General features: G+C 58.8%; 51 protein-coding genes, 1 tRNA gene and 1 pseudogene (2 of these 53 running past the window's edge). 26 read left to right on the forward strand and 27 right to left on the reverse strand.

The features are described from left to right. The 10 genes from ACZ0AZ_RS21760 to rfaH all read right to left on the reverse strand — a co-directional run. Positions 1-105 carry the 5' end (the start) of an O-antigen ligase family protein gene (locus tag ACZ0AZ_RS21760; RefSeq protein WP_463538110.1) on the reverse strand. It extends 1,203 nt beyond the left edge of the window, so only the first 105 of its 1,308 coding nucleotides appear in the window; its start codon is at positions 103-105; the stop codon falls past the left edge of the window. A gap of 1 nt (position 106) precedes the next feature. Continuing rightward, entirely contained in the window at positions 107-1,213 is a 1,107-nt protein-coding gene (locus ACZ0AZ_RS21765) for a glycosyltransferase (RefSeq protein WP_463538111.1), read from the reverse strand. Beyond that, complete coding sequence (locus tag ACZ0AZ_RS21770; protein WP_463538112.1) at positions 1,210-2,289, reverse strand: glycosyltransferase; 1,080 nt, start codon at positions 2,287-2,289, stop codon at positions 1,210-1,212. The genes ACZ0AZ_RS21765 and ACZ0AZ_RS21770 overlap by 4 nt, the downstream gene beginning before the upstream one ends. An 11-nt stretch (positions 2,290-2,300) precedes the next feature. After that, positions 2,301-3,008, reverse strand: a complete 708-nt coding sequence (locus ACZ0AZ_RS21775; protein WP_217878068.1) for a WecB/TagA/CpsF family glycosyltransferase — start codon at positions 3,006-3,008, stop codon at positions 2,301-2,303. Continuing rightward, positions 3,005-4,363 carry a UDP-glucose dehydrogenase family protein gene (locus tag ACZ0AZ_RS21780; protein WP_463538113.1) on the reverse strand — a complete coding sequence of 453 codons (1,359 nt, stop codon included), beginning with the start codon at positions 4,361-4,363 and terminating at the stop codon, positions 3,005-3,007. The genes ACZ0AZ_RS21775 and ACZ0AZ_RS21780 overlap by 4 nt, the downstream gene beginning before the upstream one ends. A gap of 46 nt (positions 4,364-4,409) precedes the next feature. Then, positions 4,410-5,801, reverse strand: a complete 1,392-nt coding sequence (locus tag ACZ0AZ_RS21785) for an undecaprenyl-phosphate glucose phosphotransferase (RefSeq protein ID WP_463538114.1) — start codon at positions 5,799-5,801, stop codon at positions 4,410-4,412. A 66-nt stretch (positions 5,802-5,867) separates the two neighbouring features. Then, positions 5,868-8,177, reverse strand: coding sequence for a GumC family protein (locus ACZ0AZ_RS21790; RefSeq protein ID WP_463538115.1), 2,310 nt, complete (start codon positions 8,175-8,177; stop codon positions 5,868-5,870). 2 nt (positions 8,178-8,179) lie between these two features. After that, entirely contained in the window at positions 8,180-8,713 is a 534-nt protein-coding gene (locus ACZ0AZ_RS21795; RefSeq protein WP_129998630.1) for a polysaccharide biosynthesis/export family protein, read from the reverse strand. 11 nt (positions 8,714-8,724) lie between these two features. Continuing rightward, complete coding sequence (locus ACZ0AZ_RS21800; protein ID WP_129998631.1) at positions 8,725-9,882, reverse strand: outer membrane beta-barrel protein; 1,158 nt, start codon at positions 9,880-9,882, stop codon at positions 8,725-8,727. A gap of 51 nt (positions 9,883-9,933) precedes the next feature. Next, positions 9,934-10,452: a transcription/translation regulatory transformer protein RfaH gene (gene rfaH, locus ACZ0AZ_RS21805; protein ID WP_039760334.1), complete on the reverse strand. Its 519-nt coding sequence runs from the start codon at positions 10,450-10,452 to the stop codon at positions 9,934-9,936. 684 nt (positions 10,453-11,136) lie between these two features. On the opposite strand from rfaH, the gene ACZ0AZ_RS21810 reads away from it, so the two are divergent. After that, entirely contained in the window at positions 11,137-12,111 is a 975-nt protein-coding gene (locus ACZ0AZ_RS21810; protein WP_463538116.1) for an NAD-dependent epimerase/dehydratase family protein, read from the forward strand. 1 nt (position 12,112) lies between these two features. Here ACZ0AZ_RS21810 and ACZ0AZ_RS21815 read toward each other — a convergent pair whose 3' ends face one another. The 4 genes from ACZ0AZ_RS21815 to ACZ0AZ_RS21830 form a co-directional block, all read right to left on the reverse strand. Continuing rightward, a complete protein-coding gene (locus tag ACZ0AZ_RS21815) occupies positions 12,113-12,322 on the reverse strand; it encodes a hypothetical protein (protein ID WP_039760340.1) in 210 nt (69 codons plus the stop codon). Between the two features lie 112 nt (positions 12,323-12,434). After that, the gene (locus ACZ0AZ_RS21820; RefSeq protein ID WP_463538800.1) at positions 12,435-14,894 is read right to left on the reverse strand and encodes a fimbria/pilus outer membrane usher protein; all 2,460 of its coding nucleotides are present in this window, start codon (positions 14,892-14,894) and stop codon (positions 12,435-12,437) included. Positions 14,895-15,091: 197 nt separating this feature from the next. Then, complete coding sequence (locus ACZ0AZ_RS21825) at positions 15,092-15,841, reverse strand: fimbrial biogenesis chaperone (protein ID WP_463538801.1); 750 nt, start codon at positions 15,839-15,841, stop codon at positions 15,092-15,094. 68 nt (positions 15,842-15,909) lie between these two features. Next, positions 15,910-16,515 carry a fimbrial protein gene (locus ACZ0AZ_RS21830; RefSeq protein WP_463538117.1) on the reverse strand — a complete coding sequence of 202 codons (606 nt, stop codon included), beginning with the start codon at positions 16,513-16,515 and terminating at the stop codon, positions 15,910-15,912. A 326-nt stretch (positions 16,516-16,841) separates the two neighbouring features. On the opposite strand from ACZ0AZ_RS21830, the gene ACZ0AZ_RS21835 reads away from it, so the two are divergent. The 6 genes from ACZ0AZ_RS21835 to ACZ0AZ_RS21860 all read left to right on the forward strand — a co-directional run bounded on the left by ACZ0AZ_RS21835 (position 16,842) and on the right by ACZ0AZ_RS21860 (position 25,543). Continuing rightward, positions 16,842-18,062 (forward strand): EAL domain-containing response regulator, encoded by a 1,221-nt coding sequence (locus ACZ0AZ_RS21835; RefSeq protein ID WP_129998637.1) that lies wholly within the window; start codon positions 16,842-16,844, stop codon positions 18,060-18,062. A 174-nt stretch (positions 18,063-18,236) separates the two neighbouring features. Beyond that, entirely contained in the window at positions 18,237-18,944 is a 708-nt protein-coding gene (locus ACZ0AZ_RS21840) for a response regulator transcription factor (protein ID WP_110599491.1), read from the forward strand. A gap of 7 nt (positions 18,945-18,951) precedes the next feature. Next, positions 18,952-22,584: a transporter substrate-binding domain-containing protein gene (locus tag ACZ0AZ_RS21845; protein WP_463538118.1), complete on the forward strand. Its 3,633-nt coding sequence runs from the start codon at positions 18,952-18,954 to the stop codon at positions 22,582-22,584. A gap of 102 nt (positions 22,585-22,686) precedes the next feature. Beyond that, entirely contained in the window at positions 22,687-23,064 is a 378-nt protein-coding gene (locus ACZ0AZ_RS21850; protein ID WP_463538119.1) for a type 1 fimbrial protein, read from the forward strand. Positions 23,065-23,372: 308 nt separating this feature from the next. Beyond that, positions 23,373-23,834 carry a hypothetical protein gene (locus ACZ0AZ_RS21855; protein WP_129998639.1) on the forward strand — a complete coding sequence of 154 codons (462 nt, stop codon included), beginning with the start codon at positions 23,373-23,375 and terminating at the stop codon, positions 23,832-23,834. 80 nt (positions 23,835-23,914) lie between these two features. Then, complete coding sequence (locus tag ACZ0AZ_RS21860) at positions 23,915-25,543, forward strand: methyl-accepting chemotaxis protein (RefSeq protein WP_463570686.1); 1,629 nt, start codon at positions 23,915-23,917, stop codon at positions 25,541-25,543. A gap of 38 nt (positions 25,544-25,581) precedes the next feature. On the opposite strand, the gene ACZ0AZ_RS21865 is transcribed toward ACZ0AZ_RS21860, so the two are convergent. Next, entirely contained in the window at positions 25,582-26,166 is a 585-nt protein-coding gene (locus tag ACZ0AZ_RS21865; RefSeq protein ID WP_463572241.1) for a hypothetical protein, read from the reverse strand. A gap of 306 nt (positions 26,167-26,472) precedes the next feature. On the opposite strand from ACZ0AZ_RS21865, the gene ACZ0AZ_RS21870 reads away from it, so the two are divergent. After that, on the forward strand, positions 26,473-27,429 hold the full coding sequence (locus tag ACZ0AZ_RS21870) for a fimbrial protein (RefSeq protein ID WP_217878075.1): 957 nt from the start codon (positions 26,473-26,475) through the stop codon (positions 27,427-27,429). Here ACZ0AZ_RS21870 and ACZ0AZ_RS21875 read toward each other — a convergent pair. Next, positions 27,424-27,783 (reverse strand): response regulator, encoded by a 360-nt coding sequence (locus ACZ0AZ_RS21875; protein WP_122507244.1) that lies wholly within the window; start codon positions 27,781-27,783, stop codon positions 27,424-27,426. The two genes, ACZ0AZ_RS21870 and ACZ0AZ_RS21875, sit on opposite strands and share 6 nt — an antisense overlap. A 23-nt stretch (positions 27,784-27,806) precedes the next feature. Then, positions 27,807-29,246 carry an ATPase domain-containing protein gene (locus tag ACZ0AZ_RS21880; RefSeq protein WP_415764018.1) on the reverse strand — a complete coding sequence of 480 codons (1,440 nt, stop codon included), beginning with the start codon at positions 29,244-29,246 and terminating at the stop codon, positions 27,807-27,809. A gap of 309 nt (positions 29,247-29,555) precedes the next feature. Between ACZ0AZ_RS21880 and pstS the strand changes: the two genes are divergently transcribed. The 6 genes from pstS to ACZ0AZ_RS21910 all read left to right on the forward strand — a co-directional run bounded on the left by pstS (position 29,556) and on the right by ACZ0AZ_RS21910 (position 34,808). After that, positions 29,556-30,587 (forward strand): phosphate ABC transporter substrate-binding protein PstS, encoded by a 1,032-nt coding sequence (gene pstS / locus ACZ0AZ_RS21885; RefSeq protein ID WP_051600442.1) that lies wholly within the window; start codon positions 29,556-29,558, stop codon positions 30,585-30,587. 74 nt (positions 30,588-30,661) lie between these two features. Further along, positions 30,662-31,627, forward strand: a complete 966-nt coding sequence (gene pstC, locus ACZ0AZ_RS21890) for a phosphate ABC transporter permease subunit PstC (protein ID WP_024012838.1) — start codon at positions 30,662-30,664, stop codon at positions 31,625-31,627. Continuing rightward, positions 31,627-32,538, forward strand: a complete 912-nt coding sequence (pstA, locus tag ACZ0AZ_RS21895; protein ID WP_016774590.1) for a phosphate ABC transporter permease PstA — start codon at positions 31,627-31,629, stop codon at positions 32,536-32,538. The genes pstC and pstA overlap by 1 nt, the downstream gene beginning before the upstream one ends. Before the next feature lie 75 nt (positions 32,539-32,613). Then, positions 32,614-33,375, forward strand: a complete 762-nt coding sequence (gene pstB, locus ACZ0AZ_RS21900) for a phosphate ABC transporter ATP-binding protein PstB (protein ID WP_016774591.1) — start codon at positions 32,614-32,616, stop codon at positions 33,373-33,375. 93 nt (positions 33,376-33,468) lie between these two features. Then, a complete protein-coding gene (locus tag ACZ0AZ_RS21905) occupies positions 33,469-34,170 on the forward strand; it encodes a hypothetical protein (protein WP_463538121.1) in 702 nt (233 codons plus the stop codon). Next, positions 34,167-34,808 carry a hypothetical protein gene (locus ACZ0AZ_RS21910; RefSeq protein WP_039760363.1) on the forward strand — a complete coding sequence of 214 codons (642 nt, stop codon included), beginning with the start codon at positions 34,167-34,169 and terminating at the stop codon, positions 34,806-34,808. The genes ACZ0AZ_RS21905 and ACZ0AZ_RS21910 overlap by 4 nt, the downstream gene beginning before the upstream one ends. A 151-nt stretch (positions 34,809-34,959) precedes the next feature. Here ACZ0AZ_RS21910 and ACZ0AZ_RS21915 read toward each other — a convergent pair. Continuing rightward, a tRNA-Ser gene (locus tag ACZ0AZ_RS21915) sits at positions 34,960-35,047 on the reverse strand. A gap of 123 nt (positions 35,048-35,170) precedes the next feature. Between ACZ0AZ_RS21915 and ACZ0AZ_RS21920 the strand changes: the two genes are divergently transcribed. Next, complete coding sequence (locus ACZ0AZ_RS21920; RefSeq protein ID WP_008006561.1) at positions 35,171-35,842, forward strand: Bax inhibitor-1/YccA family protein; 672 nt, start codon at positions 35,171-35,173, stop codon at positions 35,840-35,842. A gap of 65 nt (positions 35,843-35,907) precedes the next feature. Here the strand turns inward: ACZ0AZ_RS21920 and ACZ0AZ_RS21925 are convergent, their stop codons facing one another. Together ACZ0AZ_RS21925 and ACZ0AZ_RS21930 are read right to left on the reverse strand one after the other, a co-directional pair. Next, a complete protein-coding gene (locus ACZ0AZ_RS21925) occupies positions 35,908-36,237 on the reverse strand; it encodes a YceK/YidQ family lipoprotein (protein WP_463570682.1) in 330 nt (109 codons plus the stop codon). Positions 36,238-36,294: 57 nt separating this feature from the next. Next, entirely contained in the window at positions 36,295-36,732 is a 438-nt protein-coding gene (locus ACZ0AZ_RS21930) for an Lrp/AsnC family transcriptional regulator (protein ID WP_056785725.1), read from the reverse strand. A gap of 148 nt (positions 36,733-36,880) precedes the next feature. On the opposite strand from ACZ0AZ_RS21930, the gene ACZ0AZ_RS21935 reads away from it, so the two are divergent. Then, a complete protein-coding gene (locus ACZ0AZ_RS21935) occupies positions 36,881-37,774 on the forward strand; it encodes a DMT family transporter (protein ID WP_463538122.1) in 894 nt (297 codons plus the stop codon). Positions 37,775-37,777: 3 nt separating this feature from the next. On the opposite strand, the gene ACZ0AZ_RS21940 is transcribed toward ACZ0AZ_RS21935, so the two are convergent. Beyond that, a complete protein-coding gene (locus ACZ0AZ_RS21940; RefSeq protein WP_129998648.1) occupies positions 37,778-38,818 on the reverse strand; it encodes an FUSC family protein in 1,041 nt (346 codons plus the stop codon). Positions 38,819-38,864: 46 nt separating this feature from the next. Then, positions 38,865-40,490, reverse strand: coding sequence for an NADP-dependent glyceraldehyde-3-phosphate dehydrogenase (locus ACZ0AZ_RS21945; protein WP_463538123.1), 1,626 nt, complete (start codon positions 40,488-40,490; stop codon positions 38,865-38,867). 375 nt (positions 40,491-40,865) lie between these two features. Between ACZ0AZ_RS21945 and ACZ0AZ_RS21950 the strand changes: the two genes are divergently transcribed. From ACZ0AZ_RS21950 to ACZ0AZ_RS21995, 10 genes are all read left to right on the forward strand, one after another. Further along, positions 40,866-41,477 (forward strand): transposase, encoded by a 612-nt coding sequence (locus tag ACZ0AZ_RS21950; protein WP_463538124.1) that lies wholly within the window; start codon positions 40,866-40,868, stop codon positions 41,475-41,477. Between the two features lie 54 nt (positions 41,478-41,531). Next, positions 41,532-43,130, forward strand: coding sequence for a ShlB/FhaC/HecB family hemolysin secretion/activation protein (locus ACZ0AZ_RS21955; protein WP_463538125.1), 1,599 nt, complete (start codon positions 41,532-41,534; stop codon positions 43,128-43,130). A 12-nt stretch (positions 43,131-43,142) separates the two neighbouring features. Then, positions 43,143-44,942, forward strand: coding sequence for a DUF2341 domain-containing protein (locus ACZ0AZ_RS21960; protein WP_463538126.1), 1,800 nt, complete (start codon positions 43,143-43,145; stop codon positions 44,940-44,942). Positions 44,943-44,953: 11 nt separating this feature from the next. After that, the gene (locus ACZ0AZ_RS21965) at positions 44,954-45,379 is read left to right on the forward strand and encodes an ExbD/TolR family protein (protein WP_003201710.1); all 426 of its coding nucleotides are present in this window, start codon (positions 44,954-44,956) and stop codon (positions 45,377-45,379) included. 3 nt (positions 45,380-45,382) lie between these two features. Further along, a complete protein-coding gene (locus ACZ0AZ_RS21970) occupies positions 45,383-46,087 on the forward strand; it encodes an energy transducer TonB (RefSeq protein WP_129998652.1) in 705 nt (234 codons plus the stop codon). A gap of 39 nt (positions 46,088-46,126) precedes the next feature. Next, positions 46,127-47,824, forward strand: a complete 1,698-nt coding sequence (locus ACZ0AZ_RS21975; protein ID WP_129998653.1) for a putative porin — start codon at positions 46,127-46,129, stop codon at positions 47,822-47,824. A 17-nt stretch (positions 47,825-47,841) separates the two neighbouring features. Beyond that, positions 47,842-48,471: a DNA repair protein gene (locus ACZ0AZ_RS21980; protein WP_463538127.1), complete on the forward strand. Its 630-nt coding sequence runs from the start codon at positions 47,842-47,844 to the stop codon at positions 48,469-48,471. A gap of 17 nt (positions 48,472-48,488) precedes the next feature. After that, positions 48,489-48,959: a YbjN domain-containing protein gene (locus tag ACZ0AZ_RS21985; RefSeq protein ID WP_129998655.1), complete on the forward strand. Its 471-nt coding sequence runs from the start codon at positions 48,489-48,491 to the stop codon at positions 48,957-48,959. Continuing rightward, positions 48,956-49,903, forward strand: coding sequence for a peptidylprolyl isomerase (locus tag ACZ0AZ_RS21990; protein WP_463538128.1), 948 nt, complete (start codon positions 48,956-48,958; stop codon positions 49,901-49,903). The genes ACZ0AZ_RS21985 and ACZ0AZ_RS21990 overlap by 4 nt, the downstream gene beginning before the upstream one ends. 162 nt (positions 49,904-50,065) lie before the next feature. After that, positions 50,066-51,046, forward strand: coding sequence for a LysR substrate-binding domain-containing protein (locus tag ACZ0AZ_RS21995; protein ID WP_463538129.1), 981 nt, complete (start codon positions 50,066-50,068; stop codon positions 51,044-51,046). Between the two features lie 151 nt (positions 51,047-51,197). On the opposite strand, the gene ACZ0AZ_RS22000 is transcribed toward ACZ0AZ_RS21995, so the two are convergent. From ACZ0AZ_RS22000 to ACZ0AZ_RS22020, 5 genes and pseudogenes are all read right to left on the reverse strand, one after another. After that, positions 51,198-51,692 (reverse strand): hypothetical protein, encoded by a 495-nt coding sequence (locus tag ACZ0AZ_RS22000; RefSeq protein WP_463538130.1) that lies wholly within the window; start codon positions 51,690-51,692, stop codon positions 51,198-51,200. Positions 51,693-52,233: 541 nt separating this feature from the next. Continuing rightward, a pseudogene (locus tag ACZ0AZ_RS22005) lies at positions 52,234-52,410 on the reverse strand (DUF6124 family protein); the annotation flags it as partial. Positions 52,411-52,449: 39 nt separating this feature from the next. Then, the gene (locus ACZ0AZ_RS22010; protein ID WP_463570680.1) at positions 52,450-55,797 is read right to left on the reverse strand and encodes a hypothetical protein; all 3,348 of its coding nucleotides are present in this window, start codon (positions 55,795-55,797) and stop codon (positions 52,450-52,452) included. 324 nt (positions 55,798-56,121) lie between these two features. Further along, positions 56,122-56,481 carry a DUF6124 family protein gene (locus tag ACZ0AZ_RS22015; protein ID WP_463570678.1) on the reverse strand — a complete coding sequence of 120 codons (360 nt, stop codon included), beginning with the start codon at positions 56,479-56,481 and terminating at the stop codon, positions 56,122-56,124. 560 nt (positions 56,482-57,041) lie between these two features. Further along, positions 57,042-57,464: the final stretch of a hypothetical protein gene (locus tag ACZ0AZ_RS22020; protein ID WP_463570676.1), read on the reverse strand. 2,355 nt of this gene lie beyond the right edge of the window; 423 of the gene's 2,778 nt are visible here — the last part of the coding sequence; its start codon lies beyond the right edge, outside the window — the gene reads right to left on this strand; the stop codon is at positions 57,042-57,044.

The raw sequence follows: 57,464 nt of genomic DNA on the forward strand, positions 1-57,464 counted from the left end.
GTTGCCCAAGCGCAAAAAGAAGCCGATCACCTGGGTATAAAACAGCACGCCGAACAGGGTGAAGGCGTCGGCCAGCGTCGAATAACGCACTTGCAGACGGTTCATCTCAGCGCCTCCCGAGTAACGCCTTGAGGTAGGTCTGCACCGCGCGAGCATTGACAAAGCGCGAGGCCGCCTCGATGCGCCGCTGGCGATGCACGGCTCGCGGCGTGGCCAATTGTTGGCTGATCGCGGCGGCGAGCGCGGCGGGGTCGTCGACCTCGACCAAGGGCGCGACGGCGCCATCGGCGAGAATTTCCTGCGGGCCATACGGGCAGCGTGTCGCCACTACCGGCGTGCCGGTCGACAGGGCTTCGACCAGGGCGTTGGGGCTGCCTTCGAAACGCGACGACAAGACAAAACAATCGGCCCGAGCGATTTCGGCGATGGGGTCGCTGGCGTACCCAGGCAGATCGCAACGCCCTGCAACGCCGAGCGCTGTCGCTTGGGCAAGCAGTTCGCCGCGCAAGGCGCCTTCGCCGAAGATGATCAGCCGCGCATCGCCTTGTGGCAGGCGGGCGAAGGCGTCGATCAGAGTGTCGAAGCCCTTTTGCTGCGCCAGGCGACCCACGGCGACGATCACCGGGGTGGTTTTGTCCTTCAGCCAGGGATGGCTGGGCGCGGCGGCTGGTTTGTCGCGAAAATCGTTGTCGAGCACTGGGTTGTCGGCGGTGGTCACGTCGCGCGGTCGGGCGATGGTGGTGTCGACCAGATCCTCGGCGACACCTCGCGACACGCAGATCACCGGGTTTGGAATCAGCCGGTACAGCCACGGCGCCAGCCAGTAGGCGAGCTTCACCGACAGGGCCGGGTTGACGTGCTTGTCTCGCGAAAAGGCATTGCGCTCGCTGACATGCAGGCGCGCCAGGGTACCGGACAGTGCGGCGGCGGCAATCGCCACGACGTTGACGTGAGTGAGCACCGCCAGTTGCGCGTCGTAGCGGTTGCTGCGCAAAAAGCGCATCAAAGCGGGCACGGCAGCGGCGCTGCGCGGGCTGTCGAGCAGCACTTGCCTGACCCGTGGGTCGAGCGCCGGTTGATTGATGCCGGCACCGGTGAGCATCAGCAGCGTCACTTCGTTGCCGGCCTCAACCAAGGCACCGGCGAGGCGCACCATCATTTTCTCCGCGCCACCGGCGCCGAGGTCCTGGAGGATGATCAGCAGCTTTTTCATCGGTTCCACACCTGGTAATAGGCCTGGGCGGCGTATTGGCTGGTATAGGGCAGGATCGCTTCGCTGACTGAACGGCGCGCCGGGGAGGCAGGTTCGCGGTTGGCCAGACTGTCGAGCATCGCCTCGGCCAGTGCCGGAACATCATTCACGCTGACCAAACGGCCGAGGCGTCCATCATCGAGCAACTCGCGCGGTCCGCTGCCGCAATCAGTGGAAATCACTGCCGTGCCCAACGCCAGCGCCTCGACCAGTACCGTCGGCAAGCCTTCGTGCAATGAGCTGAGCACCAACAGCTGCGCATGGCGGATCAACGGATAGGGATTGCGCAGATGCCCGGTGAAATGCACCAGACGTTCGATGCCCAGCCGTTGCGCCTGCGCCTCTAGCTCTTCGCGCAACGGGCCGTCGCCGGCAATTACCAGATACGGCAGCGGGCGTTGTTGCGCCGCCAGCGCATAGGCTGCGAGCAGCAGATCAAAGCCCTTGGTTTGCACCAGTCGGCCGATGCCCAGCCAGTAATGATGGGGCACGCCACCGGGCAGCGGCGCTTGTGCCGCGTGCATCAGTTGTTCGCTGATCACTGCGTTCGGGCAATAACGGATGCGCGGTCGCCCCCACGGCATCAACCCGGCAAGTGACTGGCGCAAACCGTGGGACACCGCGACCACCTTGCCGCTGCCGCACAGGTACAAGGCGTACAACAGACGCAGGCTGGCGCGCCCGGTGTTCTGCTCGGCGCAATCCAGTGCGGCATGGCGGGTGTAAATGACTTTGCAGGGACTGCCCAGCGTGGCAAACCAGGTGCACAGATTGGCCTGCTCCTTGGCGCCGATCAGATGCGTCACGCCCTCACGGCGAATCAGCCGGCGCAGCAGCACGATCGACTTCAGCCAGCCCGCCAGCCCGCTGCCACCACCGGCCAGGCTCGGCGCGCCGTCGACGTTGGGCGAGTCGCCGTTCATGACGAAAAAACTCACCCGTCGACCGTCCGCCAGAAACTGCTCGGCGAGGCGTTGCTGCACGCACTCGACGCCGCCGCCAGTCTGGTAATCCTTGAGCGTGAACAGAATATGCATCGGCACAATCCTCATGGGGCAGTGACATTGATTGCCACTTGCTGGCGCAGAATCAGTTCGGTCAGGCGCAGGGCATTGCTCGGGTAGTCGAGCAGGTAACGCTTGATCGTGTGCGGCTCGCGGTACATCCGGTAAAAGGCGCGCAGGTGCAGGCGATTGATCGCATCGGGGTAGTAACGCTCGCTGGCATTGGCCTCCTGACGAATGAAACCGCCGCAGGTGAACGCCACGCCGCTGAAGCCACCGCGCAGCGCATCGAGGACAAAGCGCTCCTGCAGACCGGCGCCGAGGCCGACCAGCAGCAGGTTGGTGCGCTGTCGGCGGATGTCAGCTTGAATTGCCGCACCTTGTTCGGCGTCGAAGTAACCGTTGCGCGCGCCGACCAGTTGCAGGCGCGGGTACTGCGTGCCGAGCTTGTCAACGAAACGATCAAGCTCCGCTTGCCGCGCGCCCACCACATAGACGCGTTTGCCGCGCTGCTCGGACTCGCGCAACACCGGGTCGGCAATCGAGGTGAAATCGAAACTGACCCGCTGCACCGCGCGCCCGGTGATGCGCGACATGAACCCGGACATCAGCATGCCGTCACAGAAATACGCCAGCGACGGCGGCGGCTGGCGAATGAAACTGCCGATCGAGGCGAAGTTGAGAAAGGAGAACGCCCGGTTGGAGTCCAGCAGGGCCGGCGAATAACGGTCCAGCAGCTCGAGGCGGATCATGACGCGAGATCCTGTGCTTCGGCGGCGCAGGTCGGTCGGCCGACACTGATGTAGGTGAAGCCGCGTGCGCTGAGGCGTTGCGGATCGAACAGGTTGCGGCCGTCGAAGATCAGCGGATTTTTCAACTGACGGGCGAGCAGTTCGAAGTCCGGCGCGCGAAACGATTGCCACTCAGTGACAATCACCAACGCGTCGGCATTTTTCAGCGCCGCCTCTTTGGTGCCCGCCAGCGTGAGGTCATCGCGCGGGCCGTAAAGCTGCTGCGCCTGCTCCATGGCTTTCGGGTCGAACGCCTGCACATTGGCGCCGGCACGCCACAACGCTTCCATCAGTACGCGGCTGGGGGCTTCACGCATGTCGTCGGTGTTGGGCTTGAAACTGAGTCCCCACAGCGCGAAGGTTTTGCCTTCCAGCTCTCCGTTGAAGTGCTCGGCGATCTTGTGGAACAACGTGCTTTTCTGCTCGTTGTTGCGCGACTCCACCGCGCGGAGCAGGCGCGCATCGATGTCGACGCCGTGGGCGGCATGGATCAACGCCCGCACATCCTTGGGGAAACACGAGCCGCCATAACCGATGCCGGGGTAGATGAACTGGTAGCCGATGCGCGGATCCGAGCCGATGCCGTGGCGGACCATTTCGATGTCGGCGCCGAGTTTTTCGGCGAGCCCGGCCATCTCGTTCATGAAACTGATCTTCGTCGCCAGCATGCAATTGGCCGCGTACTTGGTCAGCTCGGCGCTGCGCACGTCCATGACGATGATCTTTTCGCGGTTGCGATTGAACGGTTCGTACAGCTCGCGCATCAGCGCTTCGGCGCGCGGGCTGTCGGTGCCGATGATGATCCGGTCGGGGCGCATGCAGTCGTCGACCGCGCAGCCTTCCTTGAGAAATTCCGGGTTGGAGACCACGTCGAAGCGCAGCGCAGCGCGGCCGCTTTCGCCGAGGATTGCATTGATGCATTCGCGCACCCGATCCGCCGTGCCCACCGGCACCGTGGATTTGTCGACGATGATCTGCTCGCCGCGCAGATGTTCGCCGATGGTCCGGGCGACGCTGAGGACGTGTTTGAGATCCGCCGAGCCGTCCTCGTCCGGCGGCGTACCGACGGCAATCAGCAACACGTCGCCGTGTTTCACCGCCGCGGCCAGATCACTGCCGAATTGCAGGCGACCGCTGTGATGATTGTCCCGCACCAGGCTTTTGAGGCCCGGCTCGTAGATGGGCAGGCTGCCGTCATTCAAGGCCTGCACCTTGGCCGTGTCGACATCCACACACAGCACGTTGTGGCCGACCTCGGCCAGCGCGGCGCCCTGGACCAGTCCGACATAACCGATACCGAATACACTCACATTCATGGGAAAACCTCATGCGTGGCGGGGTGGGCCAGAGCGCTGGCCGCTGTCAGTAGATGTTTTTCGAAAACAGGGTGAAGGGCGTCTTCAGCAGGATCTTGATGTCCAGCCACAGCGACCATTGATTGATGTAATTGAGGTCCTGGGCGACCCGGTGCTGCATCTTTTCCACGGTCTCGGTTTCGCCGCGATGCCCGGTGATCTGCGCCAGCCCGGTGATGCCAGGCTTGAGCCGATGCCGCGCCATGTAGGCGCGCACCTTGCCGGTGTAATAGATGTTGTGCGTGACCGCGTGCGGACGCGGGCCGACCAGCGCCATGTGGCCGAACAGCACGTTGAACAGTTGCGGCAGCTCATCGATGGAGCTGCGCCGCAGAAAGCGCCCCAGTGGTGTGACGCGGTCGTCGTCGCGGGTGGCCTGGCGCACTTGCTGATCGTCGTGCACGCGCATCGAGCGGAATTTCCACACGCGGATCACTTCGCCGTCGCAGCCATGGCGGTTCTGCTTGAACAGCACCGGCCCCGGCGACGTCAGCTTGACCGCGATGGCGACGCCGAGCAGCAGCGGGCTGAGCAGAATCAGCGCTACCGCGGCGACGCTGCGTTCGAACAGGTCCTTGCAGAACAGGCTGCCGGGGTGCGAGGTGAGCAGGCTTTCGTTGAGATAGATCGCCGGCATCCGCTCGATCTCGGAGATCGAATGATTGAGCAGGACCATGCTGCCCAGATCCGGAATCCACACCACGTCGACGTTCATGTCGAGCAGGTTGATGTACAACGCTTCGATGGTTGCCGCCTCGGCCATCGGCAGCACGATGTACACGCGCCGCGCCTGCAGGCGGGTGATGATTTCGCGGATGTCCTCGACCTCACCGAGCAGCGGCAGGATGCTCGGCGCCGGGCCGCTGTCGGCTTTCGCCGCGACAAAACCGAGCAGCAGCGCGCGATCCGGATCGAGCAGTTTGCGCGCCAGTTCATGGGCGGTCGGGCAGGTGCCGATGATTACCGCGCGACGCTCGTTGCTGATCATCTTGGTGTAGAGACGCACGAACAGGTGCAGCGGCAGAAACGTCACCGCCTGGGCGAGAAAACCGACCACGGCCCAGACAATCACCACTTGCCGCGAGAACAACGCGCTGGTCTGGGTGACGAAGGCGATGCTCATCAGCAGCCCGAGCAGAATCAGCCAGCCGGCCAGCAAACGTCCGAGCCCGACCAGCAGACCATGGCGCTTGTGGTAGACCTGCACCAGGCCGTAAACCGGCATCGAACCGAGCACCGTGAGGATGATCAGCAGCCGATATTCACTGGGCAACTCGCCGATGCGCCAGTGCACCAGCACGATCAGCAACAGGTTGACCAAAGTCATTGCGCACAACCATTGCACCCAGAAGGTGAGGCCGCGACGGTGTGCCATTTGCGCGGAATATTGCGAGGTCATCGGCACGATCTCCGATTCGTCGAACAGGGAAGGATTTGCTGTTGCCGGGCGGCACGGCCCGGAGGATCAGCGCGGGGCGAAGTCGTAGTCGTAGAAGGAACGGGAATGACCAGGGCCGTACTTGCGCGCCTTGCGCAGATCGACCTGATTGAGCACCACGCCGAATACCGGCGCCTGGCTCTGCTGCAACACGGCGATGCTTTTGCGCACCTGGCCGACCGGCGTGCTCTGCGCCTTGACCACGTAGATCACCGCATCGGAATGCTGGGCCAGCAACAGCGCGTCACTGACAATTTCTGCCGGCGGTGAATCGATGATGATGTGCCGGTAGCGCGACTTGAGAATCTGCAACAGCCGGCCGAGGCGCGGCGAGCTGAGCAAGTCCTGCGCGGGCGCAACGGCGTTGCTCGAACTGCTTGAGGCTTGCAGCCGTGGTGCGTCGAACGGATCCAGCGCCGATGGCGTCAGGCAGCCGGCCGGGAGCATGTCGAGATTGCCGACGCTGCGGATGCAGTCTTCCAGCCGCGCAGTACCGGCCATGAGGTTGGCGAGGCCGGGGCTCTGCGGCGGGAAATCGAAGTTCAGCGACAGCGTCGGCTGACGCATGTCGGCATCGATCAGCAGCACCCGTTCCAGCGGCGCCAGCGACGAGGCGAGATTGTTGGCGATGGTGCTTTTGCCTTCACCTGACACCGAAGACGTGACCAGCACCACTTGCGCCGGGCGTTCGTTGTTTTGCAGCATCAGCCAGGTACGCAGGTTGCGGATGGTTTCGCAGAAGCGCGGGTGGTCGTTGTCCTCGAACAGCCGCGCCAACTGCCGCCGGCTCTTTTTCATCACCAGCGGCACGACGCTGAGCAGCGGCACATTGAGCAGGCTCTCGACGGTGTCGTCGGTCTTGAAGGTGTTGCTCAGGGTATCGAAGAGGAATGCAAGGGCGACGCCGACGACCGCTGCGACTAGCGCGACAATGGCGAGGATCAGATTCTTGCGCGGTTTGCTCGCTTCCAGCGGCGCGATCGCCGGGTCGACAATGCGCGCCTTGGCTGAGTCCATGTCCGAGGTGGCAGCGGTTTCCTTGAGGCGGGTGACGAAGGTTTCGTACAGCGCCCGGGTGCTGTCGACTTCACGCTGGAATTCGCGCAACTGGAATTCCTTGCGTGAGATGTCCTGAATCTGCGCCTTGTTGCTGTTAAAGGATTTGCGCAGCGCGTCTTCGCTGGCCACCGCCAGTTGATACTGGCGCTCGATTCCGGCGACCACTTGCTGCACTTGCAGGCGCAGGCTGTTGGCCGCCGTACGTTGTTCGGATCGGGCGGATATCAGCGCCGGGTGTTTCGGCCCGTAGCGGCCCGATAACTCCTCGACTTTGGCCTGGGCCTTGGCCAGATCAGCCTGGAATTGCTGAATCAGCGGATTGCTCAGCACTGCCGGCACGCTGGACAAACGACTGATGTCGCCGTTGCTCAAGGCTTGCGCCTGACGGAACTGGCTCTCCGCTTCGGCGCGATCGCGGCGCGCGTCGATCATGCGGTTGCCGGTCATTTGCAGCTCGTTGGCACTGATGGTGGCGACGCCGTCGACGTCAACCAGACCCTGTTCTTCGCGGTAGGCCTGCAACTTGTTTTCGGCTATGCGAAGGTTGTCGCGCAGTTCGACCAGGCGGGTGTTCATCCAACTGGTGTTGTTTTGCGAAGACTTCAGGCTGGTGTCCTGCTGGCTGTCGATAAAGCCCTGGGCGAGGGCGTTGGCCACCGCCGCAGCGAGGGTCGGGTCGGGCAGTTCGACGTCGATTTCCAGCAACTGACTTTTGCCGACAAACTTGACGCTGGTGTGCAGCATCAGGTTTTGCGTGACGTCGTTGAACACTTGTTCTTCGGTCGCTGGCGGCTTCGGCGGCGGCAGCAGGTCCAGCCATGGCAGCCACTGGTCACGATTGAGGTCGGCCAGCCATTGGCGCGGGGTGAACCAGCTCTGCGCCTGCTGACGTGGATCGGTGATCGGGTTGGTAGTCAGGCCAAGTTTGCGCACGGCGCGCTCGGCCAGCTCCCGCGATTGCAGCAGTGCTTGCTGGGTCTGCAAGTAATCAGTGGTAGTGGCGCCGCCGGATTCGGCGGCTTGCTGAAAACTCAACACCGGCGGCGTCTTGTCCTTGATCAGCAGCGTCGCACTGCCGACGTACTGTGGCGTGATAAACGACAGCGCCACCACGGCCAGCGCGCAACTGAGCAGCACCAGCCAGGCGATGTTCCACTTCGCCGACCAGATCACTCGCCACAGGTGCAGCAGATCAAGGGTGTCCGACTCCTCGGCGGCTTGCGTTGGCAAGTGGCCCTGGAGCGGACGTTCGAGGTAGGTGCTTGGGCTGTTGTCCATGATCAGAAAAAGCCTTGTGCAATGGAAATGGTGTCGCCGGGGGCGATGACGGTGGTGCGCGAGATGTTTTCAGTGACCGGTGGGCCACCGCTGCCGCGCAAAATCGTCACGCGTTTCATCGAGGCGCGTTCGGTCAGGCCGCCGCCCAGCGCAATGGCTTTTTCCAGGGTCAGCCCGGGCTGAAAGGGGTAGCTGCCGGGCTTCTGCACCTCGCCGTTGATATAGAACGGGCGGTATTCGATCTGGCTAAGGCTGACTTTCGGATCGACCAGATAGCCTTGCTTGAGGCCGTCGACGATCTTTTGTTCGACCTGACTGGGCGTCAGGCCCTTGGCGACGATTTCGCCGAGAAACGGGTAGGAGAACGTGCCGGCATCATTCAGGCGAATCTTCTTGAAGCTCAGTTCCGGCTCGCCGAACACGATGATGCGCAAGACATCGCCAGCGGCCAGGCGGTAATTGGTGTCGGTGTCCGCCGCCTCGACCGTGGGCACTGTCCAGAGCAGCAACAACAGCAGAATCAGGCGCGTGTGCATGGCCAACCCTCCTACAGACTGACGTCAAACGTGATCTGGAAAACATTGCGGGTGAAGCTCTCGTTGTCGGCATCAGAGTCGTTGTCGCGGTGGCGGTAGGCGACTTCGACGTCCAGCCAGCGACGCATTTCGTAATTCACGCCGAGTTTGTAATCCTGCAGATCGTCGCTGCGGTCCTGGCCTTCGTAGACGTAATGGCCCATGCCAGCTTCGGCGACGGTGGTAATGCGTTCGGTCCAGCCGTGACGCCAACCGATCTGGGTGAAGGTGGCTTTCACCGCGTCGGAGCCGTCGTCGCCCTCGGCCATGGCCTGGCGCGCGAGAAAGGTGAAGGTCGAGTAGGTGCGCGGTTTCCACGCCAGATCCACTTGCCAGGTCGGGTTGCTCAGGTCGTCGGAACCGCTCTGATCGAAGTTCTTGCGCTCGTAGCCGACGCGCAGCTTGCCGGTGGTTTTCGCCGTCATGTCCCATTCGGCACCGGCCAGCACTGCGTCGGAGCGGCTGCTGCGCGGGCTGTTCGATTGCAGGTAATCGAAGCGGGTGTGGTCATATTCGAGCAGGCTGCGGGTCTTGCTGCCGAGGCGGTGATACCAGGTGCTGGTCAGGTTGCTGGTGTCGCGTTCCTTGTCATCATTGATGCCGTCGGCGTTGTCATAGCGCAGCCTTGCGTAACTGGCGCCGAGGTCGATCTGGTTCAGCGCACTGCGCGCGCCAAAGGTGTAGACGCCGCCGACGCGTTGGCTCTCGATCTTGTCGTTGATGCCGTCGACGGCGGTCGAGGTGGTGCGCTCGTATTTGCGCGCCTCGGCTTCCAGTTTCAGTCGATGCCGATCAGTGAACTCCATGATGCTGTCGGCACGCAGGCGCTGGGCGGTGTTCGAAGCATCCGAAGCGCTGTGATAGATGTAGCGGGTTGGTTCCCAGATCACTCGCGTGGCGCTGTTGCGATCCTCGGCCTTTAGCTCGAAGGCGGGCGCCAGGCGGGTGACCATGGTCGATTCGACATCGTGTTCGACTTCACGAAAGTTGTCGTCGTAGCTTTCCGACAAAGCAAAGGTGGGGGTGAAATCGAAGCCGTAGACATTGATCGCTTGCGGCTCGACGCTCCAGGCTTCGGGTGCGCAGCAGGCGACGGCTAAAATCAGGGAACAGCGAGGCCTCAGAGCCATTGATCACGCTCCTGATGAAGGGGGTCGGGGTCAGGGCGAAGCGGATCCGGACTATTGTCGCTGGCGTTCGAGGTAACTCAGCGGGACGCTGACGTGCTGTTGGCGGTTGAGGAAATTGAGCAGGATCATCACGCGCTCATCGCCCTGCATGGACAGGAACACGCCTTCAAGCGGCGACAGTGGGCCCTGGACGATTTGCAAAGGTTCGCCGGGCTTGAGCGTCGGCTCGGCAGGAAAACCGAGCGACTCCTGGCTGCGTTCGCGCAGTTGTGCAATCACGTCTTCGTCGACGCGGGCGGGCACATGGTTGAATTCGACGATGCGGCTGACACCGCGGGTCGAGCGAATCGGTGCCCAGTTGTCGTCGCGGCTCAGTTGAATGAACACGTAGCCGGGAAACAGCGATTCCAGTGTTCGTTGGCGTTTGCCACGAATACTGCGCTCGCTCATCAGCTGCGGCCGAAAGGTCGAATAGTTCTGTTGCTGCAGATTGAGTTGTGCCCGTTCATCCTGGCGGGGCTTGCACTGCAATAAATACCAGTTAGAACCGTTGCGGCAAACCGTTAGCATGCTGGAGTACTCCATACATAGCGATCGTTTAAGCAGGGCGGCCGATAGCGTGGGACGAGCCGTCATGCTTGCTAGTAGGTAGTAGGCTGATCAAGGCAAGGTGCCGAGCCAGATGCATCAATGTTTATTGGCAGAAGAAGTGTTTCAAAAATGAATCAATCGGGTTCGGTTATTGTTATATCCGTGGCCGTCTTGGCTATAACGAGTCCGTGCTTTTGTTTGAGCAAAGCTACCGCACGGTTCGCAGTTGCGACCTTCAGGATCCAATTACATAAGTAGCCAGAAAGCAGAAAAGTGCGCGTCGGCGCGAGCTCATCGGGCAGTGCTAAGTTATCGGCCAGTCTGCGCTAGCTGTCAATTGATAACAGTCAAAAACATTACCTTTCATCCGCTGATGATGGCCATGTTTTGTAGGTCATTGATTCACAAGGGCAAATTCTGTTCGTCGGATTTTTTAAACTTTTATAAGTTATTGAAGTCGTGCCAGCTAGATGAAGCGGGTGATAGCAAATTAGTTTCAACTGTACATCTTTCGGTTCGTAAGAAGTTGGTTTGTTAAACACCTTGCGTCGGATGCTGCTGGCCCTGGCAACTAAGCTCGTCTATGAATAGTTTCCGTCTTTTACGGGCAAATGTTCGACGGTGTGTATCCCCCTGAAGTAAAACCGGTGAGCCGAGGTGATCATGAGTGTTCTGGTAACGGGCGCAGCAGGCTTTATCGGTTACCACACGGTCATGCGTTTATGTTGCGAAGGTTTTCAGGTTGTTGGTGTCGACAATCTCAACACTTACTACGACGTCGAACTTAAACAGGCGCGTGTACAGAGATTGCAAACGCTGGCCAACTTCACTTTCCATCGGCTGGACATTGTCAACCAGGCTGCGTTGACCGCGTTGTTCGCGCACGGCCACTTCAAACAGGTCATTCACTTGGCCGCGCAGGCTGGAGTGCGATACTCGCTGGACAATCCTGATGTTTATGCGCAATCGAATCTGGTCGGGTTTCTCAACGTTTTGGAAGCGTGCCGTCGTTACCATCCAGAGCACTTGATCTACGCCTCGAGCAGTTCGGTGTACGGCGCCAATACCAAGATGCCGTTTGCTGAAGATGACCCGGTCGACCAGCCGGTTTCGTTATACGCCGCGAGCAAACGCGCCAACGAACTGCTCGCGCACAGTTACTGCCATCTCTACGGTTTGCAAGCCACCGGCCTGCGCTTCTTTACCGTGTACGGCCCGTGGGGTCGACCGGACATGGCGTTGTTCAAATTCACCGAAGCCATGCTGCACGGGCGCGCCATCGACCTCTACAACCAGGGCGAGATGGCGCGTGATTTCACCTATGTCGACGACATCGTCGAAGCGATTTTGCGCTTGCTCGACAAACCGCCCGCACTCAGCGCCGAGCGCGGCACCAATCGCCTGCTCAATATCGGTCGCGGCAGTCCAGTAGCGCTGATGAGCTTTGTCGAATGCCTGGAGCAGGCACTGGGTATGAAGGCGCAGCGCCGGTATCTGCCGATGCAGGAGGGCGACGTGCTGAAGACCTGGGCCGACGTGTCGGCGCTGGCACGCTGCATCGACTTCAGCCCGCAGGCGCCGATCGAGCAGGGCGTGCAAGCGTTCGTGCAGTGGTATCGCGAGTTTTATCAGGTCTGATTCAGTGCAAGGTGACGGCCCTGCGACTTTCACCAATGCGGATCCGGTCGAGGGCGCGGTTCAACGCATCCAGCGCATCGAGCAACGCCTTGGCCTCGGCTTCACGCCCGTCGCCCCACAGGCGTTCGGCCATTTTGTTCAAGGCCAGAATGGCGCGTTCGATGTCGGCTGCACTGGCGGTGTTGTTACTGGCTGGTGGTTTCTTCGGCATTCGGGATTTCTCGGCGGACGGCAAACCACCATACCGCCAAGGCACCGAGCAATATAGTCAGGAAGTGATCCTTGCCTCAGCCAACCAGGCAGTCTTGAAGCCGGCTATGGAGTTACTTCCCGTTGGTAGAGCAAGCCAACCGGTATTGCTCGTAGTTCAAGCCTTCGACCTTTTCCGGCAGCTTGTACGGCACGGGGCAGCTTTTGCCCTGCCACTTGATGGTGATGACACCGTGATCTTCAGTCACCAGCGCCAGGGCTTTGCCCGTCGGGTCTGAGAGGGCCAGTTGTTTGCCTTCGCTATCGAGTAGTACTGCGCCGAATGGAATAGCCTGGCCGTTGGCATCGTACAACTCAAACTGGACGCGTCTGCCTTTGCTGCCTTCGAAGCGTGCGAGAACCACCGAACCGCGTCTTGGCACCAGTTGCTGAGTGGCGTTGTCCAGCTCGATCTCGCCGCCCAGGTTACGCGTGTCCAGCGTTACCCAGTTCACGCGGTACGGTTGCGCGTTAGGCAGCACCGCATAGCCGTTCAGGCCGGTTTTCACACCCGAATAGCTGCTGACTTCGACGCCCGACATGCCGGGGACTTCCACCAGGCCGAACGTTTCACCGACGGTCTGGCCCATATTGATGCCGCCGGCATGAGCCACGATCGATCCGGCCGCACTCAGGTTCTGCGATTCATAGCCGCTGCCTCGGTTGTAGCCAAAGCCCAGATCGCCCATCGACGTACGGGTACTCAGACTGAGCGAGCCAGAGCGCTCGCCCTGGACGCTGCGCCCGGTCTGCACGGAATAGTAGGTGTCGCTGTCCTCGGTCAGATAACCATTGATCCCGGCTTGCGTGCTGGTACCGGCGTTCTGATGGTTACTGGAAACGTAGGCACGCGGTGCGCGTGGTGTCGATCCGAGCGGGAACGATATTGAAACGCTTAGTTGCGTATCGTTGCTGGTGTCACCGCGTGCGCCGAATTCCTGGGTTTTGCTCAGGCTGATGTTGTAGTTCAGGTCGCGCCAATTGTTGTTGTAGCCGGCGGAAAAGCTGCGCGAGCCACCGCGATCCCAATAGCGCTGGTCACTGGCATTCAAATAAAGCGAGCCGAACTGGCGCGCTTCGCCAAGGGTCTGGTTGACCGTGAGGTCGGTACGGGTTTTGGCATTGCCCGCGCGCCGCGTAGCGCCGGCGCTGGTGTCCTGCACATGGTCGGTCAGCGTGCGGTAACCCTCGGTCGAATAACGATAGGCGGCGAGGGTGAAGCTGGTATCGGTACCGGTGAAGGTCTTTGCATAAAGCGCGCGAACACTGCTGCCCTGGGTGGTTTTGCCGAATGCCTTGCTGGACGATTGCGTAAGGTCCAGGGACATCGCGCCAATCGAGGTGTTCTTCGCCGCACCGATGGACAGCGCCTTGAAGCCGTTGCTCGCCTGAATGCCGGCAATGCCCGTCAGATTGCTGGTCAAGCCGTAGGCGAAAGTGCCCCCAAGGAAAGCCGGTTTGTCATAGCCCTCGCTGTTGTTGTTGAACTTGCCGCTCGACAGGCTGTACTTCAGTTGCCCCTCACGCACCATCGTCGGCAGGGCGGAGAACGCCTGCCGGGTTACCTTGCGCCGACCATCCGCTTCGACAATGGTGATCTCCAGGTCACCGTTGGAGCCCGATGGGTAGATATCACTGATCTCGAACGGACCCGGCGGTACATTGGTGGTGTAGAGAATGTAGTTGTCCTGGCGGACTTCGATCTTCGCATTGGTTTCCGCCACGCCACGAATGATCGGTGCATAACCGCGCTCACTGTCTGCACGCATGCCTTCATCAGAAGCGATCTTGACGCCTTGGTAGCGCACGCTGTCGAACAGATCCGAATCGGAAAAGATTTCACCCGCGCTCAGTTGCCCTTTGATCGCCGTGAGGTCGCGCTGGATGAACGTGCGGTTGCTGACAAAGCGATTGGGCCGGCCGGTGGAGCTGCTCAGGTTGGATTCGTTGCGCAGACGCCAGGCACCAAAGTTGATGCCGTTGCGCAGCCCCAGGTTATTGGAGATTTGCATGGCGTAATCGGTTTTGCTGCGGGTGCTGCTCAACTGGTAGTTGATGAAACCGGCGGCGACACCTTGGTCCCACAGCTCTGGATCTACATAGCCGCGCATGCCACGCGCCATGGCGACCTGCGGCACGCTGATGTTGAGGCGCAGGCGGTTGGCATCGAAACTGAGACTCGCTTGCTCGATCATCGCAGGCAGGTCGTAGTGATCGGCAGGGTGTTGCTCGTCAACCAGACCTTGCTCATGCAGTTTGCGCATGTCCACACCCAGCTGCTGCAACAGTTCCAGAGTGATGCGTGGCTCCACTTTGCCATTGACCGGGTTGGCCGAGAAATCGATGTCGCGACGACCGACCAGCGTGCCGTTGCTGAACACGTCGACGCGGTATTGGCCTGGCAATACGCTGTTGGCATTCAGCAAGGGTTGCAGATCGACCGCCGATGAGCCTTCAAGGAACAGCGTGTTGAAAGATTCACTCGCCACTGCGGCCGGGGCTTCGGCGCCCACGGCGAATCCACAAATGGCCATGTTGACGGCAAAGCACAATGGATGCAGGCAGCCCAACGCCGCTTTGTTTTTCTGACGCGCAACATGAGACTTAACACAACTTGGAGATGTGTGGTGTTGGGAGGAAAACATGCAATTTGCCTTATCAGTCCGTGTTGCTTCAACCGGAGTCCGGAACTTTTGAATAGCTTGTAAGTTGGCAGGGTGGGGTGGGGGATTTACTGGGCGGAGGCATCTTTCACGCGCTCGGCATGACTTTCGGTAGCGCTCAGTGGTGCATCAAATCGTTGTTGTGCGCCGTAATCGTTAATGGCTGAAAAACTCAAGCGCGAAGAACCAGCTGGCAGCTCTTTCAGATTGAACGAACGGACTTCGCCGGGAACGATCATTGTCGAATCAATTACCAGTTCCGCCTTTTTTCCGGCAGCGATTTTCAGATCGGCCAGCGATACGTGGTAATTGCTCTGGTTTTTTACTTGCAGCATCGACTTGCCAGCCTGTGTAACCAGCTGCCATGCAAGTTGCTCCGGCGCCTTTGCGGCTTCGCCGGTGAGTCCGTCCGGGCGGAAGAAGACCTTGATACGCTGACGTACCGCCAATTGCAGCGTGTTGACATCGGCAGCACTGGCCTGGGGGATTTCCTGCACGTTCAGCCATACCACCGACTCCTTGTCCGCAGGCATGCCGCGGCCTTCATAAAGAATCCTCAACAGTTGCTGTTGATTGGGCTCGAGTTTGGCCAGTGGTGGGGTTACCGCGAAAGGTGGCGCGCTGCCAGCCGTGTCGCCGGCATCCAGCCACGATTGCGCCAGAATGGTTTGTCCGCCGTTGCGCACGGTGACATTCGCCTCTTTGTGCGCGCCATCGAAGATAATCCGGGTGGAGCTCAAGGAGATGCTGGCGAATGCCGAGTGCGTCATCAACACCCCGGCAAGCCCCAGGCAAAGCGGAAAGTAGCGACTTAACATAGATTTCACCGATTAATCTGTTCGGGAAGGACGAGGCACAGCGGCCCCGTCCAAGTATTGCGCGCTGCTTATTCGTATTCGAGAACGAACGGCAGAGTGGCGTTACCAGTACCTGCAGTAGCGGTGGTCTTGTCGCCGGTGGTGACGTAAGCGGCTGCGAACGACAGGGTGCCGTCGCCGCCAGTGGTTGCGTCGCCAGTCAGGTTGGTCTGCACTTTGGCAGTGGCTTCGGAGCTCAGGTCGATCAACTGGCCATTGCTGTCCAGCAGGGCGATACCAACGCCTTTGGCCGCGTCTGCACCCTGCAGCTTGAGAACTTTCTTGCCATCAACCAGGCCCGAACCGCCATTGACGGTTGGTTTGAACAGCATCGAAACCTTGGTGCCGGCGTTGCAGTTCACTTTCAGGTTGAAATCGTTGGCAGCCACACGACCGGCGCCCGGGGCAGAGTCGGTGCCCATGTCCTTGATCGAAACGCTGCCCATGTCCACGGCAATCATCTTGTCGCTGCCCGAAGCGCCATCTACCGAGCAAGCGTCGTTATTGATAACGCCGGTGAAGCTGATTTGGCCGCTGCCGCCCTTTACAGCTTTGGCGGCTTCATCCGCAGCGTGTGCGCCGGTAGAGGCAGCCAGTACGGAAAGAGTGAGTAGTGCGAAAGCGAACTTTTTCATGTTTATATCCGAAGTTATTGTGAAAGTGCTGCATTGAAATGCCAGGCCATGTTAGGTCGATGCCCGTTGCAGGTCTTTGAGATTTGTCTTAAAGCGACGCAAGTTCGATCACGACAGCAATATCGCTAAACGCGTAACTCTATTTTCTTGTTAATTATTGTGGAGAACCAATTGAGACAATTCTCAAGGTTGCGCAGCCGCGCGCTGGTTACTATTCGCTGATGCAGAAATTCTCAGTCAATGCAAAGTTTGTGAGCGAGCGTCCTGCTTGATAGTTGATCCAGACTTTCCACTATTAATGGCTGATAGAAAGAGGTTCTCGGTTAGTGAACACGCTTCGTATATTGGTATTGGAAGATCACGCCTTCCAGCGCACGGCAGCGGTCAGTGCGCTTAATAGTCTGGGGTACAAAAATATCTTTCAGGCGGCTGACGGCAAGGATGCGCTGGCTGTGATCTCCCAGGCAGGGGGCGTGGACGTTGCGTTGTGTGATTTGAGCATGGCCGGGATGGATGGTTTGACGTTCTTGCGCCTGGCGAGAGAGGCCGGTTTGATTCGTGCAGTGATCATCTGCAGTTCACTGCCTGAAGACTTGTTGCGCACGGTTGACCGGATTGTCACGTTGCAGGGGCTGGAATTGCTTGGCAGTGTCGGCAAGCCGCTGATGGTCGATGTGCTGGGGCCATTGTTGGCTCGTTATCGGCCGCACACTCCCGGCGATGCCAAAGTGGTGGAAAGTCATCTCGATCAGCCTTCGGAGAACGAAGTGCTCGAAGCTATACGTCGTCAGGAATTTCGCGCCTACTTCCAGCCCAAGTTTCATCTGCGCAGTGGTGAGGTGGATGGCGCCGAGGTGCTGGTGCGATGGCAGAGCCCCAGTCGCGGCTTGCTTTCGCCTGGCATGTTCTTGCCGACGATCGAGCGTTGCGGTCTGCTCGATGAAATGTTTTTCAGCCTGCTCACGCAAGGCTTGAGTCTGCAGCGCTTCGTCCAGTCTCACGGCAAGCCATTCAAGCTGGCGTTCAATCTCGACGTGACGCAGATGGCCAACCCGAATCTTGTCGACCGGATCAAGGCGCTGTTGCGCATCCACGGCGCCTCGCCAGCCGGGCTCATTTTCGAGCTCACGGAAACCGGCCTGCTGCAGATGCCCGAGATCAGCATGGAAAACATGGTGCGTCTGCGCATGCTCGGCTTCAGTCTGGCGATCGATGATTTCGGTGTCGGCTATTCTTCACTTGAGCGGCTGTGCCAGATGCCGTTCAACGAAATCAAACTTGACGCCGGCTTCGTGCAGAATTTCCATCAGGCTCGGTACAGCGCGGTAATCCACGGGGCCTTGGCTCTGGCACGCGAGCTGGACATGCGCGTGGTCGCAGAAGGCATTGAAACCGCCGACCAGGTTCATCATCTGGCGCGGCTTGGTTGTCAGTGGGGGCAGGGCTTCTTCTATGCTCGCCCGATGAATTGGGCGCATTTGGTCGACTGGCGTTTCGAGGGTCAGAAGTCATCCTGGCGCCGCGCAATAGGCACATCCGACCGCTGATGTGAGCGGGCATTCTGACTTTTGGGACAAAGCCCTATTTCGTCACGCCTTTAAAACACTCATCATGTGCCGAGAAATCAATCAGATGCACCTGAATGCTTCGGTGATGCCCGGGATTTGCTGCGGTTGCCAAGTGCTGATGGTCCTCCAACCCTCCTCATCATGGAGCTGTTCATGCATTGGTCAGTCGTGAATCCGTTACGCGTTGCCATCCTTGATGATCATTCGCTCATACGTCTGGCGATGAAATCACGGCTGACGCGTGAAGCCGAGTTCAGTGTGGTGGGCGTGTACGGCAGCAGTGCGCAGTTGCTCGCCGGGTTGCGCGAGGTCGACATCGACCTGCTGATCCTCGACTACAAGCTGCACGATGGAGAGCTGGACGGGCTCAATCTGATCCGCCTGCTGCGCAAGCAATATCCGGACATGCGCATTCTCGTTTCGTCCTCTGAAGAGCGCCCGGCAGTGGTGAACATGGCGATCGGGGCGGGCGTCAGCGGATTCTTTGGCAAATCCCAGTCGGTCGATGACCTGATCACTGCCATCCGCAGTGCCGCGTCCGGGCAGTTGTACCTGTCGCCGGCAATGGCCTTCGAGCTTGACGTGCTGCCTGCGTCGGTCGAAGAACCGTCGGGCGTCAGTGATGACGGCGCGGCGCACAGCGACGATTTCCTCAGTAATCCTTTGCTCTCACCGAAAGAAAAAGAAGTCTTGCGCTGCTGTCTCGAGGGTATGGGCGTGACTCAGATCGCCTTGAAGTTCTCGCGCAGTCGCAAAACCATCAGTGGGCAAAAACAGGCCGCTTTCAAAAAGCTTGGCATTCGTGGTGACGCAGAGCTGTTCAAGTTGCAGCACAGCCTGACAGCCGACAACCAGGGATAACTCGCTTATGTTTCATCTGTTGCGCGGTGTTTTGCTAGTCAATGTGCTTTTCGTGTTCGGTAGCGGGTCGTTGTGGGCAGCAGAGCCGCGCACTCTGCAGGTGTTCGGTCGATCGGACTGCAAGGAGCTGCAAGTCGATCTCGCCAATGAAGACTGGAGTTGGTTGCGGCAGAAGCGCAGCCTGGTATTGGGCTCGGCGCTCCCGGATTTCCCGCCTTATGTCATGACCGCCAGCGGTATGCGCTATGAGGGAATTGCCGCCGATATCGCCTGCATCATCGGTCAGGCCCTGCACGTTGAAATTACCGTCAAGGCCTACCCCGACAGGCGTGACGCAATGGCCGCACTCGAACGCGGTGACATTGACTTGTTGGGCAGCTCCAACAGTTTCGAATTGATCGATGGCCTCGTCACGCTGAGCAAACCTTATGTCGACGACGTGCCGGCGATGTTCATGCGCGGCGATGATCGGCGACCGATGCCGGCCAATCTGGCCGGTTTGCGTATTGCGGTTGCCGACGATTACCTGCCTTCCAGTCAATTACACGCGTTATACCCCAACGCCGAATTCGTGCTTTTTCCATCCAACGAGTTGGCACTGGCTGCGCTGGCTTTTGGCAAGGTCGACCTGTTTCTCGGCGATACGGTGTCGAGCAATTACCTGATCAACCTCAACTACTTCAACTATGTGCGCTTGCACTCTTTCGTCAAAACCCAAACCAGCGGTTTCAGCTTTGCCTTGCGCCGGGGCAACGACCAATTGCTGCGTCTGATCGACTCGACCCTCGAGTCGCTGGGTGATGCGAAGATTGCGGAGATCACCAAGCGCTGGTCCGGCGGCGGCGGGGCGCTGACGCCCAAACGCATTGACCTGACACCCGGCGAAGCCCGCTGGCTTGAGCTGCATCCGGTCGCGCGCTTCGTCATCAATGACGATCAGGCGCCGTTTGCGTTCTTTGATGGCGATGGCAATTTTGGCGGGATCGGTGCTGATCTGCTGGAGCTGATTCAACGGCGTACCGGTTTGCAGATCAACGTAGAACGCACTGACAGTTTTTCCAGCCTGAGTACGCGTCTGCTGGATGGCAGTGCCGATATCTCGCTGCTGACGCCAACCGTCTCGCGGGAAGTCGGCATGCGTTTCACTCATCCGTTCCTCGCCAGCCCATTTGTGATCGTCACCGCCAAGGACCCGGGCGCGCCTTCAAGCCTGCAGGAATTGCGCGGCAAGCGAGTCGCGGTTCCCGAAAGCTCGGCGGAGCGTGAGCTGCTCAAGGACTATCCCGACATCGAGATCGTCGACAACGAAACAGTCCTGGGTGCGCTGGCCGACGTGAAGAATGGACGTGCGGACGCGATGATTACCACGCTGCACAGTGCGCGTTACTACATCGCGCACATCTACAGCGACAGCTTGCGCATCTCCAACATCGTCGGCATGAACAAAGGCTTCCTCGCCTTCGCCGCGCGGCGTGCCGATACCGAACTGGTCAGCATTCTGAACAAGGCACTGCTGAGCATTCCGCCGGATGAGCTGGACGTGATCCTCAATCGGTGGCGTCCCATTGCAGCATTTTCCGGATTGTCGTGGCGCGATTACAAGGCGCTGATCTACCAGATCAGCGCTGCCGCGTTCCTGATCATCCTCGGGTCGGTCGCATGGAATTTCTACATCCGCCGGCAGATCCGTGAACGCAGTCGGGCAGAGCGCTTGCTCGGCGATCAGTTGAAGTTCATGGGCGCGTTGATCAACGGCACGCCGCACCCCATTTACGTTCGTGATCGGGAAGGTCGACTCGTCACCTGCAATAACAACTATCTGCAGACATTTGGCCTGATAGAAAAGGATGTGATCGGCAAGACCGTGCTCGAAAGCGGCAAGCGCAATCGCCAGGAGGCGTTGCAATTTCACGACGACTACCTGCGCGTCATCGAGCAGGACGAACCTTACGAGGTGGATCGCACGCTGCATGTCGGTGATACGCGGCTGATCATTTACCACTGGATCCAGCCTTATCACGACACCGCCGGTGAAGTCAGAGGCGTGATCTGCGGCTGGATCGATATCAGCGAACGCCGTGAACTGATCGAGGAGTTGCGTGCGGCGAAAGAGCTCGCTGACGAGTCGAGCCGCGCCAAAACCACGTTCCTGGCGACCATGAGCCACGAGATCCGTACGCCGATGAGTGCCGTGATCGGCATGCTCGAACTTACCCTCAAGCGTGCCGAGCAGGGACACTTCGATCGGCCGGCGATTGAGGTGGCGTATGACTCGGCAAAAGGCCTGCTGGAACTGATCGGCGATATTCTCGATGTGGTTCGCATCGAGTCCGGCCATGTCAGCCTTTCGCCCAAGCGTGCCAACCTGCGCGAACTGGTCGAATCGGTAGCGCGGGTGTTCGACGGCTTGGCCAGGCAGAAGAGTCTGGTGTTGAAGCTCGACATCGACGCCAATGTCGGCTGTGACGTGTTGGTTGATCCGATGCGCTTCCAGCAGGTGCTCTCGAACCTGGTGGGTAACGCGATCAAGTTTACCGACACCGGTCATGTCAGCGTCTCGATTCGTGGTCAACGCCTCGCTGACGAACGCCTGCAGGTCGACCTCAAGGTCGAGGACACCGGCATCGGCATTTCCAGCGCGGATCTGCAGAACCTGTTTCAGCCGTTCTCCCAAGCCAACCATGGTCCGTCCAACAGGGGCGGCACCGGTCTGGGGCTGGCCATCTCACGTTCGTTGTGCGAGTTGATGGGCGGGCGGCTGAACATCACCAGTACGCTGGGCAAAGGCACCTGCCTGGAAGTGTCGCTGTTCTTCAATATCCTCAGCCCGCTCGGCGGCAAGGTGCTGCCTGTTTCGGTTATTCAGGACAAGCCGGTGCCGACACTCAGGATTCTCGTGGTCGATGACCAGAGCGCCAACCGCCTGCTGCTCACGCAGCAGCTGAGTTTCCTTGGCCAAGCGGTGCGTGATGCCGCTGATGGCGCCCAGGCATTGGCATTGTGGCGGTCGGAGCCGTTCGACATTGTCATCACGGACTGCAACATGCCGGTGATGAACGGCTATGAACTGGCCCGCACCATTCGCCACGACGAACGCGAAAGCGGTGCGACGCCATGTGTCCTGCTGGGCTTTACCGCCAACGCGCAGCCGGAAGAAAAAGTGAAGTGCCGAGAGGCTGGCATGGATGATTGTCTGTTCAAGCCGATCAGCCTCAGCACGTTGTCGACCCTGCTTGCAGGCTGGGAAAAGAACCTCGAAACCGAGCCGGTCGAAAGCCTGCCTGCGGCGAGTAGCAAGGAGCTGGGATCGATTCGTGAGCGCCTGAACGAACTCACCGGCGGCGACCTCGATATGATGAAAGAACTCCTGCGTGAGGCGCTGTCGAGTTGCGAAAAGGATCTGGAGGAGTTGCATTCGCTGATACCCGAAAGCGATCCCGGGCTGTTGGCTGATCTGGCACACCGGATCAAGGGGGCGGCGCGCATTGTTGCCGAACATCAGGTCATCGAGGCGTGTAACGAGCTTGAGGCCGAATGCGAAGCGCCGGTCATCGATGCTCTGGATCTCAATCGCAGCGCAGCGAAGCTGGAACATGCACAGGCTGATCTGATCAAGAAAATCAAAAGGGTCGAGCTGTAAGCGGCTCGGCTCATGACCCTGAAACTGGCCGCGCATTGAAGGGGGCGTTAAAGATCATTTCGCCACGGGCGATACCTTGGTTAATAACCATGGAGTTTCGCGATGATCATTCGACGTCCTTTATTGATTGCCTGCCTTTGCCTGCTCGGTGTCGACACCGTCAGCGCAGCCCAGTCTGCGCCGGTCAGCGGAGTGATTCGCTTCAGCGGACAGATTGTCGAGACGAGTTGCATAGCAAGTGGCAGCAGCCATTTTTCTGTCGATCTGCTTGACTGCCCGCAGGCAAGCACCGGGCAGATTTTCACGGTAAAAAACGTCAGTGCGGCAGGGCGTGGTCAGCCGCGCCAGCAAGTGTTCGTGAAAATGATTGCCGATACCCATGAACAGCAAAAATACTACGACCAGCGTCTGCTGCTGACGGACAACAAGGGCCACCAGATAACGACCGGTAACTACGTCGTGACGATGACGCTGCCTTGATGGCTTGGAAAGAATGAATCTGCGCCCCTTGTTTCAAGGTTACTGACAAAAAGGGGCGTCACTAATGAGAATTGTCTGGTTCGTGCAGAACCGTCCCGCGCTTCAGGCTTGCCGCCACTCCCCTGCGTTGCAAAATCCCCCCTTCAACACTCTCTGAACCAGACCATGCGTCGCTGCCATGGACTGTCGTCCAGGTGTGGCTTTTCGTTCGGCGATCCTTGCCGTCATTTTGAGACAAGTCTCATTTCAGCCAGACGCGCCCTTGGCTATTTTCTTGAAAGGAAGAATGGAGCTGCCAAAGGTGTCCGATGTTTCTTGAAAATAACCGCAGTCGATCCTTGCGGATCCTGATCGCTGACAGCGATGTGCGCAGAGGCCAGTCGATCGAACAGCAGTTCAACAAGCTGGGCTGTCTCTGCGTATTGAACGTGTGTACCTATCGTGACCTGAGAGTCCTGACGTATTACTGCCCTCAACGGTTGAGCCTGGTCGTCGTCAATGCTCAGTTGCTCAGCGAAATGGCGATGGATCCGCTCGACTTTTTCGGGGAAAACCCGCTGATTCGTCATTTGCTGATCTTCAATCCCGACGATGATCACCAGTGGTCGAAGACCTTCTTCAACCCGCATCCGCAGCGCTGGATGCGCCTGGTGTCGAAAATCGATCTGCCGCGACTGGCAGATTTTCTGATGCTGGCCGACCCGGCGCTCAAGGAAATTGCGGAGCCGGCCTCAACCGACCCATCGCTTTCCTCGTGTGCCAACCGCTAGCTGCGGCATCTTCCCGCGCGCCTGCTTTGCTGCCCACTCGTTTGCCCCATTGTCTTGAATACACTCTAAGGTAAGGCATCATGCTGCTTCGTAAACTCAATCTCGCGCCGCGTTCGGCGCTGTGTTTTGGCTTGTTCTGTCTCATGATTATCGCGATCGGATTGATCGCCCTGCAGCAAGTCGACTTGCTCAACAAGGCAGAAACGTACGTCGAGACGACGATCGTGCCGAGTATCAAACTGCTCGGCCAACTGGATCGTGAATTCGTCGAGATCAAGGGCAACAACGCCCGCTTGCGCAATCCCATCGAAACGCCCGAGCGCAAGGCGCAGGCCCTGATGGATATTCAGCAGTCCCGTCAGCTCATCAAGAAACATCAGACAGCGCTCATTGAGCTGCTGGCCACTGACGCTAGACGCGAGGCGTTCGAGGAGTTTGCCAAAGCGCAAAAGGTCAACGATCTGGCGCAGGACCAGTACCTTGAAACAGTGGCGAGCGGGCAGCTCGAGGCGGCCATCGCGCTGTCCAAGAATCAGATGCGTGTTGCCTCGGATGGCGTACAAGTCGCGCTCAAGAAGCTGATTGCACTCAACGAGATCGAAGCTTACGAAGCCGGCAAGCAGGCCGACAATGTCTACGAACACACGCTGTTGATTGTCAGTGTGTTCATTATCATTGCCATCGGTGCTTCGTTGGCTCTGGCCGTGTTGTATACCCGCAGCCTGACGGTACCCATTGCAGGCTCGCTAAGGGTGGCCGAATGCATCGCCGCCAATGATCTGAGCGAAACCATTGCGCTGGATGGCTCCGATGAGGCGGCGCAAATGCTGTCGTCATTGGCGGCGATGCAAACCAGTCTGCGAGATGCCTTGATCATGATCCGTGATTCGTCCACGCAGTTGGCCGAGACCTCGGAGGTCATGCACGGCGTCACTGAAGATATCTCGCGTATCACTCAGCGTCAGAGCCATGAAATCGAAATGGCCGCCACCGCCGTCACTGAAATGAGTGCAGCGGTGGAGCAGGTTGCAGACAACGCCGCATCGACCTCGCAGCTGACGTCGGAATCAAGTGCGGCAGCCATTGCCGGTCGAAGTCAGGTCAGCGACACGGTCGCCGCAATCAACCTGATGGTGTCCAGCGTGCACAGCACCTCGGCTGAGGTGCAGGCGCTATCGACCATGGCGAGCGATATCAGCAGCGTGCTGGACGTTATCCGAGAGGTTGCCGAACAAACCAATCTGCTTGCCTTGAACGCGGCGATCGAAGCGGCGCGGGCGGGGGAGGCGGGCAGAGGCTTTGCGGTGGTTGCGGACGAAGTCAGAGGGCTGGCCCAGCGTACGCAGAAATCGACCGAGGACATTGAATCGATGGTCAGCTCCATTCAGTCGGGCACCAGCCGGGCGGTGTCTTCAATGAGCCACACGCGGTCGCAGGCTGAAAGAACGCTGGAAATGGCCAATATTGCCGGCGAAGTGCTGACCGACATTACTGGCTCACTGAATCTCATCAACGAGCGAAACCTGCTGATGGCAACCGCTGCAGAAGAGCAGGCTCAGGTTGCGCGTGAAGTGGATCGCAGCCTGATCAGCATTCGCGACCTTTCGTGTGAAACCGCAGAGGGATCGAAACAGACCGCAGTCGCATCGGCGGAGCTGTCGCAATTGGCGGCGTCGCTGAACAAATTGACCAAGGAATTCAAACTTTAATCAGTAAACGTAAAGCCCTGGCTACCAGGGCTTTTTGATCAGCGCTCGATCGGCGCAGCAAAGTCCTGCGCATGGGGTGCAGAGTCAGTTTGTGCTGGCGATGCGGTTTGTGCTGTCAACTGCTCAATGCAGCTGGCGAGTTGTTTTTCATAGCTTTCAAGTACCGCTTCGGCTTCAGCTTCGCGCTCATCACGCAGGCGGAAGAAATCGTCGCGATTGAGTTGGTCCGCGACAAGTCGGATGTTTTGCTCGATGATCGCGCACAGTGAATCTTCATCCTCTAACACCGCGCTGGTCAGGGCTGCCTGTCGATTGTTTTCGAGTTCGGTTTTTGCGTGCTCAGCGGCCTTCGCCTGTTCCTTTGCGCTAAGCAGGTCGGTTTCCAAAACCTGTTTCTGTTCCGCCAGGCGCTTCAGTTCTGCGCTCATCGACTGGATTGCATCGGCGCGTTGGGTGAGTTGGACCTCCTGTTGTTGCACCACAGCCTTCAGTGGAAACAGTTCATTGAGTTGGTAGCCGGCGACCACAGTCATGGCGATCAGTGCCAGCGCAAGAATGGTCAGGCAGTAGATGGCGGCGTTGCTCTGGGGGGGCGGGCTGTTGAGGGTATCGAGTGCTCTCACGGAATCGGTTCTCCTATCAAGAGCAGTCAGTGTAATGATCTGAGTCCGCTGGGCCTTTAAGACGAGTCTTAAATTCGATATGCCTCACGGCGCGCGATGCTGAAGCGTGTAAGTTAAGTTTGTTATTTAATTGCTCATATAAAGCCATGAGAATTGTCTTGTTGTTGAATAATTAAAAGTTTTGCGCAAGCGTGTATTTTTCATTATCGTCCTGTCCCGTTCGCGGTAGTTCTCCTGTCGAAGATATTCGCGCAGACGCCCCATCATTCAGTTGTTTGCTAACAAGGCAGCTACAGAGAGAGTGTTATGAAGTTTCTCCATATTTTAATTGTCGGGCTCTTGTATTCGCTATCGTTAAACGCAACGGCGGCGGTTTGCGAGTTTTATCCCAACCATTCCATGGGCAACCTCTATATAACCCTTCCGGCCACGATCTCGGTGCCGCAGGATACACCCATCGGCTCGGTTATCTATGAAAGCCCGATCGTGACCCTGGGTACTATCCCCAGTTCGTTCAAGTGCTCTGCGGTGCACAATGAAGGTGTGCGCAATTCCAGGGGTGTCACCCAAGCAGGCGCGCAAACTTTGCCTCTTGGAAATACCGGGATCGGCTGGCAATGGGTTCGACCGCCATCGGGAAAAATATGGAAAGGCTTCCCTGGGGATAGTGACGTTGCTGGCAATTGGGGATGGAACAGCAGCCAGCACATGTTGCGCCTGATTAAGACGGGTAATCTAACCGGTGGTACGACGATAAACTCAGGCCAACTGGGCAAATTTGTGGCTGCTGAGATCGAGCCTTTGGCACTTAATGTAACCGGCACGCGGGTCGTCTCACGGTCTTGCGAAACCCCCGATGTAAAAGTGGATATGGGTAGCTATACCCTGAGCGATTTTTTCCAGAACGGTGCCTATGGCAAGGATCATCTCTTCTACCTTGGTTTGAAAAACTGTCCTCCTGGAATCAATAACTTCAGGTTCTCCTTTTCGCCCACTGCGGGCAGCCCTGTGTGGGACGCCAATACGGGCGTGGTAAACCTGAACAGTAATTCCACTGCAAAAGGGTTGGCATTGCAGATGCGCTTCGGTGACAGAACGCAGCTCAAGCTGAATCAGAAGTACATAAGGAAAGCGCCCACAGAGCAAGGCGGGAATGAATCTATAACCTTACAAGCACGCTTCGTGCGCATTGAACCTTCCAACGCGCAAATGAAGCCGGGCGATGCAAATGCCGACATTGCCTTCGTTGTTGAGTATCTATGAGCCCAACAGCCTCTTTACCTCAGCCACAATCACCGCAATATCAAACGGCTTGGGCACCACCACATCAAACAGATCCGAGCGCTGCATGCCGATGTGCGCTTGCGCGCCACTCATGAGGATGATTGGCAAGTGTTTGACGGACGGCTGGGCACGCACGGCTTCGGCGAATTCGAGGCCGTCCATGATCGGCATCATGAAGTCGGTGATGACCAGCGCCGGACGTTCTCTTTCCAGCACCTCGAGCGCTTTCTTGCCGTTGCTGGCGGTCACTGTCATGAAGCCCTCATCCTCAAGCGCAAAGCCAAGAATGTCAGCAATCAGATACTCGTCGTCGACTACCAGGATGGTGGTCATGTTATTTCAACCCGCTTGAAGACTTACGAAATTGAACCAGGCAATGACTCAGCTGCGACTGAAGGTTCATTTTTCAAAGCCTTTTCCAGGAACACATCTTGATCACGGACAACCACCTCGAACCGCGACGGGTTGTAGGAGCTATCACGTACCTTAAGAATGGAAAGCGTCCTGCGAAGTTCAGCGTGATTCTCAAAGAAACGCATGAGTATCAGGTTGTCGACAATACTGGACAGGTCAGAGTTCGGTGCGCTGACCTCGGAGCCGAACAAATCGCGCATTTCCCAGGAGGCGAACACCGTCACGCCTCTGGAACGCAGTTCGTTCATCAATGCACTGAAAAAGTCGGTGATGCGTTCCGGGGTGGTTGACACCCGTGTCATGCCGCTCAGGCTATCGATGAACAGGCGCTTGATGCCTTTCTCATCGACCAGGCTCAGCAGGCGTGCGCCGAGGCCGTCGAGCAAACCCTCGGTGGTGGGCTGCCAGGCAATGCTCAATGCGCCGCTGTGTTCCATGTGTTCAATATCGATGCCCAGCGAACGGCCTTTCAGGCGCAGGCGCTGCGGGCTTTCATAGAAACCGAAATGCAGGCCAGGCGCTTCGGCCGTAGATTGCGCCAGAAACTTCAGGCCCAGCGTGGTTTTGCCGATGCCGGAAGGCCCCATGACCAGCGTGACGCTGGAGCTGTGCAAGCCGCCACCGAAGATCTCGTCGAGCGACGCAATGCCGCTTGGAATGCGCGTCATGTCCGCGCTGTCAGGGGCGGAAGGGCGCTTGTAGAGACTTTCGAGGCGCGGGTAGACGACCAGGCCGTTATCGGTGATTTCGCATTCGTGAAGACCGGTCAACGCGCCGCTGCCGCGAGTCTTGCGCAAATGAATGCGGCGTACCGAACGGGTACCGAAAAGCTCTTCGCCCATTTCGATGACGCCGTCGACCATCGTGTGTTCCGGGCTGCCGTCATCCAGGCGTGAGCTGGTGAGAAACAGCACGGTGCAACCGGCGAAGGCTGCGTGGCCTTGCAGCTCGGAGATGAATTTTTTCGTGTCGATCGGCGAGTCGGCTTTGGAGCGTGCATTGAGCAGGCCGTCGACGACCATGACGGTCGCCTTCTGCCGAGTGATTTCGCGTCGCAGCAGCTTCACGACTTCATCGAGGCCTTCGTTTTCCAGCGTATCGAATGCGCTGACAAATTGAATTTCGGCTCCCACTCGCGATGAATCAAAAAAACTCATCGTCGACAGGAACTGGAACAGCCGGTCGTGCGACTCGGCCAGCAACGTGGCGACCAGTACACGACCGCCGTTACGGGCATGGTGAAAACCGAGCTGGTTGGCAAGGATGGTTTTGCCGGAACCCGGGCGGCCTTGAATGATGTACGAAGCGCCGGCGACAAAGCCCCCCTGAAGCAGCGCGTCGAGCCCTTCGATCCCGCTTTGAAGGCGTTTTAGCTTTTCCACAATGCGACCCTGATCTGAAAAACAGGCTTGTTCAGCCCAATGGGTGAAATGCTAACGCCATTTCCGGTTAAGGGCCATAAAGGCTGGGGAAAAGTAGCGTTTTTGCAATGTGAACCTGGCACGTGACTGCTCGGGATCAGGGAGTAGGGACAAGCGCCGCACAGGAAGATTCGATTTTTCGAAACCCGGAAGCCGACATACATATGCGCTGCTGCGGACCATGAGGGTAACGCTTGCCACTTTGCTTTCATGAAATCGTCACAAAACTGCTGCAGAGTTCGGGAGCCCGTAATCACTAGGTGTCATTTAATGAAAAGTTTGATGAAGTCTGCTGCGCTCGCCATTGCGGTATCTCTTTGTGCCACCTCGGCCTCCTTTGCAGCAGAAAATGTTCGCCTGACGGGGTCCGGAGCAAGTTTCCCGGCGCCGATCTACCTGACCTGGTTCAAGGATTTCAGCAAGAAATCCGATGGCGTCACTGTCGATTACCAATCCAAGGGCAGTGGCGCGGGCGTACAGGACTTCTTGAACAAAACCGTAGATTTCGCTGCCAGTGACTCGGCAATGAAAGACGAAGATATCGCCAAGGTCGCCGAAGGCGTGCAGTTGCTGCCAATGACCGCCGGGGAAATCGTGCTGGCCTATAACCTGCCGGGCAATCCCAAGGGTCTGAAGCTGCCACGCGACGTCTACTCCAACATTTTCCTGGGCAAGATCACGCGCTGGAACGATCCGCAGATCGTCGCAGCCAACCCGGACCTGAAACTCTCCGATACGCCAATCACCGTTGTCGTGCGTGCAGATTCCAGCGGTACGACTGCGGTATTCACCAAGCACCTGGCAACCGTCAACGCCGAGTTCAAGCAGGCGTTGGGTGAGGGCAACACCGTCAACTGGCCGGCCAGTGACAAGTTCATCAAATCGCCGAAAAACGATGGCGTAACGGCGACCGTGCGCCAGACCCCTGGAGCGATTGGTTACATCGAATATGGCTTCGCCAAGCTGGCCAAGGTCGACTTTGCCCAATTGCAGAACAAGGCAGGCAATTACGTCGTGCCAAACGCCGAAAGCGGTGCCGAGGCCCTGGCGGCGGTGAAGATGCCGGAAAACCTGGTGGCCTGGCTGCCTGATCCGGACGGTGCCAAGTCCTACCCGATCACCTCTTATACCTGGATGATTTTCCGCAAGGACAATGGCAACCCGGCCAAGGCCAAAGCCATGCGTGAAATGGTCGAATACAGCCTGACCGAGGGGCAGAAGATTGCCGATTCGATGGGTTACATCCCGTTGCCGCAATCGGTCGTCGAACAGGTTCGCAAAGCGTCCGCCAACATTCAGTAACGCCGTGAGGTCTCTCTCGGCGTGTGCGTCTGCGCCACGCCGGGAGAGTTTTCCCCCTGTTCCGGACTTAGCCCATGAACAAACCTTTTGTCGTACCGGTTAATCCCGACTCTGCCTGCCAGCCACCCTCGACGAAGGATTTTCTGGTTGATCGCACCTTCCGCGCGCTCGCACGCATCGGTGTGGTACTGATTCTGGCGCTGGTATTTGCACTGGTGTTCGAAGTCGGACGCAAGGCACTTCCCGGTATGGAAAAGCACGGCTTCGATGTGCTTCTGGGCAGCGTGTGGGACGTCAACCAAGGCAAATACGGCATCCTGCCAGCCATCTGGGGCACGCTTTACAGCGCCTTCATCGCGTTGCTGATCGCCGGTGTTTTTGGCGTGAGCATGGCGATTTTCCTGACCCAGGATTTCCTGCCAACCAAGCTCGCTGCGCTGTTTCGCACCATCGTCGAACTGCTCGCGGCCATTCCCAGCGTGGTCTATGGCCTGTGGGGGATCTATGTGGTGATTCCGGCGATTCGGCCGCTGACGACCTGGTTGAACAGCGAGCTGGGCTGGATACCCTTTTTCGGCACGTCCCTGAGCGGTCCGGGCCTGCTGCCCGCAGCGCTGGTGCTCGCGATCATGATTCTTCCGACCATTGCCGCCGTGTCGCAGGACGCGCTTACGGCTGTGCCGATGAAAACCAAACAGGCCGCGTACGGCATGGGCACTACCCATTGGGAAGCGATTCTCAAAGTGATGGTGCCTTCGGCCGCCACCGGCATTTTCGGCTCTCTGGTGCTGGGCCTGGGCCGCGCGCTGGGTGAAACGATGGCGCTGGCCATGCTGGTCGGCAATGCCAACAACATTTCCCTCTCGCTGTTTGCACCGGCCAACACGCTTGCCGCTCTGCTGGCGCTGAACTTCCCCGAAGCCGGACCAAACGAGATCGAGGTGTTGATGTATGCCGCGCTCGTGCTGATGTTGATTACGCTGATCGTGAACATTTTCGGCTCGATGATCATGATGTACGCCCAACGGGGTAACAAGTGATGACTGATCTGACCGCAGCAACAGACCTGACGGCGCCAACCGGTGCGATGCCCAGTTTGCAACGCAGGTTCGAAGGCCGCGCGCTGCGTAGCCTGATCCTGACCACCCTGGTCTGGGCAGGTGCTTTGCTCGCCAGCGTACCGCTGATTTCCGTGCTCTACATGCTGATCACTCGTGGTGGCGCGCGTCTGAACCTGGAAGTCTTCACCGAACTGCCGCCGACCGGCTTCGAGATGGGCGGCGGTTTCGGCAACGCGATGGCGGGTACCTTTGTGATGGTCGGTATCGCGGCAGCAATCGCGGTGCCGGTCGGAATCATGGCGGCCATTTTTCTGGCTGAACTGGGGCCGGATAGCAAGCTGGGCAACGCCGCGCGTTTTGCCGCCAAGATGCTTACGGGCCTGCCATCAATCCTGGCAGGTGTATTTGCCTACGCCTTGGTAGTGATGACCACCGGCACGTATTCGGCACCGGCAGGTGGCGTGGCGCTCGCCGTCCTGATGCTGCCTATCGTGGTGCTGACCGCCGAAGAATCGATGCGGATGGTGCCCAAGATCATGAAAGATGCTGCTTATGGCATGGGCTGCACTCGCTCGCAGGTCATCTGGAAAATCATCTTGCCGACCGGCATGCCGGCGATCCTGACTGGTGTGATGCTCGCCGTGGCGCGTGCCGCAGGCGAGACGGCACCGCTGTTGTTCACCGCGCTGTTCAGCAACTACTGGATCTACCACCAGGGCAATCTCGATGTCATGAACCCGACTGCCTCGCTGGCGGTGCTGATCTACAACTTCTCCGGCATGCCTTTCGATAACCAGCTCGAGCTCGCATGGGCGGCCTCGTTGGTGCTGGTGATGATCGTGCTGTTCGTGAACATCATCAGCCGTATTTTCGGCAAGCCCAAGTATTAAGAACGGGAGCATCTGATTTTGAACGTATCCACTGCGCAAATTGCCGCTCCGTTTGTCACCCAGGCGCCTGTAGTCATGGACTGCAAACTGGACAAGATTTTCTACGGCAACTTCATGGCAGTACGTGACAGCCACGTGCCCATCGAAAAAAACAAGATCACCGGATTCATCGGTCCCTCAGGCTGCGGCAAAAGCACCGTGCTGCGCAGTCTCAACCGAATGAACGATCTGGTGAAGGGATTCCGTTTCGAGGGCCATGTGCATTTCCTCGGGCAGGACGTCTACGGCAAGGGCGTCGATCCGGTGGTCGTACGTCGCTACATCGGCATGGTGTTTCAACAACCCAACCCGTTCTCGATGAGCATCTTCGACAACGTGGCGTTTGGTCTTCGCCTCAACCGCTACAAGGGCGATATCGGCGACCGCGTCAAGCATGCGCTGCAAGGCGCCGCGCTGTGGGACGAAGTCAAGGACAAGCTCAAGGTCAGCGGCCTGTCGCTCTCCGGTGGCCAGCAACAACGCCTGTGTATCGCCCGGGCGATCGCCACTGAGCCGGAAGTCCTGCTGCTGGATGAGCCTTGTTCGGCACTGGACCCGATCGCCACTAGGCGCGTCGAAGAATTGATGGTCGAGTTGAAGAAGGACTACACCATCGCACTGGTGACCCACAACATGCAGCAAGCCATCCGTGTTGCTGACACCACGGCGTTTTTCTCAGTGGATATTTCCCAGGGCACACGCACCGGTTATCTAGTCGAGATGGGCCCGACGGCGCAGATCTTCGACAACCCGCGTGAACAGATGACCGGCGATTACATCAGCGGCAAGTTCAGCTAATTCACAGCACCGGTCACGGCCGCCTATCTGCACAAGCCAAATGGATTTGGCGGGCACCGGTGGACATTTACCAAGCGTTTCCAAGGAGCTCCAATGCCTGCCAAGCATCGTCTTGATTTGCCTGCGATTGAACGTGCACTGCGGGAAGTGCAGAGCCGTTTCGCCGAGCTCAGCCGGCACTTCACCGAGCCCCGAGACCCGTTGACTGATGAAGTGCTGCACAATGTGCTTGAAGGCTATGCGTTGGTTGACGAGTATGTTGCCCGCGGCGTCGACCTGTTCGATCTGCAGCAACTGAACCTGATGCTGGAGATCAATGCCACAGTGCTTTGTGGCCGGGATCCGGCGCGCCGGCTGGAATACGCTCAGCATCTGTCCGCCACCGAGGCGCATTTCTTCAACAACGTCGAGGGCGGCATCAAGGACTTGTACAACTGGTATTGCGCGTATCGCAGTGAGTCAGTCTGGAAGCGTGCAGCGGGTGTCTATGTGCGTATTCTGAGCAAGCCGCAGCTGTTTATCGAAGGCAATAACCGCAGTGGCTCGCTGATTGTCAGCTACTTGCTCATGCGGGCAGGGCTGCCTCCATTCGTGTTGACGCTGGAAAACGCCGAGGGTTATTTCAACCCGTCCTCGGTCATCCGCAACTCCGCCAAGCATGGCGTAAAGGCGTTGTACGAATTGCCCAAGATCAAGAAAAAATATGCAGCATTCTTAGAAGAACAGGCGCCCGATCCAATGAAGTTTTTTCTCAAAGGCAAGCCTTTGCCTGTCTCTCAGGGTGGCCAGCGATGAGCTGGGCTCCAGCATTTGCCAGATTGAAAACCTTCGGCAGCCGGGCAGGGCAGGCTATCCGCTGCGCTTTGCCGCAGTTGTTCGAACGTCAACGCATACGAATTTCGTTCGATATCGATGACACGCTCGCTTGCCAGCTCCACCACTGCGCAGTCGAGAACAGTCGACTACCGGCCTGTATTCATCGCTGGTTGGGTGAGCCGTTGCGGATGGGCACACGATCGCTGATCCGAGAGCTGCGTCGCCAGGATTGCAGTGTCTGGGTCTACACCTCATCCGGACGCACGCCGTCCTATATCAGGCGCTGGTTGGCGCTGTACGGTATCCGCGTCGACGGCGTGGTCAACAGCGTGCTGCACAACCGTGCGCTGACGGCGCATGGGATGTCGAATGCGCCTTCCAAGTATCCGCCAGCGTTCGATATCGACTTGCATGTCGATGATTCGGAGGGCGTGCAGATTGAGGGCAAGGATCATGGCTTCCGGGTGGTCGTGGTGCATCCCGAGGATGATCGCTGGGCGCAGAAAGTGCTGGATTCGGTGGCCAGGGTCCAGGCGCAGCTCGCCTGGCAGCAAATGTTCAGACCTCAGGCGCCGGTGCAACAGCGTGCGGAGGCTGTCTTTGAGTCGCTTGGTTGAGCGAGTACGTATTGGCTATCTGGACAGCAGCGCCTCAGGTGTACGAGGCACTGCTGAGAAATGACTCAATAGATGCGCAAACGCTGCTGTGTAAACATGTCTCGCAGAAACGACAAAGCCCTGAATAATCAGGGCTTTGTCGTATATAAGATGGCGGAGGCGATGGGATTCGAACTCATGGACCTGTTACAGTCGACGGTTTTCAAGACCGTTGCCTTAAACCACTCGGCCACACCTCCGTTTGCGTTGCGGGCGCCATAATACCTGAATGAAACACACTGTCAAACTCTCTGCATGGCTTGTTACAGAGCGTCTGTTATGATCTTTGCGACTGAACGTTTCAAACCAACAGGAGTGTCGCCATGCGCGAACAGGATTACGCAGTTAATAACAGCGTGCAGGCTGAGCAGCTAGAGGTTAGCCGCGTCCTGCGCAACACTTATGGTCTCTTGGCCCTGACGCTCGCATTCAGCGGTGTGATGGCCTTCGTAGCCCAGCAGATGCGTGTCGGCTACCCGAACATTTTCGTGGTGCTGATCGGCTTCTACGGGCTGTTCTTCCTCACCAACAAACTCCGTGATTCCGCGTGGGGCCTGGTTTCCGCCTTCGCGTTGACCGGTTTCATGGGTTTCCTGCTCGGCCCGATCCTCAATCGTTACCTGGGCATGCAGGGCGGCGCTGAAGTGGTCAGCTCGGCATTCGCCATGACCGCGCTGGTGTTCGGTGGTCTGTCGGCCTACGTGCTGATCACCCGCAAGGACATGAGCTTCCTCGGTGGCTTCATCACTGCCGGTTTCTTTGTCCTGCTGGGCGCTACGCTGGCGAGCTTCTTCTTCCAGATCAGCGGCCTGCAACTGGCGATCAGCGCCGGCTTCGTGCTGTTCTCGTCGGTGTGCATTCTGTTCCAGACCAGCGCGATCATCCACGGCGGCGAGCGCAACTACATCATGGCGACCATCAGCCTGTATGTATCGATCTACAACCTGTTCGTCAGCCTGCTGCAACTGTTCGGCATCATGAGCCGCGACGACTGATCAAAGCAGCTGCAATAAAAAACCCGCTTCGGCGGGTTTTTTATCGTCTGCAGAAAAGTGGCTGCTCAGTTGATGACGATGCTGCCATCCACTTGCTGACGGTAGATTGTGTAGGGCAGGAGCAAGGTGTCGAGCGCGCCGGACACTACGGCGTCCACCAGCACCCCAGGGATCGCCGCGTTGCGGTGATCGTCGGGATCGATGCCTGAGGCCAGCGGTGCGTTCAGCGTGCAGAAATCATAGGCGAGGCCGCTGTAGATTCTTGGTACCGCGCCGCAATAGCTTTTTTGCTCCTTGAGGCCGTTCACGGCAGCCTGATCACTACGCGCCACCGTCTGAATCGTGCCACAACCGCCGATCAGCAGGGCCGCCAGCAGCATTGCCTGAATTTTCATACCGCCATTCCTTAGCCGCAAAAACCACAATCTACGCCGATCAATGACAAAAGACATCTACGCCATCGGTGGTAGCCGCCGTTTCACCGGGGTCTTCTTGACGATCGCGGTGTTGGTTTCAGCCAACGTATTCAGTCGGTCGAGCAGGGTATCGAGTTGTTCCATCGAGCGCACGTGCAGGCGGGCGATAAAGCAGTCGTCACCGGTGACCTTGTCGCACTCGGTGAACTCCGGAATCGACATGATCTGCCGCTCAACCTCCTGCAGTTGCCCTGGCAGCGGCCGTACGCGAACGATCGCCTGCAACTGATAGCCGAAGCACTTCGGATCGATCTCCACCGTGTAACCCTTGAGCACGCCACGTTCCTCCAGGCGCCGCAACCGCTCGGCCACGCTGGGCGATGACAAGCCACTGATCTGCGCCAGCGCTTTGAGCGAGCGCCGCGAGTCTTCCATCAGCGCGCTGATGAGGATCTGATCGATATCGTCAGTCACAGGCAAACTCCGAATTAGGCAAAGTGCGCAAATCACCCTCAATAAAAAAGGCGAAAACCAAGTTTAGCCTGCTTTATGCGCTGGAGCAGCCCGAGGCGCGCTTGGCATACTTTTGCCACGCTTCGCTCACAGCCTCAGGAGAACAATAATGGACAACCCAATTCGCCGCGGCTCGCTGGAAATGACCGCCGCCATGCTGATATCCGGGACGATCGGCTGGTTTGTGCTGGTGTCCGGGCAACCGGTGCTGGACGTTGTGTTCTGGCGCTGCGTGTTCGGCGCCGGCACGTTGCTGTTGATCTGCGCCGGGTTTGGCTTCCTGCGCCCAGGGATTCTCACCCGCACTACGTTTCTTCTCGCCGTGCTCAGTGGTGGGGCGATTGTCGGCAATTGGGTGCTGCTGTTCGCGTCCTATTCCCGCGCCTCGATTGCCATCGGCACCGCAGTCTATAACGTGCAGCCATTCATGCTGGTCGGTCTGGCGGCACTGTTTCTCGGCGAGAAAATTACCCTGCAGAAGCTGTTCTGGCTGGCGATTTCGTTCATGGGCATGCTGGCGATCGTCAGCGCCCATGGCACGCAAAGCGAGGAGGGTAACGATTACTTGATGGGGATTGCCCTGGCGTTGGGCGCGGCGTTTCTGTATGCGATCGCGGCACTGATCATCAAGCGCCTGACCGGCACGCCGCCACATCTGATCGCGCTGATTCAAGTCTGCACAGGTGTGTTGTTGCTCGCGCCGTTCGCGCATTTCGATGCGTTGCCGCAAGGCGTCGAAGCCTGGGCCAGTCTGCTGACTCTCGGGATTGTGCACACCGGTCTGATGTACGTTTTGCTGTACGGTGCGATTCAGAAATTGCCGACGGCATTGACCGGCGCGCTGTCCTTTATCTATCCGATTGCGGCGATCTTCGTTGACTGGTTCGCCTTCGGCCATCGCCTCGAATTGCTGCAATGGATAGGCGTCGCAGCGATCCTGCTGGCCGCCGCCGGCATGCAACAAGGTTGGGGCTGGAAAACCCGGCGGCTGGCGGCGCAGTAACGCTCAGATGTTCCAGCGCGGCGCAGTGGTTGCCAGACGCTGGCGCATCTCGCTGATATTGGCCGCCAGTTGTCGGGTCAGCATCCGGTAGCCGTCAAGCGTATTGGCGACCGGCGCATCAAGGTCCGCTGCTGGCAGCTCCATCGGCCGATCCAGCCGCTGCGAAGCGCCGGTTTTCAACGCGCGGGCCATGCCGATCAGCTGCACACGAATCTGCCGGTGCTCAGCCTTCAGCGCCGTTTGCAGATGTGCCGAGGCCTGTGGATCGCTGAGGTTGGGGCGGATATTGCCGAGAATTTCCAGCGTGCTGATGCACATGCGCAGGTTGCGCTGAATCGCGTCGAGTTCGGTCATGGAGATTTTCACTTCCTTGGACACCGAGGGCATCAGCGAGCGCAACTGCACCATCACCGCACCCACCTTGCTCATCAGCCGTACGTGTTCGTCGGCGCTGACTGCTTCACCGTTGATGATGCGCCCGTACACCGTGGCGCAATCGCGCAAGGCGTCGGCGAGGTTGTAGCGCCACGAGTACACCGCGTACAGCGGCAAAGCAAAGGAGAAAGCCAGGGCGAGGGCGATGCCGATCAGGATGTCGACGCCGCGCCATAGACCATCGGTGATCGGATTGTCGCCATGCCCAGCGACGATGAACACAGTGATCGCCGAGAGCAGGGCGGTGTAGCCGCCCTTGCCGATCGCGTGATACGAGAAAAACCCACACACCACGGCCATGGAAAAATAGGTCAGCCACGGCAGGCCCAGCCAGGCGTGTTGTGCCACCAACGCCAATCCGACCCCCGCGCCGATCAGGGTGCCGATGGCGCGCTCGGCGGCTTTTTTGCCGATGTTGCCGTGGTGCTGCAACCCACCGATCACCACCAGCATCGTCACCGACGCCCACTCACCGTGGGGCAGGTTGATGCCAGTGGTCAGCAGAATCGTCGCCAGCAACCCCAATGCCACCCGCACGGAATGGATCAGGCGGGCGTGACGATAGCGCCGGTACGGGTCCAGTAACGGACGCAGGATACGGCGCAACAGCGGTGGCCATCGGTGGGTGCTGAACGTACTCAGTGCAAGGTCCTCGTCAGAAAATGTAATCAGTGGTCAGGAAACTCGAATCACGTCCGCGAATGATTTCGCTGATCAGATCCTTGTTGCTTTTCTGGAACTTGGTCGCGACCAGCGTGCGGATCGAAAACACCCGCAATGCATCGTGTACCGACAGCGTACCTTCGGCGGAGTTCTTGCGACCGTTGAACGGATACGTGTCCGGGCCGCGCTGGCACTGGGCGTTGAGGTTGATCCGCCCGACCTGATTGGCAAAGGTGTCGACCAGGCGACCGACCGCCACGGGGTTGGTGCCGAAGATGCTCAACTGCTGGCCGAAGTCGGATTCCAGTACGTAATCGATCACGGTGTCGAGGTGGCGGTACGGCACGATGGGCACGACCGGGCCGAACTGTTCTTCCTGATAAACGCGCATCTGCGGGTTCACCGGATACAGCACTGCGGGGTAGAAGAACGAGGCGTGGGATTCACCACCATTCGGGTTGACCACTTGCGCGCCTTTGCTTTGCGCGTCAGCGACCAGGCCGTGCAGATAATCGACCTTGCCCGACTCCGGCAGCGGCGTCAGCGCCACGCCGCTGTCCCACGGCATGCCCGGTTTGAGTGTGGCCAGTTTGGCGTTGAATTTTTCGATGAAACTGTCGACCACGTCTTCATGCACGAAGAGAATTTTCAGCGCGGTGCAACGCTGGCCGTTGAACGACAGAGAGCCCGTGACCGCTTCGCTGACGGCATTGTCGAGATCGACTTCGGGTAGAACGATGCCGGGGTTCTTTGCATCCAGACCGAGAGCGGCGCGCAAACGGTGTGGTTTCGGGTGCAGTTTCTTCAGGTCGCTGGCGGCCTTGTTGGTGCCGATGAAGGCGAAGATGTCGATCTTGCCGCTGGCCATCAGTGCACTGACAGTCTCTCGGCCACTGCCGTAGATGACATTGATCACACCGCTGGGGAAGCTGTCGCGGAAGGCTTCAAGTAACGGACGGATCAGCAGCACGCCGAGCTTGGCCGGTTTGAACACCACGGTGTTGCCCATGATCAGCGCCGGAATCAGCGTGGTGAAGGTTTCGTTCAGCGGATAGTTGTAAGGCCCCATGCACAACGCGACGCCGAGCGGTACGCGGCGGATCTGGCCGAGGGTGTCCTGTTCAAGTTCGAAACGGCTGGAGCGGCGGTCGAGTTCTTTCAGGGCATTGATGGTGTCGACGATGTAATCGCAGGTGCGATCGAACTCTTTTTCCGAGTCCTTGAGGTTTTTGCCGATCTCCCACATCAGCAGCTTGACCACGGCTTCGCGCTGCTCGCGCATACGGCCGAGAAACGCTTCGACATGCTGGATGCGCTCGGCCACGCGCATGGTCGGCCACAGGCCCTGCCCGCGGTCGTAAGCGCGAACGGCAGCGTCGAGGGCGGTGAGGGCGGTGTCGGCATCCAGCAGCGGCGTGCTGCCGAGGATCACCTGATCTTCACCGTTTTCGCCTTTCAGATAAACCGGGCTGCGCACGGTGGCGAGTGGGCCGTCCCAGCGGCGCAATTGGCCATCGACCAGATATTCACGCTGCTCGACCTGAGCGTCGAGGCGGTATTTTTCCGGGATGTCGCTGACAGAAGGGAACAGGTTGCCAAGGATATTTGCTGTGGTCATGTCACTACCCTGTGTTGAGTCGGCGTGCCGATTGAAAGTCTTGTGAAGGTTATACGCCTGAACGGGCCGGGATTTAACCCTGTGAATGTCATGCGAATGTCACGCACCCGTGCAACCGCAGTCCACCCTGTGGGAGCGAGCCTGCTCGCGAAGGCGGCGGCACATCCAACATCCTCATTGCCTGACGCAGCGCTTTCGCGAGCAGGCTCGCTCCCACGGTCGATCGTGTAAATCAGTCAGTCTGTCTTCGGTAATGAAGCTTTTGTGACAAAAGTTCGGTAGCCCTTTGCCAGTCCGGTCATGCCTGTGTAACGCGCTTGAGGGGCCTTTCGGGGCGCACTTTGCAAGCCGAGGCGGGACGCCGGGAGCGAGGCAATGGGGACTATGGAACGCTATTCGAAAGTGGGCATGCAGGAGCTCGATCAACGCTTGTCGAAGATCGTCGAAGCCGCGCGCAAGAAGCCGGTTTCGGTGTATCGCTACGGCGCGCCGTGGGTCTGGATCGTCTCGCAGGATGACTGGCAGGGCGCTTTGAAAGAAGTGTCCAGCTACATTCCGCCGGGCCATTCGCTGGTGCTGCTGCGCCCGCAGATCGACGATCTGCTCGACGCCCACCAGGACCTTCTGCACGACCTCAATACCGCGCCCGGCATGCTCATTCCCGCGCAAACGGTCATGCACATCCTGCTCCTGCAATTGCTCTATTCGGTGCCCAGCGAACAGCAACTCTATGAACAGCTGAACTACAACCTGCTGTTCCGCTGGTTCGTTGGCCTCGGCCTGAACCAGAAAGTCTGGAGTTTCACCGCCCTCAGTCGCGACATTGCCACGCTGCTCAACGAGCCGCGCGCGGTGCTGCTGATTCAGAAAATCATCGGCGAAGTGTTCTGCGGCGCCTTGCTGCAAATGCCCGAGTTCTCGCTGAACTTCGCGCTGTTGCACACCTGGCTGGGCAAGCACGCCTGCGCCACAACGATCAGCAATTGACGCAACACACCGGGCGCTAACGCCCACAGGTCATCGCGAATTTCAGGGGGTAGTGTGGAACGGATTTTCACGTCACGGCTGGCGCTATGCGGCTGGCTGCTGGTGACGGCGGGCGCGCAGCCGGCGCTGGCCGAGGAGGGCACAGCAGCGCCCGCCGCGCAGCGACTGGTCGACGTCAACGAATACTTCGTGCGCGGCAACACCGTGCTCGATGCCCGGGCGATCGAAGAAGCGGTGTACCCGTTTCTCGGCCCACAGAAAGCCTTGAGCGACATCGAAGGCGCGCGCGATGCGTTGCAGAAGGCCTATCAGGAACGCGGCTATCAATCGGTGTTTGTCGAGCTGCCCGAGCAGGCCGTGGCCGACGGAATCGTCTATCTGCAAGTCAGTGAAGCCAAGGTCGGCCGGGTGCGCGTGGTCGGCGCCAAACACTATTCGCCGCTGGATATCCGCGACAACGTACCGGCGCTGAAGGAAGGCGAGGTGCCGGACTTCGCCAAGGTCCAGGGCGAACTGGCGCAGCTCAACAAAACGCCCGGCCGGCAAGTGATGCCACTGGTGCGGGAAGGCCAGCGTCCCGGCACCATGGACGTCGATTTGCAAGTCGAGGACCAGAATCCATGGACGGCCAGTGTCGGCCTGAATAACGACTACAGCGCCGACACCGAAAAGCTGCGCAGCGTCACCAGCCTCGGTTACAACAACCTCTGGCAGCTCGGTCACAGCGTCAACCTGACGTTCTTCACCGCGCCGCAGGAAACCGACAACGCCAAGGTCTGGTCCGGGTCCTACACCGCGCCGCTGAGCGAGCGCTGGAGCGTGCAGTTCTCCGGTTATCAGTCCGACAGCAATGTCGCCACCATCGGCGGCAGCAACGTGCTCGGCAAGGGTCATTCTTACGGCGTCGCGGCGATTTACACGCTGCCCTCGAGCGGCAACTGGTCGAACTCGCTGTCGGCCGGCATCGACTTCAAGGACTTCGACGAGCGCCTGAGCCTGTCCGGCGAAAGCGACAAGGTACCGCTCAAATACGCGCCGTTCACCTTCGCCTACAACGGCTATCGCTACAGCGAAAAGAGCCAGCTCGGCCTCGGCCTGAGCCTGGTTGCCGCCACCCGCAGCGTATTCGGCTACGGCAGCGACGACGAAGACTTCGACTACAAACGCTACCGCGCCAAACCGAGTTTCGCCGTGCTCAAGGGCGACACCAACTACACCTGGACCTTCGACAGCGACTGGCAGAGCGCAAGCAAAGCCGCATTCCAACTCGCCTCGGGGCCGCTGGTTTCCAACGAACAATTCTCCGCCGGTGGCGCCACCTCGGTGCGCGGCTATCTGGCCGCCGAACGCACAGCCGATGACGGCTACCTGCTCAGCCAGGAATTGCGCACACCGTCGCTGGCGAAATTTGCCGGCACGTGGATGCAGGACTGGCGCTTCTATGCCTTCGCCGAAGGCGCGCAGTTGTACCTGCGCGATGAACTACCGGATCAGGACGCCAATTACGCCCTCGCCAGCGTCGGCCTCGGCACCCGCGCCAGCCTCAGTAAATGGCTGTCCGGTAGCCTCGACTGGGGCTACCCGCTACTCGAAGGGCCGAACACCTCCAAGCAGGAATCGCGCCTGCACTTCAACCTTCAAGCCACTTTCTAACGGAGCACGTCCATGCAACGCCTCTTCCTTTCGTTGTTGATCTGCCTGGGCTTTGTGCTCCCGGCCACGGCTCAGGCCTGGTGGCAGGACGACTGGCATTACCGCAAACAGATTGCCGTCGACACCACCCCGCAAGGCGCGGCGATCAATCAGGCCCTTGGCCGCACCGCGCTACTGGTGCGCTTGCACACCGGCAACTTCACCTTCGACGGTGTGAAAGAGGACGGCTCGGATCTGCGCTTCGTCGCCGCCGATGACAAGACCGTGCTCAACCACCAGATCGAAAGTTTCGATGCGCTGATGGGCATGGCGCTGATCTGGGTTGATGTGCCGAATGTAGAGGGCGGTCAGCGTCAGGACATCTGGATGTACTACGGCAACCAGAAAGCCCCGGCCACCGGCAACGGCCAACTCACCTTCGATCCGAATTACACCGCGCTGTATCACTTCGACGGCGCCACCGGCACCCCGGCGAAAGACACCACGGCGTACGGCAACACCGCGCAAAGCGCGACCGGCACAGCGATCGATGGCGTCGTCGGCCGTGCCTTGCAGTTCAGCGGTCAGCCGTTGTTGCTGCCGGCCAGTCCGTCGCTGCAACACAACGCGGGTAGCGCGTTCACTTTCAGCGCCTGGCTGCGTCTGGATCAGGCGAGTGGCGAGCAACTGATTCTCGCTCGACGCGAAGGCACGCAAAGTCTGTTGGTCGGCGTAAGCCAGGGTCTGCCATTCGTGGAAATCGACGGCCAGCGCGCCGCTGCTACCCAGGCATTGACTCCGGCGCAATGGCAACACGTTGCGCTGACCGCTGAGGGTTCGAAAGTCACCCTCTACATTAACGGTCGCGAAAGCGCTGCACTGGCTCAGGCGATGCCGGCGTTCAACTCGGTCATGGCCATCGGTGCCGATCTGCAGCAAGGCGCGTTCCAGCCATTCGCTGGCGCCATCGACGAACTGCGCCTGTCGAAAGTCGCCCGTCCCGCCGCGCTGTTGCTGGCCGATGCCACCTCGCAAGGCGCCGAGTCGAAACTGGTCGCCTATGGCGTCGATGAAGAACAGTCCGGATTCGGTTTCGGCAGCCTCGGTTTCCTGCTCAACGCGGTGCCAATCGACGCCTGGGTGATCATCGCCGTGCTGGTGCTGATGATGTTCCAGTCGTGGATCATCATGCTGCGCAAAAACCGCAGCCTCAGCCGCGTCACCGCTGCCAACGAAGACTTCCGCGTGCAGTTCGCCAAGGTCGGCACGCGCCTGGAGATGTTCGCCGACGACGCGCAACTGGCGCAGCGCCTGCAGCATTCCTCGCTGTGGCGCCTGTATCTGGTGGCGGTCAAAGAGATTCGCACCCGCCGCGAGCAGGGCGCCGATACTTCGTCGGTTTCCGCCGCCACCATCGAAGCCATCCGCTGCTCGATGGACGGCGTGCGCACCCGGGAAAACCAGCAACTGAGTTCGAAACTCTCGACCCTGTCCAACGCCATCGCCGGTGGCCCCTACATCGGTCTGCTCGGCACGGTGCTGGGGATCATGGTGGTGTTCCTCGGCACGGCGATGGCCGGCGACGTCAATATCAACGCCATCGCTCCCGGTATGGCCGCCGCGCTGTTGGCCACAGCCATGGGCCTTTTCGTCGCGATCCCGGCGCTGTTTGGCTACAACCGCCTGATTACCCGCAACAAGGAAGTCAGCGCCGACATGCGCGTGTTCGTCGACGAGTTCATCACCCGTCTGGCGGAAATGCATGGCGAGAGCCAGTTCAGTGAAACGTCGCATCAGCGCGGCCATCACGCCCACCACTCCGTACCGGCCTGAGGAGCATTGACATGGCGTCCGTAAATGCCTCCCACGACGATGACGACGATGCCGCGGTGGACAGCATCAATATCACTCCGCTGGTCGACGTGCTGATGGTGGTGCTGGTGATGTTCATCCTCACCGCCACCGCGCAGGTCTCCGGGATCCAGATCAACCTGCCCAAGGCCAGCGCGTCGGTGTCGCTGTCAGAGGCCAAGACCAAGGCGATCTCGGTGAACGACGGCGGTCAGGTGTTTCTCGATGCCTATCCGGTGACCTTGGCCGAGCTGGAAGAACGCCTGCGCATCGAGAAAGCGCAGAGCCCGGACTTCCCGGTGATCGTGCGTGGCGATGCGACGGTGCAGTACCAGAAAGTCATCGAAGTGCTGGACCTGCTGCGCCGGCTCGAACTGTCCCAGGTCGGTCTCGTCACCGGCAAACCGAGTCAGGGCTGAGTCATGACCGCACAACTCCCGATCGAACCGCCGCCCGTGAAAAAGTCGCCGTTGCGCTATGTGAAGTGGGGCGCCGGGCTGCTGGTCGGCGCGTTCGCCGCGTGGTTCCTCTGGCAGTGGGCCAACGACATGGCCGGCGTGCGTCGCGAAGCGCCGAAGGTGCCGACGATCATCCCGTTGCCGCCACCGCCACCACCGCCGCCGGAGAAACCGCCAGAGCCGGAAACGCCGGTGGAAGAAAAGGTCGTCGAGCCCGAGCCAACGCCGGAGCCGGAGGAGGTCAAGCCTGAAGAAGAGGCGCCGCCATCGCCGGCGGACGATCTGGCCAACCCAATGCAAATGGACGGCGACGCGCAGTCCGGCAGCGACGCTTTCAACATCGGCGCGGGCAAGGGCGGCGGCATGGCCGGCGCGGGTGGTGGGCGGTTGGGTACGGGCACGTACAGCCAGTTTCTCGCGTTCACCTTCCAGCGTTTGCTGCGCGAGAACCCCGAGCTGCGCAACCTCGCGTTTTCACTGCAGGCCGATGTCTGGCTGAGCAGCGTCGGCGAGATCACCCGTGTCGAGCTGATCAAGTCCAGCGGCAAGCCGCAAATCGATACTCAAGTGCTGGGCGCATTACGCGGTGCGCCAGCCCTCAGCGAACGGCCTCCGGCCTCCATCACTTTGCCCGTGCGCCTGTCCCTGCAAGGGCGGCGTCCGGGCTAATTCACTTATTCAAGCTTCGGCAAAAGGAGTTGTGTGCAGATGATTTCCAACGTGAATCGATTGTCCCTGGCGGTCGGCATGGTCATTGCGACCCTGGTCGGTCAGGCCGTGGCAGCGCCTGCGCCGTCGGAGAACGCCACGATCAATCTGATCCGCTTGCTGGTCGAGCAGGGCATTCTCAAACAGGACAAGGCCGACGCGCTGATCGCTCAGGCGCAGAACGAAGCGGCCCAAGCGAAACAGGCTGCCGCGTCCACCGCCGTCGCGGCCGGACCGGTCGCAGCGCCGGGGGATGTGCGCGTGCAGTACGTGCCTGCAGCGGTGCGTGACCAGATCCGCGATCAGGTCAAAGCCGAGGTCATGGCCACCGCCAAACAGGAAAACTGGGCAGCGCCGAATACCTTCCCCGACTGGGCCTCGCGCATCAGTTTCGACGGCGACATTCGTCTGCGTGACGAATCGCGTTACTACTCGGGCAACAACAGCAACGAAATCGTCGACTTCGCCAAGCTCAACAACAACGGCCCGTACGACGTGAACCCCAACAGCAGCACCAGTCTACCGCCGTTGCTCAACACTCGCGAGGACCGCGAAAACCTCTTTCGCCTGCGCGCTCGCCTGGGCATGAAAGCAGTGATTTCGGAGGAATGGACCGCCGGCATTCGCATCGGCACCGGTTCGGACAACAACCCGGTATCGACCACGCAGAACCTCGGCGGCGGCTTTGCCAAGAAGGACATCTGGCTCGATCAGGGCTACCTGACCTGGAAGCCAATGGACGAATTGACCCTGACCGGCGGGCGCTTCGCCAACCCGTTCATGTCCACCGACATGCTCTATTCCAACGACCTGAATTTCGACGGTGTGGCGGCGATTTTCGATCACAAGCTCAACCGCGATTGGGGCGTGTTCGGTACGGTCGGCGCGTTCCCGGTGGATTACACCAACGACACTTCCAGCAGCAACGGTTTCGACAAGGAAGAGAGCGACAACAAGTGGCTGTACGGCGCGCAGCTCGGCGCGAAATGGGCGATCAACAGCAACAACCGCCTCAAAGGTGCGCTGGCCTATTACCGCTTCGACGACATTCAGGGCCAGCGCTCCAGCCCTTGCGAACCGTGGGCCGGCGCGCCGGGCTGCGACAGCGACGGCACTCGCGCGGCGTTCATGCAGAAGGGCAACAGCGTGTTCCTGCTGCGTGACATCACGCCGAACCCGCTCAACCCGAGCGCCACGCCGCAGCCGCAATTTGTCGGCCTCGCGTCCGAGTTCAACCTGCTCGATCTCAACGTGGTCTGGGATGCCGACCTGCCGCAGGACTTCAAACTGCGCAGCCAGGGCAACTACATCCACAACCTCAGCTACGACGAAGGCGAGATGCGCAAGCGTTCCGCCGGGCAGATCGTCAATAACCTCGACAGCAACGGCGAGATCGAAAGCGGCGCCAACGCGTGGATGGTGCAGTTCACCCTCGGCAACGCGCTGGACCTCAAGCGCAAAGGCGACTGGAACCTGTTCGCCGGCTACAAGTACATCCAGCCGGACGCCTTGCCGGACGGCTTCAACGACTCGTCGTTCCACCTCGGCGGCACCAATGCAAAGGGCTATTTCATGGGCGGCAACTACGGCCTGGCGAAGAACGTTTCCGCCACCGGCCGCTGGATGAGCACCGAAGCGGTGTACGGCGCGCCGTTCGACATCGACGTCTTGCAGCTTGAGATCAACACGCGCTTCTAAAGCGCCGGGAGAGCTTTATGAACACGCGTTTTCTCGCGCTGGGCCTGGGTTTGTTGATTGCCACCGGGGCGAGCGCCGAAGGCATGGAAGAACGCCTGCGCACGCAATTGCGCAGCACCACCCAGCAATTGCAGGCCCTGCAAAGCCAACAGGCGCAGGCCAGCGCCGCGCAACTGGCGGCGCAGAACGAAGCCAAGGCAGCGCAAGCGCAGATCAAGCAACTGACTGCCGAATTGGCCAAAGCCAAAGGTCTTGCCGAGCAACTGGCCGGGCAACAACAGAGCCTGCACAGCCAGGCGCAGGCGCAAGTGGCGGCCAGTGCCGAACAGACCGGCAAGTTCAAAAAAGCCTATGACGAATTGCTCGTCCTCGCTCGCGGCAAAGAGGCCGAGCGCGCGAAGCTACAGGCGCAACTGGCGGAACGTGACACACAAGTGCAGCAATGTTCAGCCAAAAATCAGCAAATGTACGGCGTCGCCAAACAGATCCTCACGGCTTACGAAAACATCGATGTCGCCGAGGTGATGAAAATCCGCCAGCCCTTCGCTGGCAGCGCCCGGGTCAAGTTCGATGAACTGGCCCAAGGCTTTGGCGACGAGCTGTACAAGACCCAATTCGACGCGCCGCACGCCGCGATCGCTCACTGATAGCAAGGAAGAAAGCCATGACTCAATTGATCACCCACGTTTCCCCGCAATCGCTGACCGACGTCCTGCAAGCCGCCGGTTACCGCGTCAACCAGAGCGAACAGAACGGCATCGTCCAGTTGCTCAGCGCCAGCCAGGGCATCGGCTACGCCGTGCGTTTCGGCAATCCGGCGGTGGAGCAGGGCGGCTTTGTTGATTTCACTTTCAGCTGTGCGCTGCGTGTGCAGGGTGAGTTGCCTGAGGGCGTCGCCGAGCAGTGGAACGCGACGCGGCGGTTTGCGCGGTTGTCGTTGCAGGGCGAGTTTCTAGTCATGGAAATGGACGTAGTCGTCGCTGCTGGCGTGAGCAACGAGCACCTGCGCGGCAATCTGGAATTGTGGGATCGCCTGTTGCAGGAATTCATCGTTTACCTGCGCGACTTCAGTCAGACCGCTGCTGCGCAAACCGCCAAATCCGCGGTCGCCGAACAAGAGGAAGTCGCGCTGTGAAGAAGCCTGCCATGGTGATCGGCGCCGGAGCGGTGGCGCTGTTGGTGGTGGCCGTGGCGCTGGTGCTGCGACCGGGGAGTGACCCGGTGGCCGCCCAGCAGCCGTCGCCGGTGATGACGGTTGCAGCCGGGCCGGCGGTCGCGAGGTTGGGCAACCAGCAGGTTTCGCCAGAGGAATTGCAGACCCTGCTGGCCACTGTCCCGGCGCAAACCCGCGAACAACTGCGCGGTAATCGTGAGGCGCTGGAGCGCTGGATTCGTGCGCGACTCGCCGAAAAAGCGGTGCTGGAACAGGCCGGTGCGCAGGGTTGGGCGCAACGACCGGACGTTGCCCGGCAGACCCGAGCGGCGACTGAGCAGATCGTCTTTCGTGATTATCTGCGCTCGGTGAGTCAGGTGCCGGCGGAGTATCCGAGCGCGGCTGAGTTGCAACAGGCGTATGACGCGGGGAAGGCCAATTGGCAGACGCCGGCACTGTACCGGGTCAGTCAGATTTTCCTCGGTGTCAGTGATGCTTCTAATGCGGAAACGGTGCGCAAGCAAGCACTTGAGTTGAGCAAGAAAGCTCAGGCAGCGCCGGCCGATTTTGCGGCGCTCGCTACACAATATTCACAGGATCGCGTGACGGCAGAGCGGGGCGGTGATACCGGCCTGCAACCATTGCAACAACTGGTGCCGGAAGTACGTAGCGCCGTGGCGCGGCTCAAGGTTGGTGCCGTGTCAGATCCGGTGCAAAGCGCTGCCGGTTTCCACGTGATCAAACTCACCGAACAACAACCGGCCCGCACCGCAACCCTGGACGAACTGCGCGACCAACTGACCCAGGCCCTGCGCGCGCAACGCCAGGAACAGATCGCCCAGGCTTACCTGGACGGCATGCTCAACACCGCCACCTTGAGCATTGACGGCGCTGAACTGAACAAAATCCTCGAGGAAAAACACTGATTTCACCTACACCACAACCCCTGTGGGAGCGAGCTTGCTCGCGAAAGCGGAGTATCAGTCAGCAAATATGTTGAATGTGCTGACGCTTTCGCGAGCAAGCTCGCTCCCACAGGGGTCTATGGCGCACTCAAGGCAACTACAAAGATCGACAGGGAGTCATCAATGTCATTCACCGAACCCGCAGGACGCCCGGCCACCGCTGATTACCACTCGCCCCAAACCAAACCCGAACCCTGGCTCAACCAGGCCGCGACCATCGACAACGAAGTCGCCCAATACTTCCTCGCCAGCGCCCGCTGCGGCTGCTTCATGCAAGCCGCGCGCAGCCTCAACGTACGCTCGACTCTATTGCGCAAACAACTCGCGCAACTTGAACAGCAACTGCAACACAGCCTGTTCAGCTTCCAGGGCAGCGCCCTCAGCCTTACCCGCGAAGGCCAACAGTTGCAGGCCCGACTCATCACCCTGGCCCACGAACGCAAACTCCCGGTCATCGAACAACCACTGATCCGTCTGGCCATCGCCGAATCCATCCTCCACGACATCCTCGGCCGCGACCTCATCGCACTGCTGCGCCGCAATGCCAGCCTGCGTCTGGAAATCATCGCGCTGGATAGCGAACTGGCATTGCGTGCAGTCAGCGCTGACATCGTCCTATGGCTTACGCCCGGCGAAAGCCCTAATCCCGGCCCAGCGTTTGCCACCAGCGAACCGCAATGCCTTGCGCCGATTGAGTATCTGCCGCATATCGCCAAGCGCTACAGCCGCGTGACTGCACGACCAGAAACACCGGATGATCTGGCGGACTTCATGTTGGTGCAATGGCAGCATGATCGGCGGGTTGAGAGTTTTCGACCGTGGAATGAGTTGGTCGAGCAGCGCTTGGCTGGTGTAGTGCAGATGCAATCTTATGAATTGATGTTAGAGATGATTCGCTGCAGCGCCTGCATTGGGTTGTTGCCCTCATACATGAGCCGCTTCGATCGTGGTTTGATCGCATTGCCTGGATTATTCGCCGAACCGATGCAGCTACGCGCGTGGCTGGCGATCAACACCGATTCACAAAACGCACCCGAAATCCAGGCCCTCACCGACCTCATCCAGCAAACCTTCAACGAACGCCACGATTGGTTCCAGCGCTGATGCGCCCCCTGTAGGAGTGAGCCTGCTCGCGAATGCGATCTTGCCGCCGGCATTCATATCAAATGAACCGACGTCATCGCTGACAGGCTCATTCTCACAGTCTTCAGTGAGGCTCACGTGTTCACGAATCGCACAAATTGTGAGCGCATGGTTACTTGTATAACCGAATATTATCAATCTGAAAGTCATGGGTTGGGGCGTCTGCCGAAATCAGCTTTATTTTATTAAACTCACTCGTTAGATAAATTTCACAGAAAACGGCACGTTGCGTAACGTCAGCGGACATAGGTGTAGTTCTTATAACTCTTGAATCCTTCATAAACTGCAAGACGGCAACCGGAAGATTTTTGGTCAAGCTCCTGAGCCAGAAACTGATTCTTCTATAGCTACCCTTGGTATGGAGCGTAACGATAGGTGCGGCGCGACTGTTTGTATGTACGAAGAAGACGTTGCCGCTCATTTCCCCAGGGATGGAAATATCTGAAGGCCTAATCCCTATTTGCTGGTTCGCATCACTAGCCGGGAAAGTTCTTACGATGATCATTGAAGGGCTATCGATTATGTCGCCGTTATCCGCAAGATTTTTTAATGGTAATTGATCAAAGTTTTCTTCTGTATAGGCCTCATTTTGGGCGTTGGGTGACATTTGTTAAACCTCTTTAATTTTTGCTTTGGGAATGAGGGTGACAAGTTTTATCTCGTCGATACCGCCTTTGAAAATCGACTCGTGAAGCGAACCACTTGGCAGGAAGTGACGGGATGATTGGACGGCAAAAAATCAGATTGCGCACCTGTCATATCTGACAGGTGCGCGCGGTTTCCGGACGGACGGTCGAAAGTGCTCTGTGCATCCCCAACTTGCCCGCGAAGGCATTCTTCCAGTCGACGCTTCAGTGGCTGAACATCCGCCGTCGCGAGCAAGCTCGCTCCCACAAATTCGGCGGTGAAACTGCAGCCGTGTGAGCGACACAAATCCCTGTGGGAGGGGGCCTACCCGGGAATGCATTTTCGCAGTCGAAGCTTAAGTGACTGACCCTCCGCCTTCGCGAGCAAGCTCGCTCCCACAAATTCGGCGGTGAAACTGCAGCCGTGTGAGCGACACAAGTCCCCTGTGGGAGCGGGCTTGCCCGCGAAGGCATCGGAACTGCCGGCGCCTTATTCAAAGCCTGTCGCGAGACCCGCCACCGCGGCAACTCCAGATTATCCAGCACACAATTCACCGCCAGTTCTCCGAGCATGATCGGTTGCGCGATCCCCATCAGCGTCCGGCGTTGCGACGGTTTCACCAGTCCGGCGAATTCCTGGGCGATGGTCTTGGATGAGGCGAGGGTTTCGCAGGCGTTGGCCAGCAGGTCTTCGTTTTCGTGTCGGCTTTGACGACATACGTTGCGCTTTCCATCGTATTAGTTTGGATATAGTCGAATGTGATCAAACGTGATCGTTACCAAACTATTCGTTCTTATGCTCGCAAACATCCCGTCAAATGGGGCGCTTGACGTTGCTTCGTAAAACCTCCTTGTGCCGTTGGAAGTTTCCATGTAGAGATTCTTAACAATTTTATTGTCGAGCACTAGCGCAACGTCCCAATATGTCAGGCTGTCAGGAGTTAGGAAATCGATCCAAAACGAAATTTTTTTATAGTGCGTTTTAAAACGTAAATAAGATTCGCTTTGAAGGTAGCCGGATACAGAGAGGTAATAAACGTTTCCGTCTATCTGGCCGGTGGTCGGGCGAATGGCAGGACGGACACCTGTGCTTCTACCTAGGTGTGGATATTTTTCTACCGTCCTTTCTATTGTCAGGATAGGAGTTACTATCGTTTCACCTTTGAGTAAGAGTTCCTGCGGCGGGGTCTTGTCGAAATTCTCCTCTATATGATCCGCTACGATGAAGTCTCTTGGTGGCGCAGAGACCGCCCCACTCCCATAATGTCCCTTCGCCGTAATGCTATGTAGTTTCAGAGTGAGACCTTCAATTTTGTGGCTCCAGGTGCCATCTGACTGTACATAAATGTCCGAGGTTATTTCAATGATGCCGTCATAAAGCCGAACGATCTGACCTTTACTTGCGATACCACTGAATATAAGAGAGGTATCTGTTGTTGTTTCTCCATGCGCGATGTTGTCCCGTATTGAGTCTCTTATCAGGTCGATGGTCGGTATGACCTCCGCCGTCACCGTCAGCTCTCTCTCTGCCGAACTCTGCCCCGCGCCGTACTTCGCCTTGGCGACGAAGCTGTGTTTCTCCTCGGTCAACCCTGTAACTGGCAATTTCCACTCGCCGGAGGTGGCATCAGCTACGACTTCCACTCCGAATTTGTCGTTGTCCCGGATATCTATCTTCTGTCCTTTGGCGGCGACACCAGACAGCGTCACAGCCGTATCGACGGTGACGCCGCCGTTAGTGATGTCCTGGCCTTTTGAGTCTTTGACGGAGGTGATGGTTGGTGCGGTGGCGGTTGTTACCGTCAAGCTCCACGCGGCGGATGTCTGGCCGATTGCTTTGGCGGTGAAACTGTGAGCAGCGACGCCCAGCCCGGTGACCTGCACGGTCCAGACGCCGGCAGTGGCATCGGCGGTATCCGAGCCCTTCAACGTTACGCCATCGAACACTTCAACGGTCTGTCCCTTGGCGGCAGCGCCGGACAACGTCACGGCCGTATCGACGGTGATGCCGCCGTTAGTGATGTCCTGGCCTTTTGAGTCTTTGACGGAGGTGATGGTCGGCGCGGTGGCTGCTGCCACGGTCAGAGTCCACGCGGCGGATGTCTTGTCGTTGGCCTTGGCGGTAAAGCTATGAGCAGCGACGCTCAGCCCCGTGACTTGCACGGTCCAGACGCCGGCAGTGGCATCGGCGGTATCCGAGCCTTTCAACGTTACGCCATCGAACACTTCAACGGTCTGCCCCTTGGCGGCGACACCGGACAGTGTCACGGCCGTGTCGACGGTGACGCCGCCGTTAGTGATGTCCTGGCCTTTTGAGTCTTTGACCGAGGTAATGGTAGGTGCGGTGGCGGCCGTCACGGTCAGAGTCCACGCGGCGGATGTCTTGTCGTTGGCCTTGGCGGTAAAGCTATGAGCAGCGACGCTCAGCCCCGTGACTTGCACGGTCCAGACGCCGGTAGTGGCATCAGCGGTATCCGAGCCTTTCAACGTTACGCCATCGAACACTTCAACGGTCTGCCCCTTGGCGGCGACACCAGACAGTGTCACAGCCGTATCGACGGTGATACCGCCGTTCTCGATCTCTTGCTGTTTGGAGTCTTTCACTGAAGTGATGGTGGGCGCAGTGGCGGCCGTTACGGTCAAGCTCCACGCGACGGATGTCTGGCCGTTTGCTTTGGCGGTGAAACTATGAGCGGCGACGCTCAGCCCCGTGACATGCACGGTCCAGACGCCGGTGGCTACATCGGCGGTATCCGAGCCCTTCAAGGTTACGCCGTCGAACACTTCAACGGTCTGCCCCTTGGCGGCGACACCGGACAGTGTCACGGCCGTATCGACGGTGATGCCGCCGTCCGGGATTTCAACGTTGCTGGGCGAGCCGGTGATTGACTTGATAGTCGGCGCAACGCCCGCCCCGACGACGTTCGCAGTAGTGGTATTGGAAACTCCCACCAGATCACCCGGGCTACCGTCGCCTTTGTCTGGTTGACGGACCTCATAGAACACACTGACCGTGCTTCCTGCGATGTTTACCATTTCGTTGGGTACTTCGATAACGACAAGTTTCTTTTGCCCGAATTGGTCGACTTCCACTGTTTTGGTCTGTTTATCGTTCACAGTGGAATCGTCGGGGCGGGTGACGGTGTAGAACGCCGTGACCTTGTAACCCGCCACAAAGCGAGCGTCTGTCGGCGCAATAACGATCTTTAGCGGGTCGTCCTTCAGTTTGCCGAGTTCGATGTCCGGTTCGTCAGTAGGATCATCCAGCTTCTCCCTCAAGATCGGTTTCGCAAAGCGATCTTCCTCCACGTGAACATCGATCAGTTCTTGACCGGAATAAGGTGAGTCGGTATCCGGACCGTTGCCGAGCTGATCGATCACCGTGTAAGAGAAAACAAATCGAGGGCTGTCGCCGGCGCGCAGGAATATAGCTTCCTCGACCAGCACCGCAATTGTTGTCGGCGTATCTGACGGAATGGCGGGTGCTTCTGATTCGGTTACCACGTGCGGTACATCCACGCCGTTGCAGTTCAGCCAGATTGCGTCATGCGCCCGGCAATAGGGATAGGAGAGGCTGACCAATACCCCCTGTTTGGCTCGCTCTGCATCAATTCCGTCTTTGACCACGTCATTTGGCAAGGTTATTTTCAACCTGGAATGGGCGCCGTCACCGGGCGTGGTGTCCTCCTTGCCGGGACGTATGGCGTTATAAAGCAACTTCTGCGGCGGGTCTGACTGACTGTGGTTGCCGCTTGGGCGCTCCACGTAATAGTAAAAGTCGTTGACCCGTTCTGGCAGCAGGAGGCCTTTGGGCAGATATAAAGTAATGACTTGGTTTTCTTCTTCCTTCGTTATGACTTTGCTGCCTTCGGCTCTCTTGCCGTTAACGACCAGGTGAACCCTGTCGCCCTCAACGATCAGACCAGAGGGTGGCGGATCAATATCAACCCTTAACCCCCTGGGCTGAAGATCGTATGCATGTTTCGGCACCCCATAGTTCGCACCGACTACGGGCTTGGTTGCATTGGGCAACCGAGGTTGAGACAGGGCCACGGTTTTTCTTTTGCGCTGCTTGATAACGGACATGGTCGACGCTCCTGGTGGCATTACCGAGAGATCATCAGAGCGCGCCTGGGCGATTTACGCACCTGTCAACTCTGACAGGTGAAAGGTGTTTTCCGATGAACGGCGACCGCTGAGCGACACAAATCCCTGTGGGAGGGGGCCCGCGAATGCTCTGCCAGTCGAAGCTACAGTGACTGACAAACCGCTTTCGCGAGCAAGCTCGCTCCCACAAAATCGATGGTGAAACCGCAGCCGCGTGAGCGACACAAACCCCTGTGGGAGCGGGCTTGCCCGCGAAGGCGTCGGCACTGCCGGCGCCTTATTCAAAGCCTGTCGCGAGACCCGCTACCGCGGCAACTCCAGATTATCCAGTACCCGATTCACCGCCAGTTCTCCGAGCATGATCAACTGCGCGATCCCCATCAACGTCCGGCGTTGCGATGGTTTCACCAATCCCGCAAATTCCTGGGCGATGGTTTTGGCTGAGGCGAGGGTTTCGCAGGCGTTGGCCAGAAGGTCTTCGTTTTTCGTATCGGCGGTGACGGCGTACATCGCGCGGGGGCTGAACGGCGGCGGGGTGGAGCCGGGTGGGCAGAGGTAGTGGTCGAGGGCGCGGTCGGCGGCTTCGTGGAGTTTTTTTGAATCGAGGGATTCGTAGGGGGAGGTGGGGTCGGTTTCGGGTGGGTTGGGTGTGGGTTTGGTCATGGTAAAGCTCCTTGAGAGATGGAGCCGTCAGCCTTCGCTGCTAAACGAAGAGGGTGGCGGCTTTACGCGGGTTAGCAGACCAGGCTCAAGGATCCCGGCGCACCGAAGTGCCCCACGCAAGCCGCCATAAAAAGAGGCGGAGCCAGCGTGCCTTGAAATTTGCCGAGCTGCTAAACCCGGTCACTGAACATTCAGCGACCGCACCACAATAGAACCCGCCGCCAAGGCACACAAGCCGGCGGATTCTGGCGTAGCTGTGGGCAATGGCGCAAGGATTTGTAGTCTTGAGACCGTTGCGGGAGGTGTCTTTTAAACGCAAAAGTTTAAAATTCCAAAGACTGGGAAATTGTCGGAGCGCGAACACGGTCTTCATCAGTAAGTCCGTACTTTATCGCAGTGCGGCGTGCCTTGTTTGGCTCTGAAAAGCGCTCTTTCTTCTCCTTTTCTTATCCAGCTTTCAATTATTACGCCATCGCTAAAGTTAGGCTGGTCAGCAGATATGATATTTACCCTGAATTCGTAAGTTTTAGCCGTCATTAAACGAAGCGGTGAGATTTTACCTAAAGGTTTCTGTGGCGGTATCCAACTGAGCCGTATTGAGCAGTCGTAGAGTAGTGAATAACGTTAACTAGGCCGGGGACATAAGGCGGGTGCTGCCATTGAGCTTCTTTTCCCGGGATGCGAATAACACCCGAATAGTAGCCGCCGCCGCCAGCAGCCTTGGTAGCGGTGTACCAATATTCAACGAGCGATGAGTTTAATTTCTGAAAGCTAAAGCACGCGGCTACGACAAGGGGATGGTTTGATGTGACCAGAAAATAATCTGGAAATAGCTGGGCGCCTATAGATGACATCCATGATTCAGCCTGTGAATGGCTGCGTGGTTGGGAATTATAAACTACTTCGAAAACGTTTTTACACGTCACCTCGTAATTGGCGTTATTCCCCATCGTGTCACGCACGTTGATATGGGTGGTGCCGTT

It is taken from the genome of Pseudomonas sp. AC239, assembly GCF_979258545.1.

Bases quoted from the DNA above. Each gene is read 5' to 3' on its own strand.
- ACZ0AZ_RS22015 (WP_463570678.1), bottom strand. From the start codon at position 56,481: ATGACCAAACCCACACCCAACCCACCCGAAACCGACCCCACCTCCCCC.
- rfaH (WP_039760334.1), bottom strand. From the start codon at position 10,452: ATGCTAACGGTTTGCCGCAACGGTTCTAACTGGTATTTATTGCAGTGC.
- ACZ0AZ_RS21960 (WP_463538126.1), top strand. From the start codon at position 43,143: ATGCAACGCCTCTTCCTTTCGTTGTTGATCTGCCTGGGCTTTGTGCTC.
- ACZ0AZ_RS21785 (WP_463538114.1), bottom strand. From the start codon at position 5,801: ATGACCTCGCAATATTCCGCGCAAATGGCACACCGTCGCGGCCTCACC.
- ACZ0AZ_RS21945 (WP_463538123.1), bottom strand. From the start codon at position 40,490: ATGACCACAGCAAATATCCTTGGCAACCTGTTCCCTTCTGTCAGCGAC.
- ACZ0AZ_RS21965 (WP_003201710.1), top strand. From the start codon at position 44,954: ATGGCGTCCGTAAATGCCTCCCACGACGATGACGACGATGCCGCGGTG.
- ACZ0AZ_RS21820 (WP_463538800.1), bottom strand. From the start codon at position 14,894: ATGGCCATTTGTGGATTCGCCGTGGGCGCCGAAGCCCCGGCCGCAGTG.
- ACZ0AZ_RS21980 (WP_463538127.1), top strand. From the start codon at position 47,842: ATGAACACGCGTTTTCTCGCGCTGGGCCTGGGTTTGTTGATTGCCACC.
- ACZ0AZ_RS21860 (WP_463570686.1), top strand. From the start codon at position 23,915: ATGCTGCTTCGTAAACTCAATCTCGCGCCGCGTTCGGCGCTGTGTTTT.
- ACZ0AZ_RS21765 (WP_463538111.1), bottom strand. From the start codon at position 1,213: ATGAAAAAGCTGCTGATCATCCTCCAGGACCTCGGCGCCGGTGGCGCG.
- ACZ0AZ_RS22010 (WP_463570680.1), bottom strand. From the start codon at position 55,797: ATGTCCGTTATCAAGCAGCGCAAAAGAAAAACCGTGGCCCTGTCTCAA.
- pstC (WP_024012838.1), top strand. From the start codon at position 30,662: ATGAACAAACCTTTTGTCGTACCGGTTAATCCCGACTCTGCCTGCCAG.
- ACZ0AZ_RS21985 (WP_129998655.1), top strand. From the start codon at position 48,489: ATGACTCAATTGATCACCCACGTTTCCCCGCAATCGCTGACCGACGTC.
- ACZ0AZ_RS21920 (WP_008006561.1), top strand. From the start codon at position 35,171: ATGCGCGAACAGGATTACGCAGTTAATAACAGCGTGCAGGCTGAGCAG.
- ACZ0AZ_RS21790 (WP_463538115.1), bottom strand. From the start codon at position 8,177: ATGGACAACAGCCCAAGCACCTACCTCGAACGTCCGCTCCAGGGCCAC.
- pstS (WP_051600442.1), top strand. From the start codon at position 29,556: ATGAAAAGTTTGATGAAGTCTGCTGCGCTCGCCATTGCGGTATCTCTT.
- ACZ0AZ_RS21800 (WP_129998631.1), bottom strand. From the start codon at position 9,882: ATGGCTCTGAGGCCTCGCTGTTCCCTGATTTTAGCCGTCGCCTGCTGC.
- pstA (WP_016774590.1), top strand. From the start codon at position 31,627: ATGACTGATCTGACCGCAGCAACAGACCTGACGGCGCCAACCGGTGCG.
- ACZ0AZ_RS21975 (WP_129998653.1), top strand. From the start codon at position 46,127: ATGATTTCCAACGTGAATCGATTGTCCCTGGCGGTCGGCATGGTCATT.
- ACZ0AZ_RS21910 (WP_039760363.1), top strand. From the start codon at position 34,167: ATGAGCTGGGCTCCAGCATTTGCCAGATTGAAAACCTTCGGCAGCCGG.
- ACZ0AZ_RS21870 (WP_217878075.1), top strand. From the start codon at position 26,473: ATGAAGTTTCTCCATATTTTAATTGTCGGGCTCTTGTATTCGCTATCG.
- ACZ0AZ_RS21950 (WP_463538124.1), top strand. From the start codon at position 40,866: ATGGGGACTATGGAACGCTATTCGAAAGTGGGCATGCAGGAGCTCGAT.
- ACZ0AZ_RS21875 (WP_122507244.1), bottom strand. From the start codon at position 27,783: ATGACCACCATCCTGGTAGTCGACGACGAGTATCTGATTGCTGACATT.
- ACZ0AZ_RS21845 (WP_463538118.1), top strand. From the start codon at position 18,952: ATGTTTCATCTGTTGCGCGGTGTTTTGCTAGTCAATGTGCTTTTCGTG.
- ACZ0AZ_RS21795 (WP_129998630.1), bottom strand. From the start codon at position 8,713: ATGCACACGCGCCTGATTCTGCTGTTGTTGCTGCTCTGGACAGTGCCC.
- ACZ0AZ_RS21775 (WP_217878068.1), bottom strand. From the start codon at position 3,008: ATGATCCGCCTCGAGCTGCTGGACCGTTATTCGCCGGCCCTGCTGGAC.
- ACZ0AZ_RS21830 (WP_463538117.1), bottom strand. From the start codon at position 16,515: ATGAAAAAGTTCGCTTTCGCACTACTCACTCTTTCCGTACTGGCTGCC.
- ACZ0AZ_RS21995 (WP_463538129.1), top strand. From the start codon at position 50,066: ATGTCATTCACCGAACCCGCAGGACGCCCGGCCACCGCTGATTACCAC.
- ACZ0AZ_RS22000 (WP_463538130.1), bottom strand. From the start codon at position 51,692: ATGTCACCCAACGCCCAAAATGAGGCCTATACAGAAGAAAACTTTGAT.
- ACZ0AZ_RS21850 (WP_463538119.1), top strand. From the start codon at position 22,687: ATGATCATTCGACGTCCTTTATTGATTGCCTGCCTTTGCCTGCTCGGT.
- ACZ0AZ_RS21810 (WP_463538116.1), top strand. From the start codon at position 11,137: ATGAGTGTTCTGGTAACGGGCGCAGCAGGCTTTATCGGTTACCACACG.
- ACZ0AZ_RS21840 (WP_110599491.1), top strand. From the start codon at position 18,237: ATGCATTGGTCAGTCGTGAATCCGTTACGCGTTGCCATCCTTGATGAT.
- ACZ0AZ_RS21925 (WP_463570682.1), bottom strand. From the start codon at position 36,237: ATGAAAATTCAGGCAATGCTGCTGGCGGCCCTGCTGATCGGCGGTTGT.
- ACZ0AZ_RS21815 (WP_039760340.1), bottom strand. From the start codon at position 12,322: ATGCCGAAGAAACCACCAGCCAGTAACAACACCGCCAGTGCAGCCGAC.
- ACZ0AZ_RS21970 (WP_129998652.1), top strand. From the start codon at position 45,383: ATGACCGCACAACTCCCGATCGAACCGCCGCCCGTGAAAAAGTCGCCG.
- ACZ0AZ_RS21855 (WP_129998639.1), top strand. From the start codon at position 23,373: ATGTTTCTTGAAAATAACCGCAGTCGATCCTTGCGGATCCTGATCGCT.
- ACZ0AZ_RS21770 (WP_463538112.1), bottom strand. From the start codon at position 2,289: ATGCATATTCTGTTCACGCTCAAGGATTACCAGACTGGCGGCGGCGTC.
- ACZ0AZ_RS21935 (WP_463538122.1), top strand. From the start codon at position 36,881: ATGGACAACCCAATTCGCCGCGGCTCGCTGGAAATGACCGCCGCCATG.
- ACZ0AZ_RS21905 (WP_463538121.1), top strand. From the start codon at position 33,469: ATGCCTGCCAAGCATCGTCTTGATTTGCCTGCGATTGAACGTGCACTG.
- ACZ0AZ_RS21825 (WP_463538801.1), bottom strand. From the start codon at position 15,841: ATGTTAAGTCGCTACTTTCCGCTTTGCCTGGGGCTTGCCGGGGTGTTG.
- ACZ0AZ_RS21780 (WP_463538113.1), bottom strand. From the start codon at position 4,363: ATGAATGTGAGTGTATTCGGTATCGGTTATGTCGGACTGGTCCAGGGC.
- pstB (WP_016774591.1), top strand. From the start codon at position 32,614: ATGGACTGCAAACTGGACAAGATTTTCTACGGCAACTTCATGGCAGTA.